Origin of the sequence: Maribacter forsetii DSM 18668, from assembly GCF_000744105.1 — a bacterium.
GTDB classification, from domain to species: Bacteria; Bacteroidota; Bacteroidia; order Flavobacteriales; family Flavobacteriaceae; genus Maribacter; species Maribacter forsetii.
This window is the reverse complement of the sequence record NZ_JQLH01000001.1, coordinates 2,364,530-2,422,200: the sequence shown is the minus strand read 5'-3', so window position 1 is coordinate 2,422,200 and position 57,671 is coordinate 2,364,530. Positions and strand designations below refer to the sequence as shown.

At 34.2% G+C, this 57,671-nt stretch carries 52 protein-coding genes (2 of these 52 running past the window's edge); 15 read left to right on the top strand and 37 right to left on the bottom strand.

Features of this window, described 5'->3' with window-relative positions:
* From P177_RS10185 to P177_RS10105, 17 genes are all read right to left on the bottom strand, one after another.
* Positions 1-859 carry the 5' portion of a sensor histidine kinase gene (locus P177_RS10185; RefSeq protein WP_036154451.1) on the bottom strand. The gene continues 176 nt to the left of window position 1, outside the view, so the window shows 859 of its 1,035 coding nt (coding positions 1-859); its start codon is at positions 857-859; the stop codon falls past the left edge of the window.
* Positions 860-865: 6 nt separating this feature from the next.
* Positions 866-2,086, bottom strand: coding sequence for an ABC transporter permease (locus tag P177_RS10180; protein WP_036154449.1), 1,221 nt, complete (start codon positions 2,084-2,086; stop codon positions 866-868).
* A 2-nt stretch (positions 2,087-2,088) separates the two neighbouring features.
* Positions 2,089-2,832, bottom strand: coding sequence for an ABC transporter ATP-binding protein (locus tag P177_RS10175; RefSeq protein ID WP_036154447.1), 744 nt, complete (start codon positions 2,830-2,832; stop codon positions 2,089-2,091).
* Positions 2,833-2,834: 2 nt separating this feature from the next.
* Positions 2,835-4,067 carry an efflux RND transporter periplasmic adaptor subunit gene (locus P177_RS10170; RefSeq protein WP_036154444.1) on the bottom strand — a complete coding sequence of 411 codons (1,233 nt, stop codon included), beginning with the start codon at positions 4,065-4,067 and terminating at the stop codon, positions 2,835-2,837.
* Positions 4,067-5,398, bottom strand: a complete 1,332-nt coding sequence (locus P177_RS10165) for a TolC family protein (RefSeq protein ID WP_036154442.1) — start codon at positions 5,396-5,398, stop codon at positions 4,067-4,069. The genes P177_RS10170 and P177_RS10165 overlap by 1 nt, the downstream gene beginning before the upstream one ends.
* Positions 5,399-5,556: 158 nt before the next feature.
* On the bottom strand, positions 5,557-8,559 hold the full coding sequence (locus P177_RS10160; RefSeq protein ID WP_036154440.1) for a WD40/YVTN/BNR-like repeat-containing protein: 3,003 nt from the start codon (positions 8,557-8,559) through the stop codon (positions 5,557-5,559).
* Positions 8,560-8,718: 159 nt separating this feature from the next.
* Positions 8,719-9,567 (bottom strand): MORN repeat-containing protein, encoded by an 849-nt coding sequence (locus P177_RS19425; RefSeq protein WP_051941797.1) that lies wholly within the window; start codon positions 9,565-9,567, stop codon positions 8,719-8,721.
* Positions 9,568-9,588: 21 nt separating this feature from the next.
* Complete coding sequence (locus P177_RS10150; protein WP_036154437.1) at positions 9,589-10,422, bottom strand: DUF2490 domain-containing protein; 834 nt, start codon at positions 10,420-10,422, stop codon at positions 9,589-9,591.
* Between the two features lie 3 nt (positions 10,423-10,425).
* Positions 10,426-12,315 carry a hypothetical protein gene (locus P177_RS10145; RefSeq protein WP_036154436.1) on the bottom strand — a complete coding sequence of 630 codons (1,890 nt, stop codon included), beginning with the start codon at positions 12,313-12,315 and terminating at the stop codon, positions 10,426-10,428.
* Between the two features lie 190 nt (positions 12,316-12,505).
* Positions 12,506-14,056, bottom strand: coding sequence for an SDR family NAD(P)-dependent oxidoreductase (locus P177_RS10140; RefSeq protein ID WP_036154433.1), 1,551 nt, complete (start codon positions 14,054-14,056; stop codon positions 12,506-12,508).
* A 37-nt stretch (positions 14,057-14,093) separates the two neighbouring features.
* On the bottom strand, positions 14,094-15,395 hold the full coding sequence (locus P177_RS10135; protein WP_036154431.1) for a DEAD/DEAH box helicase: 1,302 nt from the start codon (positions 15,393-15,395) through the stop codon (positions 14,094-14,096).
* Between the two features lie 31 nt (positions 15,396-15,426).
* Complete coding sequence (locus P177_RS10130; RefSeq protein WP_036154429.1) at positions 15,427-15,873, bottom strand: KTSC domain-containing protein; 447 nt, start codon at positions 15,871-15,873, stop codon at positions 15,427-15,429.
* 97 nt (positions 15,874-15,970) lie between these two features.
* Complete coding sequence (locus P177_RS10125; protein ID WP_036154427.1) at positions 15,971-20,860, bottom strand: DNA repair ATPase; 4,890 nt, start codon at positions 20,858-20,860, stop codon at positions 15,971-15,973.
* Positions 20,861-20,921: 61 nt separating this feature from the next.
* Positions 20,922-22,988, bottom strand: a complete 2,067-nt coding sequence (locus tag P177_RS10120) for a flotillin family protein (RefSeq protein ID WP_036154425.1) — start codon at positions 22,986-22,988, stop codon at positions 20,922-20,924.
* A 14-nt stretch (positions 22,989-23,002) separates the two neighbouring features.
* Complete coding sequence (locus P177_RS10115; RefSeq protein ID WP_036154423.1) at positions 23,003-23,713, bottom strand: OB-fold-containig protein; 711 nt, start codon at positions 23,711-23,713, stop codon at positions 23,003-23,005.
* 4 nt (positions 23,714-23,717) lie between these two features.
* Positions 23,718-24,431 carry a PspA/IM30 family protein gene (locus P177_RS10110; RefSeq protein WP_036154421.1) on the bottom strand — a complete coding sequence of 238 codons (714 nt, stop codon included), beginning with the start codon at positions 24,429-24,431 and terminating at the stop codon, positions 23,718-23,720.
* A gap of 12 nt (positions 24,432-24,443) precedes the next feature.
* Complete coding sequence (locus P177_RS10105) at positions 24,444-24,839, bottom strand: type III secretion system chaperone family protein (protein ID WP_036154418.1); 396 nt, start codon at positions 24,837-24,839, stop codon at positions 24,444-24,446.
* Between the two features lie 240 nt (positions 24,840-25,079).
* Between P177_RS10105 and P177_RS10100 the strand changes: the two genes are divergently transcribed.
* On the top strand, positions 25,080-25,835 hold the full coding sequence (locus P177_RS10100; protein ID WP_036154416.1) for a helix-turn-helix domain-containing protein: 756 nt from the start codon (positions 25,080-25,082) through the stop codon (positions 25,833-25,835).
* A 56-nt stretch (positions 25,836-25,891) separates the two neighbouring features.
* On the opposite strand, the gene P177_RS10095 is transcribed toward P177_RS10100, so the two are convergent.
* Complete coding sequence (locus P177_RS10095; RefSeq protein WP_027067037.1) at positions 25,892-26,083, bottom strand: cold-shock protein; 192 nt, start codon at positions 26,081-26,083, stop codon at positions 25,892-25,894.
* 282 nt (positions 26,084-26,365) lie between these two features.
* Between P177_RS10095 and P177_RS10090 the strand changes: the two genes are divergently transcribed.
* Positions 26,366-27,208, top strand: a complete 843-nt coding sequence (locus tag P177_RS10090; RefSeq protein ID WP_051941796.1) for a hypothetical protein — start codon at positions 26,366-26,368, stop codon at positions 27,206-27,208.
* 3 nt (positions 27,209-27,211) lie between these two features.
* Here P177_RS10090 and P177_RS10085 read toward each other — a convergent pair whose 3' ends face one another.
* The 3 genes from P177_RS10085 to P177_RS10075 all read right to left on the bottom strand — a co-directional run bounded on the left by P177_RS10085 (position 27,212) and on the right by P177_RS10075 (position 30,169).
* Positions 27,212-28,051 carry an aminotransferase class IV gene (locus tag P177_RS10085; protein ID WP_036154415.1) on the bottom strand — a complete coding sequence of 280 codons (840 nt, stop codon included), beginning with the start codon at positions 28,049-28,051 and terminating at the stop codon, positions 27,212-27,214.
* A 150-nt stretch (positions 28,052-28,201) separates the two neighbouring features.
* Positions 28,202-29,392 (bottom strand): PQQ-dependent sugar dehydrogenase, encoded by a 1,191-nt coding sequence (locus tag P177_RS10080; protein WP_036154413.1) that lies wholly within the window; start codon positions 29,390-29,392, stop codon positions 28,202-28,204.
* A gap of 147 nt (positions 29,393-29,539) precedes the next feature.
* A complete protein-coding gene (locus tag P177_RS10075; protein ID WP_036154411.1) occupies positions 29,540-30,169 on the bottom strand; it encodes an SDR family oxidoreductase in 630 nt (209 codons plus the stop codon).
* A gap of 193 nt (positions 30,170-30,362) precedes the next feature.
* Between P177_RS10075 and P177_RS10070 the strand changes: the two genes are divergently transcribed.
* Entirely contained in the window at positions 30,363-30,641 is a 279-nt protein-coding gene (locus P177_RS10070) for a hypothetical protein (RefSeq protein ID WP_036158188.1), read from the top strand.
* A 66-nt stretch (positions 30,642-30,707) separates the two neighbouring features.
* On the opposite strand, the gene P177_RS10065 is transcribed toward P177_RS10070, so the two are convergent.
* Both P177_RS10065 and P177_RS10060 read right to left on the bottom strand, forming a co-directional pair.
* On the bottom strand, positions 30,708-31,124 hold the full coding sequence (locus tag P177_RS10065) for an OsmC family protein (RefSeq protein WP_036154409.1): 417 nt from the start codon (positions 31,122-31,124) through the stop codon (positions 30,708-30,710).
* Positions 31,125-31,152: 28 nt separating this feature from the next.
* Entirely contained in the window at positions 31,153-32,262 is a 1,110-nt protein-coding gene (locus P177_RS10060) for an alkene reductase (protein ID WP_036154407.1), read from the bottom strand.
* A 213-nt stretch (positions 32,263-32,475) separates the two neighbouring features.
* Here P177_RS10060 and P177_RS10055 point away from each other — a divergent pair, with 213 nt between their 5' ends.
* The 4 genes from P177_RS10055 to P177_RS10040 all read left to right on the top strand — a co-directional run bounded on the left by P177_RS10055 (position 32,476) and on the right by P177_RS10040 (position 37,016).
* On the top strand, positions 32,476-34,728 hold the full coding sequence (locus tag P177_RS10055; protein ID WP_084684665.1) for a TonB-dependent receptor: 2,253 nt from the start codon (positions 32,476-32,478) through the stop codon (positions 34,726-34,728).
* Positions 34,729-34,806: 78 nt separating this feature from the next.
* Positions 34,807-35,649 carry a helix-turn-helix domain-containing protein gene (locus tag P177_RS10050; protein WP_036154405.1) on the top strand — a complete coding sequence of 281 codons (843 nt, stop codon included), beginning with the start codon at positions 34,807-34,809 and terminating at the stop codon, positions 35,647-35,649.
* A 379-nt stretch (positions 35,650-36,028) separates the two neighbouring features.
* Positions 36,029-36,562 (top strand): carboxymuconolactone decarboxylase family protein, encoded by a 534-nt coding sequence (locus P177_RS10045; protein ID WP_036154404.1) that lies wholly within the window; start codon positions 36,029-36,031, stop codon positions 36,560-36,562.
* A gap of 67 nt (positions 36,563-36,629) precedes the next feature.
* On the top strand, positions 36,630-37,016 hold the full coding sequence (locus P177_RS10040; protein WP_036154402.1) for a hypothetical protein: 387 nt from the start codon (positions 36,630-36,632) through the stop codon (positions 37,014-37,016).
* Between the two features lie 95 nt (positions 37,017-37,111).
* On the opposite strand, the gene P177_RS10035 is transcribed toward P177_RS10040, so the two are convergent.
* Positions 37,112-38,665: a DEAD/DEAH box helicase gene (locus tag P177_RS10035; RefSeq protein ID WP_036154400.1), complete on the bottom strand. Its 1,554-nt coding sequence runs from the start codon at positions 38,663-38,665 to the stop codon at positions 37,112-37,114.
* A gap of 120 nt (positions 38,666-38,785) precedes the next feature.
* Here P177_RS10035 and P177_RS10030 point away from each other — a divergent pair, with 120 nt between their 5' ends.
* Positions 38,786-39,370 (top strand): pseudouridine synthase, encoded by a 585-nt coding sequence (locus P177_RS10030; protein ID WP_036154399.1) that lies wholly within the window; start codon positions 38,786-38,788, stop codon positions 39,368-39,370.
* Here the strand turns inward: P177_RS10030 and P177_RS10025 are convergent.
* From P177_RS10025 to P177_RS10015, 3 genes are all read right to left on the bottom strand, one after another.
* The gene (locus P177_RS10025) at positions 39,342-40,289 is read right to left on the bottom strand and encodes an EamA family transporter (RefSeq protein ID WP_394330703.1); all 948 of its coding nucleotides are present in this window, start codon (positions 40,287-40,289) and stop codon (positions 39,342-39,344) included. The genes P177_RS10030 and P177_RS10025 overlap by 29 nt on opposite strands.
* Before the next feature lie 24 nt (positions 40,290-40,313).
* Positions 40,314-40,772 carry a cold-shock protein gene (locus P177_RS10020; RefSeq protein WP_036154395.1) on the bottom strand — a complete coding sequence of 153 codons (459 nt, stop codon included), beginning with the start codon at positions 40,770-40,772 and terminating at the stop codon, positions 40,314-40,316.
* Positions 40,773-42,062: 1,290 nt separating this feature from the next.
* Positions 42,063-42,848: a hypothetical protein gene (locus P177_RS10015; RefSeq protein ID WP_036154393.1), complete on the bottom strand. Its 786-nt coding sequence runs from the start codon at positions 42,846-42,848 to the stop codon at positions 42,063-42,065.
* A gap of 170 nt (positions 42,849-43,018) precedes the next feature.
* Between P177_RS10015 and P177_RS10010 the strand changes: the two genes are divergently transcribed.
* Positions 43,019-43,636 (top strand): GntR family transcriptional regulator, encoded by a 618-nt coding sequence (locus tag P177_RS10010; RefSeq protein ID WP_245233023.1) that lies wholly within the window; start codon positions 43,019-43,021, stop codon positions 43,634-43,636.
* A gap of 3 nt (positions 43,637-43,639) precedes the next feature.
* Here P177_RS10010 and P177_RS10005 read toward each other — a convergent pair whose 3' ends face one another.
* Both P177_RS10005 and P177_RS10000 read right to left on the bottom strand, forming a co-directional pair.
* On the bottom strand, positions 43,640-44,239 hold the full coding sequence (locus P177_RS10005) for a hypothetical protein (RefSeq protein WP_036154390.1): 600 nt from the start codon (positions 44,237-44,239) through the stop codon (positions 43,640-43,642).
* Between the two features lie 2 nt (positions 44,240-44,241).
* Entirely contained in the window at positions 44,242-44,730 is a 489-nt protein-coding gene (locus tag P177_RS10000) for an RNA polymerase sigma factor (RefSeq protein ID WP_036154388.1), read from the bottom strand.
* 148 nt (positions 44,731-44,878) lie between these two features.
* Between P177_RS10000 and P177_RS20210 the strand changes: the two genes are divergently transcribed.
* Complete coding sequence (locus P177_RS20210; RefSeq protein WP_167333107.1) at positions 44,879-45,025, top strand: hypothetical protein; 147 nt, start codon at positions 44,879-44,881, stop codon at positions 45,023-45,025.
* A gap of 3 nt (positions 45,026-45,028) precedes the next feature.
* On the opposite strand, the gene P177_RS09995 is transcribed toward P177_RS20210, so the two are convergent.
* From P177_RS09995 to P177_RS09985, 3 genes are read right to left on the bottom strand one after another with little or no spacing between them, the layout of a single operon-like run.
* The gene (locus tag P177_RS09995) at positions 45,029-46,117 is read right to left on the bottom strand and encodes an amidohydrolase family protein (RefSeq protein ID WP_036154386.1); all 1,089 of its coding nucleotides are present in this window, start codon (positions 46,115-46,117) and stop codon (positions 45,029-45,031) included.
* 1 nt (position 46,118) lies between these two features.
* Positions 46,119-46,745 carry a nucleotidyltransferase family protein gene (locus P177_RS09990; protein WP_036154384.1) on the bottom strand — a complete coding sequence of 209 codons (627 nt, stop codon included), beginning with the start codon at positions 46,743-46,745 and terminating at the stop codon, positions 46,119-46,121.
* The gene (locus P177_RS09985; RefSeq protein WP_036154383.1) at positions 46,742-47,749 is read right to left on the bottom strand and encodes an XdhC family protein; all 1,008 of its coding nucleotides are present in this window, start codon (positions 47,747-47,749) and stop codon (positions 46,742-46,744) included. Before P177_RS09985 ends, P177_RS09990 begins: the two co-directional genes overlap by 4 nt.
* A 210-nt stretch (positions 47,750-47,959) precedes the next feature.
* Between P177_RS09985 and P177_RS09980 the strand changes: the two genes are divergently transcribed.
* On the top strand, positions 47,960-49,051 hold the full coding sequence (locus P177_RS09980; RefSeq protein ID WP_036154381.1) for a vWA domain-containing protein: 1,092 nt from the start codon (positions 47,960-47,962) through the stop codon (positions 49,049-49,051).
* Positions 49,052-49,255: 204 nt separating this feature from the next.
* Positions 49,256-50,086, top strand: a complete 831-nt coding sequence (locus tag P177_RS09975; RefSeq protein ID WP_036154378.1) for an OmpA/MotB family protein — start codon at positions 49,256-49,258, stop codon at positions 50,084-50,086.
* A 71-nt stretch (positions 50,087-50,157) separates the two neighbouring features.
* Here the strand turns inward: P177_RS09975 and P177_RS09970 are convergent, their stop codons facing one another.
* Genes P177_RS09970 through P177_RS09955 form a run of 4 tightly spaced genes read right to left on the bottom strand, consistent with a single transcriptional unit; the run spans position 50,158 to position 54,245 of the window.
* The gene (locus P177_RS09970) at positions 50,158-51,621 is read right to left on the bottom strand and encodes a M14 family metallopeptidase (RefSeq protein WP_036154376.1); all 1,464 of its coding nucleotides are present in this window, start codon (positions 51,619-51,621) and stop codon (positions 50,158-50,160) included.
* A 22-nt stretch (positions 51,622-51,643) separates the two neighbouring features.
* Positions 51,644-52,306, bottom strand: a complete 663-nt coding sequence (locus tag P177_RS09965) for a peptidoglycan recognition protein family protein (RefSeq protein ID WP_036154374.1) — start codon at positions 52,304-52,306, stop codon at positions 51,644-51,646.
* Positions 52,303-52,728, bottom strand: a complete 426-nt coding sequence (locus tag P177_RS09960) for a 3D domain-containing protein (RefSeq protein ID WP_036154372.1) — start codon at positions 52,726-52,728, stop codon at positions 52,303-52,305. The genes P177_RS09965 and P177_RS09960 overlap by 4 nt, the downstream gene beginning before the upstream one ends.
* A 5-nt stretch (positions 52,729-52,733) precedes the next feature.
* Positions 52,734-54,245: an FG-GAP repeat domain-containing protein gene (locus P177_RS09955; RefSeq protein ID WP_084684663.1), complete on the bottom strand. Its 1,512-nt coding sequence runs from the start codon at positions 54,243-54,245 to the stop codon at positions 52,734-52,736.
* 107 nt (positions 54,246-54,352) lie between these two features.
* On the opposite strand from P177_RS09955, the gene P177_RS09950 reads away from it, so the two are divergent.
* Positions 54,353-54,754, top strand: coding sequence for a DUF2452 domain-containing protein (locus P177_RS09950; protein ID WP_036154368.1), 402 nt, complete (start codon positions 54,353-54,355; stop codon positions 54,752-54,754).
* Positions 54,755-54,831: 77 nt separating this feature from the next.
* Positions 54,832-56,166 carry a serine hydrolase domain-containing protein gene (locus P177_RS09945; RefSeq protein ID WP_036154365.1) on the top strand — a complete coding sequence of 445 codons (1,335 nt, stop codon included), beginning with the start codon at positions 54,832-54,834 and terminating at the stop codon, positions 56,164-56,166.
* A gap of 447 nt (positions 56,167-56,613) precedes the next feature.
* On the opposite strand, the gene P177_RS09940 is transcribed toward P177_RS09945, so the two are convergent.
* Complete coding sequence (locus tag P177_RS09940; protein WP_036158183.1) at positions 56,614-57,456, bottom strand: 1,4-dihydroxy-2-naphthoyl-CoA synthase; 843 nt, start codon at positions 57,454-57,456, stop codon at positions 56,614-56,616.
* Positions 57,457-57,640: 184 nt separating this feature from the next.
* Between P177_RS09940 and P177_RS09935 the strand changes: the two genes are divergently transcribed.
* Positions 57,641-57,671, top strand: partial view of a phosphatase PAP2 family protein gene (locus P177_RS09935; RefSeq protein ID WP_036158180.1) — the beginning only. 698 nt of this gene lie beyond the right edge of the window; only the first 31 of its 729 coding nucleotides appear in the window; its start codon is at positions 57,641-57,643; its stop codon lies off the right edge, out of view.

The following is a 57,671-nucleotide window of genomic DNA, read 5'->3' as shown; positions in this document are numbered from 1 at the left end:
CCTTATTTCCTTTAATAGCCATGTCAATAGAAATCATACTTTTTGTACTGGCAGAAACACCGTGTTTAAAAGCATTCTCAATTAAAGATATAAATAATAATGGCGAAATTTTAATTTGTGAATCACTAACTGGAAAACTAGATTCTACTTCAGTTTTATCTGTTAATCTTAACTTCATTAACTCGATATACTTTCTCATAAATTCAATTTCCTTTGAAAGTGTCACCAATTCTGTATTCGTTTCATAAAGCAAATACCGCATTAGTTTACCTAAACTATGTATGGTAGATTTAGCTTTATCCGGCGAAATATCAACCAATGAATAGATGTTGTTTAAAGAGTTGAAAAAGAAATGCGGTTGAAGTTGATATCTTAGATGTTGTAATTCTGTTTGTAACTTAAAATTATCAGCTTCTTTTCGCTCTGCTTCTGTCTTCACCCATTTTTTAGTCGATTTAATAGCTATGGACAGTAATACAGGAGCCGCATAGGATAACATTTGCACATATATGAACAATTTAAACGGTGGTCCTTCCCTATTTGCATTTGGGGGTCTATTATTAATTAGTTCGCTAAAATAATTATCTTCAATAAACTCTTTCAATAAAATAAAGAAACCGATTAAGACTAAATTGACGATGATAAAAATCAGCGTTTTCTTTGCAAAAAGAAACCTGTCTATGAGTACAAAAAAGTTTAAATAAAATATTACGGCATAGAACAACATTGGTATTAAGAAATGTGCAATCAACCTATTTGTATCCAAATCTTGCCCGTAAGATAGAACGAAGGGCATGCTAAACAACACCAGCCAAATTATAAGATGCTGCGCAATTACTATTTTTTTATTCTTGTACATAATTATTTATTCATAACGTAAAGCTGTAATCGGGTCTAAAGCAGAAGCTTTTCTTGCAGGATACCATCCAAAGAAAATACCTGTAACTGCACAAACAGCAAACGAAATTATTATAGAATACATCGCTACGCTTGTAGGCCAATGTAAGAACTTTTCAATTAAAACAGTAGCGCTAAGCCCTAATAATACACCAAGCACACCGCCCGTAATACTTATTAAAATTGCTTCTATCAGAAACTGCAACAAAATATCTGATCCTTTACCACCTACCGCCATACGAAGACCTATTTCTTTAGTACGCTCCTTTACTGATACGTACATGATATTCATAATGCCAATACCACCAATAAGCAATGAAATACTGGCAACAGCAACTAAAAGTACAGTTAGCATTTCACTAGTAGAACTAAATGTTGATATTAATTCTTCCATAGACCGTACGGTAAAATCATCTTCTTCATTATCCATGAGCTTATGTTCTTCACGTAGAATATCGGTGACCTCTATAACAGCATCAGGAGCGTCATCTTCGCTAACGGCCGACCCCATTATTTGATTCAAATAATCTATTGCCAAAATTCGTTTTTGTACCGTAGTGTATGGTGCAATTACAACATCATCTTGATCTTGACCAAAGGTATTTTCCCCTTTTTCTTCTAAAACTCCTATTACCTTAAACGGAATATTATCAAAACGTATCATTTGCCCTACTGGTTCTTGCCCATCAGGAAATACATTATCGACTACCGTTTGCCCAAGAATGACCACCTTAGAGGCAGATTTTACTTCGGCATCGGTGAACATGCTACCGCTTTGAAGACCAACAACTTTAATTTCTAGATAATCTGGGTTTACACCGTAAATGGTACTGGGCCAGTTGTTGGCTCCGCTAATTACTTGTCCGCCACCATTCACCACTGGTGTAATGTAACTTAATAGCGTAGATTTTTCTTTGATTACCTCATAGTTGTCTAACGTTAAGGTCTGAACATCACCACCGCTACCTCTCGCCGGACCCCTATCATCGGTACCAGGTCTTATGGTAATCATATTAGATCCCATGCTAGAAATGGTACTTCTTATGCTTTCTTTAGAACCTTCACCAATGGCAAGCATTGCAATTACAGATGCTACACCTATAATAATACCAAGCATGGTCAGTAATGTTCTCATTTTGTTGAGAACAATAGCCTTGAATGCAATTTTAAGTAGATTTAATATTCTCATAATCAATGATTTTCTTGTGGTAATTTTGCCAATTCCTCCGCTGCAGATTGTACTTTATGGTTCTTATAATCTTGCATAATACTACCATCTTTTAATACAATTGTTCTACTGCTAAATGTTGCTATATCTGGCTCATGAGTAACGAATGTGATGGTAATTCCCTGTTTGTTCAAATCTTGAAATAGCGACATAATTTCATAAGATGTTCTCGTATCCAAATTTCCTGTTGCCTCATCGGCCAATATCATTACCGGGTTATTTACTAAAGATCTTGCAATGGCCACACGCTGCTGCTGACCACCAGAAAGTTGAGAAGGAGTATGATGTAATCTATCTCCTAAACCAACCATTTCAAGAGCTTTAATAGCACGTTCCCTGCGTTCTTCTGTAGATACTTTACTATTATATAAAAGTGGTAGCTCTACATTCTCAATGGCTGAAGTTCTAGCTAAAAGATTATATGATTGAAATATGAATCCGATTTTTTCATTTCTGATTGTCGCCAATTCATTTCTACTTAAATCTTTCATGCTTACACCATCAATTTCATAGGTGCCCGATGTGGGTTGGTCCAAACATCCTAAAATATTAAGCATCGTACTCTTACCAGATCCACTAGAACCCATGATGGTTACAAATTCACCTTCTTCAATAGTAAATGATATCCCACGTAGGGCATGAACCGTTTCGGTACCCATCGTAAACTCACGCTTTAAGTCTTCAATTTTTATGATTTCTTTGCTCATGGTTATTTCTTTTTACCTCCTGGGCGTTGTGGCATAAACGGACTCTCTTCTGCACCTCCTGCTGGGGCACCAGATTGAGTAGTTTCTGATTTTAAACTATACACCAGTTTATCTCCTTCATTAATACCACTTAATATTTGAACATTTACCCCATCACTAGCTCCTAAAGTCACCTTTTTTGGAGAAATAGCACCATTGGATTCGAGAACCCAAACCCTTGTACTATCATCATTTTCATCAGGTTTTGGTCCCCCACCTTTTGGAGGTTCCACAGTCAATTCTTCTTGTTCATTATAAGCCATCATTTCAGGGGGAGTCGGCTTAAAATTTATAGCCTTCGCTTCTACGGATAGCACATCTTTTAATTCTAAAGTGTAGATTGAAATGGTAGCTGTAAGACCTGGTTTCAATCTTAAATCAGGATTATCGGCTTTAATAACCACTGTATAGGTCACCACGTTCGATGTAATTGTAGGGTCCAACCTTACCTGCGTTACCTCACCTTCAAATTCTTGACCTTGGTAGGCATCCACAGTAAAACTTACACGTTGTCCCTCTTTTACTACACCTATATCGGCCTCATCAACGTCAGCTTCCACTTGCATTTCTTTTAAATCTTGGGCAATGGTAAATAGTGTTGGTGTACTGTAACTTGCGGCAACCGTCTGTCCCTCATCTATATCTCTTGACAGCACCACCCCATCTATAGGAGAATAGATATTGGCATAGCCTAAGTTGGTTCTCGCTTGCTGTAGATCAGATAAACGTTGTGTAACCGTACCTTTTGCAGTCTCATAATTGAAAAAGGCATCGTCATAATCAGATTTGCTAATGACTTGATTGTCATATAGGGACTTTTGTCTATCGTAAATAGTTTGTAAATAATTACGATTGCTTACCGCGTTATCATATGAAGCTTGTGCCTGTATCATAGCAGCTCTAAGATTGGTTTTATCTAATTCAGCAATCAATTGTCCTTCTGTAACTACACTGTTATAATCCACATAGATCTTCTCTACAACACCCGAAACTTGCGTACCTACATCAACTTGATTTATAGGTTCAATAGTTCCTGTTGCTGTTACCATTGTAGTTACATCACCTTTTTTGGCAGCTACTGTTTTGGCTTCAATAGCAACAGTATCATCACCCTTAAAAAAGCTATATGCAACAAAAGCCAAGATGACCAAAATGACACCGCCTATTATGATATTTTTTTTATTTTTCATTTTGATTAAAGTTTAATTTCGTTTCCTTGATAGAATTGTAATAATTGATGGTATAAAATATTTAGGTATTTAGATTGTAAATAATTCTGTTGTGCATTTGTATATGTATTTTGACTGACTACAAGGTCTGTAGTACTTAAATCTCCCAACTCATATTTCTTTTGAGCTAGATTATACGACTGTTCTGCGGCATCTTGTGATGCTTCTGCAGCAACTAGCTGTTCTTGCGATGATAATGCGTTTTGGTACGCTGTTTCTACTTTTTTAATTACCTCTTTTTCTACTGTTTGTTTTTGTATTTCGGCTTTTTCTATATTAAAAGATGCAATTTGTACCGCGGACTTAGTTTGGTTTCTATTGAAGATTGGTATACTAAGACTTAATCCCAATCTTTGATTAAAATTGACATCTAATTGATCGGTGAAATTGTTGTCGCTAATACTTGTGTAACCAGATCCAACACTACCGGTCAATGACAACGTTGGTAAATAACCGCCTTTTGCTATATCTAGCTCTTTTTCATTAATTTCTATAGTGGTTGCACTAGCTTCCACTTCCGGTAAGTATGAAAGGGCGTTGGTATAAATAGCCTCTCTATTTAACTCAAGGTGAATTAAATCTTCATTTTCATCCACGGTTTCAATCTGTAAATCTTCTAATGGAGATAATTCTAATAACTGCTTTAGCGTGATGATGTTTAGTTCATAGTCGTTTTTAGCTGCAATGACATTGTATTTATTAGTTGCGGCTTGACTTTGCGCTTCAGTATAATCGCTCAAAGCAATAGTACCGGCTTCCAATCTAGATTTTGCCCGATTTACCTCTTTTTCAGAGGCATTAAGATTGTTTTCGGCAATAGTAATTCCTTCTTTACTATATAGTGTTTGTAGATATGATTCTAATATGCTGATAACAATATTGTTTTTGGCCTCTTGTGCCAATAAACTATTTTGTTCAATTAAAAGTTTGTTCTGCTTCACCTGATTGGTTAACTGATTTCCCTGAAAGAGTGTAACAGAACTATTTATTCCAAGATTGGTACTAAGTATTTGGTCGGAAACATAATCACTGGTTATGGGGTCAATAGAAGTACCGCTAGAAAAATTTTGAGAAGCACTACCAAAAAGATTCGGTAGTTTGGCAGATTTGGACTGATTGTAATCTACTTCAGAAATACTAGTATTTAAATCGGCATCTTTTAAAGTGATATTATGCTCAATGGCATAAGAAATACAATCTTCTAACGACCATATTTTTGAAGTCGTATTGGTTTCTACATCTTGACCAAATGTAAATTGGGTAAGTAGAATGACAGCTATGAATATATAATGTTTCATTTAAGCGTGTTTATAATTAACACACCAAATGTGAAACTTTATACTTCCTTATTAAAAAGGAATAGAAGTCTACCTTATATTTTTATACAGAAAGTGGAATTTTATCGATGAGAATTTTTGGGCAATTACTATTTAAACTGCAATTGCCCATTTTTAGTTTAGTTCAATTCCACTTGATTTTTTATGGTATTAAACTGTAATTGAAGCTCTTTTAAACGCTCTACTTCTTCATTGCCAGGTATTTTATCTGCACCGCCAACGATGTAAGATAAATAGGCAATTTGAGGCACTAGCATTTGCTGCGGATAAGCTCCTTCATCATTCTTGATTGCTTTTAATGTTTTCTCTAAAGAAGCTTTTTTGTCTCCTGTTGTTTTCTTGATTTCTTTCTCTAATTGCGATTGAAATTTTCTAGCCTCGGTCAGTAGCGCTAAAACTTTATTTTCAAAAACTAAATGATCTTTTATAATTGTTTCATCGATGCCTTCTTCAGCTAATCTTGGATCAACCAGAATTTCAAAAGTTTGCTCAAATGTTTCTTCACCCACAGTTAATTTCGCTGTATATGTTCCGGGTGGCACCATAGGTCCATTTTTGTAGCTTCTAGATTCTTTGTCGCTCCATGCTCCTTTTTGGCGCATATCCCATTGAAACCTATTAATACCTTTTTTAGTTTCTAATTTATTGTCAAAGTAACTAAAAGCCATACTAAGCCCCATGTTCTCTACTTCTTCTTTAGTAGATTTCACTTTTGTAGAGTCACTTATGATAGTTGCTATAGATTGATTGTTAGCATCTAAAATTTCTAATTGCACTTCGCTTTTAAGTTCTTTTGGTAGGTAGTAATCAATTAGAACTCCCGTTGAAGGATAGTCAGGAAATCCTTTTGCTCTTCTTGGCGTACGATATCTAAAGGTATTATCTGGTTTAAACAATACAGGGGTATCATCTAAATTAGCAATAGCAGAATCTCTTAAAGAGGTAATGTTATCCAATACCCAAAAACCACGCCCCATAGTACTTAAAACCAAATCACCTCTTTTGATAATGATATCGGTAATTGGTGTTACCGGTAAATTTTGCTGAAAAGATTTCCAATCTTGTCCATCGTTTAAAGAAACGAACATGCCGTATTCAGTACCTGCATATAAGACTCCCGCTGTTTCAGGGTCTTCACGTAATACTTTAGCGGTATAGTCAGACGGAATTCCGTTTGTAGCAGTACTCAATAACTCCCAAGTTTTACCATAATCTTCCGTTCTATAGAAATATGGAGTAGTATCACCTAATAAATGTCTATCTACAGATATATAGGCAGTGGCAGGATTAAATTGAGAAGGTTCAATAGACTCCACTCTACCACCTTTAGGCATTTTCTTAGGTGTTACAGTCGTCCAAGTTTGTCCGCCATCTTGTGTCAAAGAAACCACACCATCATTAGATCCTGTCCAGATTAAATCTTTTTTAATTTTTGATTCTCTTATGGAATATATAGTACTGTAATATTCTTCACCAGTAATATCTCTAGTAATCGGACTGCCTGAAATCACTTGCTTGTCAGCTTCAAAAGCTGTTAAATCCTGAGAAATGGTTTCCCAAATAACACCGTCATTTCTTGTTTTATGCACAAACTGCGAACCCATATACACAACATCTGGATCATGAGGTGAAACATGAACAGGAGCTACACGTTGAAAACGATATTTTAAATCTTTAGGATTATGACCATAAATATTAGAAGCACCAATAGAATATTCCCTACCTACTCCAGTAATTTTGTTATAGACACTAAAACGACCTTTGCAATTGTTATAAACGATATTATGATTTCCTGGTTTTGGGATTGACGGACCAGTTTCACAACCACCTACCTCAATCATAACCTGCGTACCCTGAGCGGAAGTTCCACTAGGTGCTGAACTTGGTATGGCAATGGTGGTATTATCTTGTTGTGCACCATAGATCCAATAAGGATATTGGTCATCCACAGCAACTTGATATATCTCTGCCGTTGGCTGATTGAATTGTGATGACCATGTTTTACCACCATTATGAGAAACATTGGCACCACCATCATTACATTGTATTAGTAAATCTGGATTATTAGGGTTTAACCAAATATCATGATTATCGCCGTGTGGAACCGACATCATCGTCCAATTTTTTCCGCCATCGATAGACTTTAATAATGGGTTGGCATTTGAATACACTATGTCAGGATTGGTAGGGTCTAATTCTATATTAATATAATAGAAAGGTCTATTGACCAACCCTTTATGATTAGATGTCTGTACAAAGGTTTTACCTTGATCTACAGATTTGTATACACCGCCTTCATCACCAGGAGCTTCAATTACCGCATAAAGAATACTTGAGTCTACTGCTGAAACTGCTAAATCTATTTTACCGATTAGTCCTTGTGGTAATCCTGTTTCTAGTTTAATCCAATCTTTACCGCCATTTACAGATTTATAGATTCCTCCTTCTTTGTTTTCTCCTCCAGATATAATAGTCCAAGGTGTACGTTGTGCTTTCCAAGCAGCAGCATAAACAACATTAGGGTTTCCGGGTAATAGCTCTAAATCTGCAAATCCGGTTGTGTTAGATATGTGTAGCATCTTTTTCCAAGTAACACCACCATCTATAGTTTTGTAAATACCACGTTCTTCATTTGCTTTGAATGCATCGCCAATTGCTGCAACCCAAACGATATTGCTATTGGTAGGGTCAATTTCAACCGCTCCTATTTGTCCTGCTTTTGCCAAACCGATATGATCCCAAGTTTCTCCGGCATCTATAGATTTATAAACTCCTTTACCACTAATGATGTTACTACGTAGTCCATCAGAACCAGTACCAACATAAACTATATTAGGGTCATTGACGGCAACTTCAATAGCTCCAATAGAGGGCGTATCAAAAAATCCGTCAGAAACATTGTTCCAAGATGTACCATAATCATCGGTTTTCCATACTCCAGCACCTGAAGCTCCCAGGTAAAAAGTGCCCGGTAAAACAGGTGTACCGGTAACCGTGGTAACACGACCACCTCTTGATGGACCAATTGTACGATACTCCAATGCTGAAAAATCTTGAGAAAAAAGGGATGAAGAAATGCATACAAATGATGCAATGGCTAGGTAACGAAAGAACGATTTCATTTAGGTTTGAATAATAGTTTGGTTAAGACCTAAAGTTACTTAAACCATTACGCAAAACATACGTTCAAGATGATTTTTGCGATTTTCTTATTTTGACAATTCTTTATTGAGATTAGAACTGATCTATTTGATAAAATTTATGCAAAATAAATTCCGGTACTATTTTTTGTTCAATTTGTCCGCTTCCTTAAGCTTATCATTCTCCCAAATGCCACTAATAACAGAGCCTTCTTTCTTGTGAAAAATACCTTTGCCATTTCGCTTGTCGTTTTTCCACTGTCCTTTATATTTTTCACCGTTTGGCCAAAAATATGTTCCCTCACCATTTCGCATGTCATCTTTATAGCTGCCAATATAATATTCACCATCAGGCCAATAAAAAGTACCGTTGCCTTCACGTAAATTGTCTTTCCATTCACCTTCATACCTGCTACCGGTTTCAAGAACAGCAATACCTACACCATTAGCCTTATTGTTTTTCACTTGACCTACATAATGTAGACCAGTTCCTTTTTTACTAGTAAAACTTAGATATTCACCAAAAGATTTATTGTTCAGTTGCTTACGCATGTTATTTAACTGAACTCGTGCTTTTTCTAGGGCAAAATTAAGAGAATCAATACTTCTTATTTCACTTTGCGAAACCGGAGCTACAGCAATTGAATCTACAGAGATTTTTTCTGTTCCCTTTTCAGAAGTATTTACCGTATTATTTTGCATTAATTTTTGAGCAAGGGCAATACGTAAAGGAATAACGCTGTTCAGCTCTTCATGATTTTGAAGTGTGGTATTATAAGATTCAATTGCTTTATTATAATCACCTTCCATTAATACAGAATCAATTGCCACTAATTCTTTATTACCGGTTACAAGTACATCCAATTCCTCTTTTGCCTTGCTACTCTCCCCTATCTCATTTTCTAGAGTACTGGATTTAACTCCGAAATAAAGAGCTAGTGCAGAAATGATAGCAAGCAAACTGTATAATGTAATATCCTTTTTTTTCATACTTTTCTTATTACTGACCCTCTAGTCCGTTAAGTGAATTTCAGGAAGTTTGTTCTTTACCTTTCTAAAATCAGGAGAATAGTAAACATGAAATCTCATTGCCCAGCTTTGCTTATAATATCCTCCGTTAGCTAAATCTTGCCCTTGGGAATACATTGCTCCTGCCGCAACTGTTAATCTTGGCGTTAGAATATAACCTAGTGTAGTGGTTAAACGCAAATCTTCCATAGGGCTTGCAACAACCGCTTTTCCACTTTGCATGATCAATTCTGCCTCTGGTGCAACGTAAAAAGTTTTTGGTTTTAACTTGTGATTGTTCAGAGGAATTTTCATTCTAAACATATACCTCCAACGATTTCTAAAGATGTATTCACTATTTTCGGCAAAACCTTGTGTCCATCTATGTTCTATACGAATACGATGATAAATCATCATACTGGCAAGTGATTGTGCAAACTGATATTGATGCCAAATACGCCATTCTGGTACTAAGTTACGATCTGTAGAAGCTTCATCAGTATTGAAGTTAAGTCTTAAAACTCCACCTAATCGAACATTAAAATATTTAGAGTGAATATACCCAATGGCATGTCTATTATATACCTGGGCTACCTGACCAAAAAATGGTGTAGCTTCTGTTTCTTCTAATCTAAGGTGGGTTTGCGCATCCCAAAATAAGCGTTTGCCAATTCTAATATTACCATAAGTATTGATCCAGGTCTTTGTACCTAAATCTTTATATTTTGAATACTCAGGCAATTCTACAGCCTCTTTCTCTTGTGAAAATCCTTGAAATATTAGAAAAAACAAGAATAAGAATATAAGCTTTATGCTATATGTACGAAACGTTTTCATAGGCTATTGCTTTGCAGTGTTTTGTACATTCAACATTTCTAATATAGTAATAGGGTCTTTTTGCCTCTTTAACTTGCGTTCAAGTTTTTTGGTGTCCTGGTTTTTTAATTCTAGAATCTTGGTATATGTAGTATTGATAGTGCTGTTTAATTCTTTAGTAGTATCGCAAGACAAGTGTTGGTCTATCTCATTTAAGAAATAAGGTTCTAACGTTTTTGAATAAGCTGATGTTATTCGTTTTTTAATATCCTCATCCATCAAAGTTGCCATAAACGGATTCCAAATTCTATCAGTATAGCTTTCTTTTATTGTAGTTTGATATATTGGCATTTCTGAAACCGTCTTAGATAACTCGTTTAAATTATTAAGACATTCAACTGTTGTTCTAGCAGCAGATAATCTGTTTTCTGCAGATTTCACTTTAGAATAGTCGTTTATAGTTTTACTGGTAAAAGACTTCAGTTGTTTTAAGGCTGTCGCGTATTTTAAAGGAATATTTGAACTGGTAGAATCAATAAAAACCATCATTGAATCATTTCTAATAATGATTTCTTCTTCCAAGCTAGCCAATTCGTTTTGACGTTTTTCTTGAGCAAGTGTTTCTTTTACTTCATTTGCAATAGACAATATACCGTCATAGCCCATTTTAGCAACAGCTTCAATTTTTTCTATGTTGGGAGTGTCAGCAGATATTGAAACGCTTGAAGGAATTGTATAAGATTTAGAAGATACAACACTATCTATTTGTATCTCAATATCCATTTTAGGTTTTGGAAGTCCGTTAGCAAACACGTGATTGATTAATTGCTCTTGAGAAGTGTATTCCAATATTTCCAATGAATCATAACTCACAATTTCTTGAATAGGATTTAAGAAATTCTCCTTCAATTGAACTACCGTATTATATTGATAAGCAGTATTGTTATCGGATAATCTTAAGATGTTCAATTGTGAATTATGCAAGATAGACTCACCTAACTCATGTGCTTTTTTATAATAAGATACAATGCTATCAACTTTAGTGATTTCTAAGGAGTCAAGCGGGTAATAAGGTACCTTTACTTTTAACTCTGGTAGAAATTTTGATTTACCCAATTCAGATAATATCTCATCTACTTCTTGATAACGTGCTGCATTTTGCTTTAAAAGTTCAGGTAGACTATTATGATGAAGAATATCAACATCTACTTGCGAAAGTTGAATTTCTAAAGCATTAATATAACCCGCATTTAGATTGATGATTTTAGTTTGACCGTTATACCCTTGGTAAGCCTTTATAGTTTTATGATCGTTTTCATCATCTACTCTAATAGACTGTAATAGTCCATCTTTAAAAAACCAGCTTTCAGATTGGTCCATACCGTTAGAAGGAAACAACGACCACTCGTCATGCGCCAAACCATCTCGTAGAAATCTACCTACCAATGTATAGTTTTCGTTATTGATGCTAAAGTTTTGCTGTGGTACACCGTTATCGAAAGAAATAACACTTTTAAATAAGGTCTTGGATATTTCGGAATTTTCAATTTCTTCTTCTACAATAGTCCATTTACCATTGGGCTTACCCATTTTAATTTTACCGATAGCAGATTTCTGAATTCCACTTACTAAGACACGGTATTGATAATCTATAACTTCAGACTGACTTTTTGAATTGAATTCTCCGAATTGAAATTTCCAGGGACCATTTGCCGTACCGTCTACGAAAGCACCCTTAAATTGAAAGGAGTAATCTTGTTTCTCTAAAAGTTCTTGAAGATTGGAACGTAGTACTGTAAAATCGCCATCAAGAACGGTGTCGTTCTCAACAATTTTATAAGAATACGTTGCTTTACCGTTATACTTCCCTATTTGTAAAGGTCCGTTATAGGTTTGTATTTCTTGTGCATTCATGGGAATTGATATTCCGATGATAATGAACACAAGAAATTGTAGTAATACTTTGATAGTTAGCCTAATCATGTCGCAAAAAAACGAAAATAGATTCAGACTAGTAAATTAGAACAGTAAGAATATTAACTTTTTATTAAATGTTTTTAAACAATTGAGAATGAAGTAATAAAAACTGTAAATCATTAAATTATTACCAATCAATTGGGAAGTAATCCTTTAAAAATTTACCACACCAATGTTTACCCGTATTGATACCATCAAAAAGTGGATCCATTACTCTAGCAGCACCGTCAACAATATCTAAGGGTGGTTGAAAATCGTGTACTTCTTGCTTCTTCTTAGCTAATTCTGCAGGGTCTTCGTCAGTTACCCAACCCGTATCGACTGCATTCATGAAGATTCCGTCTTTTGCTAATTCCCCAGCAGCAGTATGTGTTAACATGTTCAAGGCAGCCTTCGCCATATTGGTATGTGGGTGACGAGATTCTTTAAAGAAACGGTGGAATTTACCTTCCATCGCCGTTACGTTTATAATATGCTTTTGACCTGTATTCTCTTTCTTCATCAGCTCTGCCAAGCGATTGCAAAGTACAAACGGAGCAACAGAATTAACTAGTTGAACTTCAATCATTTCAGTAGTTTCAATCTCGCCTAATTTTAAACGCCAGCTGTTTGTTTTACGCAAATCTACTTGTTGTAGATCGGCGTCTAATTCACCCGTTGGAAAAACCTCTTGGGCTACCAATGCATTGTCAAAACTATACGGAATCTGAGACAGCTTTGCAGAAGCTCGTATACCAATACCAGGTTCTGGTCCGTGCCAAGTAACCGGCATGTTTTGATTTGGTGATGCTTGTTTACTAAATCCTTTTAATTCTTGTAAGCAACTTTCATGATCACTTAATACCATTTGTGCAAACTTAGGTAGTGAAGAGATTTCTTTCTCTTCATTTTCCATAAGATGGTGGTAAAAACCAGCCGGTCTACGTACAGTCTGTGCTGCATTATTAATTAAAATATCTAGCTTATCATATTGCTGCTCAATGAAATTGCAGAATATTTCAACACTGGGTATATGACGTAAATCCAAACCATGAATTTTAAGTCTATGTCCCCATTCCATAAAATCTTCTTCCTTAGAAAAGCGAAGCGCGGAATCTACGGGAAAACGTGTTGTTGCAATAACGGTTGCGCCACCACGTAGTAACATTAATGTAATATGATAACCAATTTTTAAACGAGATCCGGTAATAACCGCAACTTGACCTTTTACATTGGCATTTTGGAATCTTTTCGCATAATTGAAATCGCCACAATCGCTACACATGGTATCATAAAAGTGATGAAGTTTAGTGAACTCTGTTTTACAAACGTAACAATTACGTGGAGTGGTCAATTCTGGTAAATCTTTGCTTGCCAATTCAGCAGCGGGTAATAATTTAGGAGCGACAAATACATGAGCTTCACGGGCACTACGAATACCAGTTTCTTTACGTGCATGCTTGTCACGAACGGCTTGCTTTCTTTTAGCGTTTCTTTTGGCATCTTTTACCCTTTTCGCAAACTCTTGTTTACTAGGGCGAGACAATTGGCCAGCTACTTTAATTAAAGCAATGCGTCTCTCTTCTGGAATTTCAAATATCTGATTGGTATCGTTTACCAATCTATTTAAAATTTCAATACAACTTTCAATCTCTGTTAAATCGATTTCAGTTTCGTTATCGTGTTGTTTATCCTTCATCATACTACCTTAAAAAGGGCAAAAATACTAACAATGATTAAAGTACGGTAATGCGCACTTTTTTCTTTTTTAAACGGGAATTGTTCAATTGATTTACAAGTTGGTCAGATTTATTCTTTGGCACTGCCACAAAAGCACAATCTTGCTTTAATTCAATATCGCCTAATTCTTCTCTGTTCAATCCTCCTTGTTTAAAGAAAAGTCCTGCTATATCACCTTTTGATATTTTATCTTTTCTTCCACCAGAAATAAATAAGGTCTCCCAAATAGGGTCTCCTATCCTATTGGTTTTACTTATGTTTATTCCTTTGGATTTCTTAATGAATTCGGGTAACGATTCTTTGTTCCATTGCAAAACATATGCAGTTCCCTTTTCATTTACACGTGCCGTTCTACCGTTACGGTGCGTAAACTCTTCTATTCTATGTGGTAATTCGTAATGAATAATGAATTTTAATTCAGGTATGTCAATTCCCCTTGCGGCTAAATCAGTTGCAATTAAAATACGACTACTGCCGTTTCTGAATTTGATTAAAGCACGCTCACGGTCTTTCTGTTCCATGCCACCAGAAAAGCACTCATGCTGAATGCGTTGTTGGCTTAAATAATCGCTAACACTTTCAATACTATCCTTGTAATTACAAAAAATAATGCCTGGTTCTTCACCTATGTATTTTAGGAGCTGAACAAGCGTTTTTAATTTGTCTTTATCTTCTGAAATAACAGTGCAGATCGTAAGTTGTGAAGGTTTATCATTTTTAAGAAAATTGACTCGCTTCGGATTTTCCATACCTACAAATTTCGGTATCTTAACACCTTCTGTTGCAGAAGTAAGAATACGTTTTTTAAGGTTTGGAAGCTCTGCAAGAATCTCACTCATCTCCTCTTCAAAGCCTACTTCTAAAGATTTATCGAATTCGTCAAGAACCAAAGTTTTAATATGGTCTTTAGTAAAACGGTCTGCAAAGAAATGGTCAAGAATTCTACCAGGAGTACCTATTAATATTGCAGGAGTATGTTTCAGTTCAATTTTATCTTTAGACATGGGTCTGCCACCATAAATGGCATTCACTTTAAAACCAGTACCCATATTACGAATGACCTGTTCTATTTGAATGGCCAATTCTCTGGAAGGAACCAAAATCAATGCCTGAACTTCAGGGTCGTCATGGTCTAAAATATCTAAAACCGGTAAAAGAAAAGCCAATGTTTTTCCTGTACCGGTTGGAGAAAGTAAAATGGTATTATTCGATGATGAGATAACATCTAACGCACGCTCTTGCATCGGATTTAACGCATCAATATTCAATTTTGATAAAATCTCTTTTTGATTTTTCATGCGTCTTTGATAACCATTAATTTATATACGATTATGCCTCTTGAAGGTCACGTTTCGATTTTCTGTACAGATAATTTGGGAAAATGGTTCTTTTCGCGAATCTGTTCAATTTGTTAGCATTGATCATTTTCTGAAAAATAGGTTTTGTTACGCCAAAATACTCATACGTAGCACCATCAACGAAAGTAACTTCTAATACTAAACCATTATGCTGAAAATCGGCAACGCCAGAGTTAATAGACTCGTTGTATACTTCTTTATTAGCTTCTTTGGTTTCAGGGGCGATACTTACTAAAAAGTGGTATCCGTCAATAATACGACGGCTTTCAACCTCTGCTTCTTCTCTTTTGTCGTCACCCTCTTGAAATTTGTCTGGATGCCATTCTTTTACCAATTTTCTATAGGTAGACTTAAGGGCTTTAAGTTCAATTTCTTTTTCAACCCCGAAGAGTTTCTTATATTCATTAATACGCTTCATAATGCAGCTTTTTTGCGGGTGCAAAACTACATCTTTATTTTGACGTGAAAGCTTGAATTTCAGTAATAAAAGAAAAACTACCTTATATAATTAAACCTTAATCATTTTTAAGTCCCTTTTCAAGAACCGATTTGATACCGGCAAGATTATCAGAGAATTCCATCATCTGCGAAAGTACTTGAGCCATCTCATTGGCATTACCAAACCCTTTTAATTTATTGTTCTTTACAAATTGCTCTTTAATAGCACTCCAACGCGCATCTTCTTCCGTAGTAAGATTACCGATCAGCTCATTGTACTTTAACAAGTTTGCTTCTGCAGAACCAGTTAAAGTCTGCGCTTCATTCTCATAATGTGAACGTAAAAGCGTGTTCAACTCCCGCTCGTTCATTATAGGCACAATCTGAGCCACCAACTTGTTCATATCCCTATAAGAGCCTTGAAGTTTAAAAGAAGGTTCTGTACGGTATTCATCTTGCATTGCGGCACTTTTAATGTAGGTTGCATTTACTTTCAATAATACATCTCTTACCCGCAATACTTTTTCGATAACCTTTTTATATTCTTCAACTTCTTGACTAGAATGGTTTCCAATTAATTGACCCTCATCAGATTTAGATTCAATTTGTTCTACCAATGTATACACATCATCAAATTCTTTACTTGCCAATTGCTGTAAAATAGGATTTGCTGTAAGCGAATTTTCTACCAAACTCAATCGAAATAAATGTTCGGTTTCGCCAATAATATCACCAAGGTTATAAATATCCGCACGGTTGGCTAACATATCTGGAATCTGAAATTTCTCTCCGCTTTCCGTATATGGGTTACCTGCCATTATTACGCAGAATTTTTTACCACGTAAATCGTATGTTTTAGGCTGCCCTTCGTATACACCTTCTATTTTACGAGTACCATCTGATAAGGAAATGAATTTTTGTAAAAATTCTGGATTACAATGCTGAATATCATCAATATAAAGCATGACATTATTCCCCATTTCAAAAGCAAGGTTCAGCTTTTTAAGTTCTTCGCGTGCAGCACTGTTCTTAGCAGATGCTGGATCTACATTGGTTACCTCATGACCAATTGCCGGTCCATTTATTTTAACGAAAATTAAACCAAGTCGGTTTGCTATATATTCCATCAAGGTGGTTTTACCATAACCTGGTGGCGATATTAAAAGCAACATACCCATTCTATCGGTACGTTTGTTTGCACCTACCGTACCTAGTTGTTTCGCTAAATTGTTACCGAAAATTGGAAGATATACTTCATCAATTAATTTATTACGTACGAATGATGTAAGCACTCTTGGCTTAAATTCCTCTAACTTTAAATCAATTTTCAGCTTTTCGGTTATTTCGTGTTTTGTCTTTTTAAACTTTAAAAATGCCGGAACTTCATCTGACACGAATAAGCTCATTCTAGAAATAAAATCATGATAGTTGAACGAATAAACTCCTTCAACAATAGTTTCATGAGAACCTCTCAGCTCTTTTAGACTTTCATTTGGCGAAACTGCTTTGATTTTAGAAGCAGACTCATCTCTAAACAGAATGGCTCCTACAATTTCATTTTCATATCTGTTTAAATTAATATTAGCATCGACATCTTTTTTAGATTTTAAAAATGCACCTACCCATTGTTTCACCAAACGAACTTTAGATGAAAATTTTGGAGCTTCTTCAACACTTTTCTTAAACTTTAAATCTGCATTTTGAGATTTAAGTAATTTTAAAAATTCATCTTTTAATTGAATAGCAAAGCCACTATACACGAATTCAGAATCTGATTTTAGCTCTTCAAACAAATAATCAGCAATATCTTCGCTTAATAGTACGTCAAAAAGTTTCGTTTCTTCAGAAAAGACTTCTATTTTCTTTTTTAATCCCTCAATTATAGAAGCGTATTCTTTAGATTCAGGAAAATATTGTAAAACCTCTCCTGCAGCTTTTAAACCTTTATCTAATTCGGCTTTAACATCTTTATCCAAATCATACCAGAAAAATTGGGCATACCCACGAATTTCTGGTCGGTAGGTAAGTAAATCTAATTCATGGTGTTTATGTACCAAAAGTTTCAGTATTCTTGAAGCATCAACATCATGAACCCCTTTTATATAGCCTTCAGAATAGTCGTTTCTACTTTGCTCTTGAACAAGCTTCAATAACTCTTCATCACTTAAAGGAAGTAAATCGTCTTCGGTGAACTTTGAAAATATTTTGTAAGCTAAATATGCAGCACGATAAATATCATCGGTTTCAGAAACATATTCCTGATTCCATAAGTGCCTATTCTTAACAAATTCTTCATTGTTCAGTACTTTGTAAAAATCGGTTCCTGTTAAATGATAATTGAGTTCGTTATCATGAAAAACAATCGTTAAGTCTAACTGTTGCTTGTTAACGCCGAATTTGTGTTTACCTAATCTTATAACACTATCGCCATCTTCATAAAGATCAAGCTTATCCTTTAACTTTCTAAGAGCATCTTCCCTAGCCGTTTTCAATTGGGTTTCAATCTCTTCAGCTTTACCACTATCATCAAGCTCTTGCAATTGAGAAATAATATCACGCAGCTTATTAATCATTAAATCTGACGCAAAGTATCCGTTGATTTCTACGGCAGAATTAAAGCTCTGTGCTTTTTTCTGTACCCCTTTTAATATTCTGGCTGATGCATTGGCTAATGCGCTAGATTTTTTATTCCGTTTTTCAATTAAAGAGTTCTTTCTTGCATCAAAAGCAGCATAAACCTCTTCTCTCTTTTCAATAATAGTTTCGATAAATTCTTCGAAATCGGTGAATTTACCTTCTAGTTCTTCTAATTGAATAGATGTTTTGGTTTGATATTCATCACACTTTTCTGGTGTAGATGCCATATCTAGATAATTGATGATACTCTGGTCGATCAATTTTAATTGTGCGGCAAATTCTGCCTTGGCTTCAGATATACCAAGAGAATTTCTTTTGTTTTTTAAAGCCGCCTTAAGTTCATTTATAGTTGAGAAAATCAATGAAATATCATCGATTATCTTAGTGGAATGGGCAGTATCTTCAATTTCTAGATTAGAAACAATATCAATCAGCATTTCTAGTTGGGTACTGATCTCATTAATTTCTTCTTCCTTCTCTTTAGCTACAATTACCTTTTCAACAGTAGCTATAAATTCTTTTTTATCTTTTAAAGCGTCATGGTATGGTTGTAATGCATTCGGGTTTAAAAGAAACTGAACACAACGTTCTGATATCTTTTTGGTCTGCTCTCCTATTTGTTCTTCCAGGACCTCAATATATTCTAAATCAATATATCGTACTTCTTTAAGCGAAATAGCTTCACCTCTTAAAGATCGCAACCTGGTAAGTAACGCAACAAACTCATCAATACTTTTAAATGAGGTACTTTTGATTTTATTAAATAACTCCTCAGAATTCTGTTGAATTAGTTTAGATTGATTTTGAGCATTTTTACGCAGTTGTACTACCTTTTCAAACTCATCAATAGCAGCGTTAGATGCTTTGTTGATTTCTTCAATGGGCTCGTTTAATTGATGTGTTTCTGGTTCTGGTAACCAATAATACGCATCTAATATATCTTTCGAGAACTTTGCAATATCACTATATAGTCCGGCGTAGTTGTCGTTTTTATTCAACAATGTAATTAAGCCATTGACTTCTGCCATAGCCTTTACAATATCTTTGTTTCCTATTTTATAAAGAAGAGTATCTTCATGCTGAGAAGGCACGTAATCACCTTTTAAATAAGGTGTTTGCCATATTTGAACTACATGATGTTTGGTTTGTTCTTGCTCAGTTTTGAAATAACAAAGTTCACCATTTTCTAAAATTGTAAATCCATTACAGATGATAGGCGTTTTAATAACCTGGCTTATGATATTATAAGACATAAGGTTATATAACCCTTCGGCAGCAGAATAGAAAACATACAGAAAATCTTCTCCGTTAGGAGAAACAATACGTTCTTGAAACTTTACATTAGGGATAGCATTATCAAAAATATGATACTCTCCTGTTTGTAAATAATAACCCGTTGGAAAGATGATACCTTGATCATCTGGCAATAAAATACAGGCATTTTTAACCGATTCAATTTTTTGAACCTCTTTCATTTTGTCGTTGTAAACAAAGTAGCGAGGCGATTCTTGAAACGGTTTTATTTCTAGTATTAAAAGATTACCCAAATCGCCAAAGCGATATTGCCCATCATCAAGAGTTTGGTCAACGTATTCTACTGGTTCATCTAAAATACCTTTGCCTTCAGCAGTGTTATCTTCTATTTTTATGGTAAGATCGCCACCAATAGTTTCTACAAACACACGGTCTTTAATAGACACGTGAGGATGCACACCATAACGTTGCATGTCTCTTGTAGCCTCTTGCCATTTAAACTCTTGTTGAACAGGAAATTTATATTCATGTTCGCTACGGTTATCAATATACTTTAAAGCATTATCAACCAAAAGCCATTTAAATGTTTTAATATCAGTAGGACTATCGCTCAACTGAAAAACCATATGAAGATAATTTCCGATTACTGCAAAATTGGAAAATATCGTATTTCTATAGTATTTATATAAATTGGTAAAGTCAGATCTAAAAGTTTCGTCATCTAAAATATCAAGAGTAGAAGCTTTAAAACTATTTTCTTTAAACTTATAAGCGCTAAAAACGTCTTTAATAGTTATCTCGGTTCTAAGACCAAAATGAACATTATACCCGAACAGACAAGTGTCGCCAAAAGAAACGATATCTCTTGCTATACAATTATTCTCTGTATTGATTCTGTCATTAGCAATAAGCTTTGTTTCTAATGATCCAAAAACGGTTTTTCGATCATCATTTAGATTAATTAGCTTACTCTGTAACAATTCCTTCTGCTTTTGCAGTCGGTTTTTAATTACATCATAAGTACCGCCATCTAAAATATGTTCTTCCGTTTTGTCTGTTCGGGATTCTTCTGCCATAAAAGTAACTAGGCTTTAGTATTACATTAATAATTCACTTAAAAACTCTTAGCGCACTTGGTTATTTCAGCTTTTTATCTCCCATACCTAATCCCTTTGCAAGGTTAAATAGGTTGCTAAATAACGTTTGTTCGTCGCTATCGTTTGATTTTGACTTTAAGTCCATCAGTAAATTAGCAATAGTCACATTCTTAAGGTCTTCAGATGAAATTCCATATTTATCAGCGAATTCTTTTACCTTTTCTAAAAGATTTCCCTTGACATCATCGCTGCCTAAAATAGCATCTTTTACATCTTGTATATTGGTACTGTTTTCAACCAATCTATCATACCCTTTGGCTCTAGTAATTTGTCCGATAATTTGATCAAAGAACATCGTTTCACCACCAACAATATCAATTTTGGCAGCTTTTAAAGCATCACCAATAACCTGTGCCTGAGCATCTGCTATATCTTTTTGAATATTTATGTGAGCAAGATCAACTTGTAATTCTTTATCTAAACGCAATTTAAATTCTTCATGCTCTTTACCAACACCATCTAGTTTCTTCATTGCATTAGCTTTCTCTTCAATACCAGCGGCATCTGCTAGCGCCTTTTCTTTGATAACATCAGCCTCAGCTAACCCGTCTTTACGTTTCGCTTCTGCCTTAGCTTCAATACCAGTTGCTTCAGCTTTCGCTTTTTTCTCAATGATAATTGCTTGAACAATTCCCTCACGCTCGTAAGCATCGGCTTTAGCATGCATCACTTGGGCTTCAGACATACCAACAGTTGCTTCTTCTTTAGCTGTTGCTTCAGCTAAAATTTTACGTGCTTCAGCCTCTTTCTCACTCGCTTCTTTATGAGCTAAAGCTTCAATATTAATTTCTTCGGCTTTTTGCTTTGCAGCTTCTTTTTGTGCTTCTGCAGCCTTAATTGTTTTAATTAAGTCTTCTTGAGCATTCGCTTCGGCAATAGTAATTTTTACTTGCTTATCTCTATCTGCAGTTTTAAAAGCTTGAATATCTTTCATGTTCTCTTGCTCTTCTACTACTCCTTTTTCAAGAGTAACACGATCACGAATAACATCTTGTATATTCTTTTTCTCTACTTCAACAACTTTTTCTTTTTCAATCTGTGCCAGCGTAACTACTCTTTCTCTTTCCGTAGCCTCTAAAAGTCTGTCTTTTTCTACTCTTTCCGTCTCTACAGCATCTGTACGTTGCTTATTTTTTAAAGCGACAATAATTTGACGCTCCATATTTTCTTCGGCAACTTTTACTTTTTCTTGTGTAGCTATACGAGCAGTTTCAGACTTTAAACGCTCTTCTTCGCTAACTTTTAAAGTTTCTGCCTCTTCGCGAGATTTTATGTTCGCAATCTCTCTTTTTTGTTGTTCTTCTTTTTCCGCTAACTGCTTGTCTAGCTCTAGAATAGCTTCACGAGCTTCTACATCTTGTTTACGAATAGTTTTCTCCTCGTCACGCTTAATAAGGTTCGATTTAACATTTTGAGCAGCCGTAAGATCATTGATTTTTTTGATACCTTCTGCATCAAGAATATTATCTGCTTTCAAATGCGCCACGGCAGTTTGCTCCAGATAATCTATAGCACAATCTTCTAAGGTATAACCATTTAGGTCAATTCCAATAATATCAACGATCTCATCTCTAAACTCTCTACGCGCTTCATATAATTGAATAAAATCGAACTTTTTACCAACGGTTTTTAAGGCTTCAGAAAACTTGGCTTCAAAAAGCTCTTCAAGCGTTTCTTGTCTAGAAGCTCTCTGTACACCAATGGTTTGAGCAACTTTTTTAATAAGGTCAACTTCATTATTTACCCTAACGAAGAATGCCACTTTAATATCCGCACGCATATTATCCTTACAGATAAGACCTTCTGTCGCTAATCTTTCAATTTGAATTTTCTTTACAGAAATATCCATTACTTCAACTCTATGAAATACTGGCACTACATACAGACCTTTGTCCGTAGCTACTTTAGTTCCTCCAAATCCAGTTCTTACCAAGGCTTGACCTTGATGAACTTTTTTGTAGAACATTGCAATGATTGCAAAATAAACAATGATAAGGAAGAGGATTACCCCCAAACCTATACCGATAATTGAAAAGATGGATTCCATAAATGATTTAAGTTTTATTGGTTATAAGATTGTACTAAAAAGTGTGTGTGATCCGCAGATCGTTTGATGATTAAAACCGAACTACCGTAGGTTAACGGTTTACGATCCAAAGATTTTACATAGATAGAATGACTATTACCATCTGCTTTTACTTCTGCATTACCCATTTTATCTTCGCTAATATTAGATAGCAAAGTTGCCTGTCTGCCTAAAAAATCAACAGGAGCATCGCCATCTTTATTCAGTTGCTTGAAAAAGCCCTTGAACGGAGTGGTAAATAATTTATTAACGAACAATGCTGGAAAAAGCGCAGCGATCATAATAATAAATCCTATATAATTGTCATAGGTAAACGTCAATGTGGTCGCTAAAGTTGTAATCAACCACCAAACAAATATCCAGCAGGTAAACGTGAACATAAAAGGCAGTCCTACAAAGTTGAAATAGATAAGGAATATTTGCCACCATTTTAGTGGTCTACGTCTCTTTCCTATGACATCTTCCTGGTTGACTTCAGTGTTAGAAATATCTTCAAAATCAAGATTACCACCTTCAATACCAGCGTCTAGATCTACATCGGCGTCAACATCTATATCGACATCAACATCTAGGTCAAAATCAAGACCACCTATCATGGTTATGATCCAATACACCAGAAGGAGTATCAATAATAAGGTTAACGTGATATTTACCTCAGAAAATAATATGTCTATTAGTTGATTCAAATTTTTATTTTTTGGATTTGTTAAACCCTAGTTGTTCTTTAAGTTTTTGAAGTTCGTCATCTGCAGCGGCTTCCGTAGTATCGGCAGCTTTGTCAAGTTCGTCATCTATAGATTTACTCGAATTTGCGATATCACCATAAGCTTCTGCCAAGGCTTCTTCTTGCGCAATTTTCTCCTTCATTCTTTCAAGCATAGAAACAGTACCGGTGCTATCCAATTCAGCCATTTGCTTGTTTAGGTTTTTGGTGGCATTACTAACCTTTACACGTGCTTTAAGTGTTTTAAGCTCATTCTCCCAATTGCCTATGTTTGCTTTTAAAGCTTCTACATTACCTTGCATTTGACTCACATTAGCTTCAAATTTTTCAGTTTCGGTTTTTGTAGCTTCTAATTGCTTTTCATTGGTTTCTTTCTGCATTAAAGCTTCTTTAGCAAGTCTGTCCGCTTCCTCAGCGTCCATTTCTTTGCTATTAGCCTTCTTTAAAATTATAATGGCTTTATCTTGATACTCTTTTGCTTTATTTTTATAAACATCTTGATCGTTCTTAGAACGTATGGCAAGTGCTTTTACTTGTGCAAGAGCTTCTAAACTTTTTTCCAAGTCTAGCTTCATATCCCTAATGCCTTGTTCGGTCATCTTAATAGGATCTTCCATCTTATCAATTGCTGAATTAGTTTCAGCCTCTCCTATTTTAAATAGTCTTTTAAATATATTCATGATTTTTTATTTTTAGTATTTAGAAAATTCAATTATTTGATCTGAGTATTCACTCATTAACAAGCTTAGAGAATTTAAGCTGGCTTCTATTTCATTTAGGTCCATATTCTCGATCTGTAACGTATCTCTGAATATGACCCTGTTTGCGGTTTCATCAAGAACGAAAGCTCCATGAATGATATCTCTATTCTTCTGTAATAAACTTTTAAATATCTTTTCAGATTGATTATGAACAGAAAATATAAATTGTTCCATAATCAAAATTGGAGGTGATACTCCTAGAATGAGATTTTTAATTCCAGAGTCTTCTTTCTCTACAACCAAAATACCGTCTGTTCTATTCTCTTTAACGATATTAAAGTTTAATTGAAGAAGATAATCTCTGGTTATATTAAAATGGTTTTTCATATTGGTTAGTTTTTGTAGGTGGATTCTTAGATTCAATAATACAACATATTATTGGTGTGTTTTCTTAAAATCAGATTAAGAACGCTAAAATGTAAACAACGACGATGAACATAATATTGTGTTTTAAATTGGTTAATAAAAAATAACAGCTCAAAATAATAGCAATTCAAATATTTATTGCTAATTTTGTTAGACAAATATAATACTATTTTTAGTATTTGCAAATAATATTAGCAAAAAATGTCATACTTCGGGAAGAATATCAGAAAAATTAGAAGCTTAAAAAGCCTTAGCCAACAGGCATTTGCTGAGCTGTTTGACCTTAAAAGAGGGACTTTAGGTGCATATGAAGAAGGAAGAAGTGAACCTAAATTAGAGACACTAATAAAAATTGCTAATTATTTTAGCATACCTATTGATGACCTGCTGAAAACTGAATTAACGGTCAATAATTTATTAAAATTCAAAGGCAATTTAACAGTAGAACAAGATTTAGGTGAACAAGAATTTTTTATAAAAGTACCTTGTATTACCGCATTAAATCAAAGTGATTATCTTAAGTATTACAGTAAAGATTCTTACATACAAGACTTACCTTTTTTATCATTACCTATAAATCCTGATAAAAAATTTAGAGCTTATACCGTACAGAATTTAGAAATGAGCAAGAACGAATCTGGCATGTTTCCTAAAGATATTGTTATTGGTGAATTAATACCGCCTGAGGTTTATTCTAAACTGAATAATGGTACTTTAGTATTTACGGTTACCAATCAAAATATCATTTTAAGAAGATTATTTATTACAAATGATAATTTTGTACTACGTGCCGAACATAAAAATGTTGATGATATTCTACTTGATTTAAAAGAGATTAAAGAGATGTGGCGTGTTAGGTATGTGTTTTATCATAGATTACCGGAGACCAACTTTAACTTAGAAGAAAAATTATTTCAGTTAGCACAAGATTTTGACAAACTCAAAAAAGAGCGATAATAAAAAAGCCCTTCATTTCTGAAGGGCTTTTTCTTAAACTTGAAAGTATATATGTCTTAGATAACTTTAACGTTCACTGCGTTTAAACCTTTGTTACCTTCTTTAAGTTCAAATTCAACTTCATCGCCTTCACGAATCTCATCGATTAAACCAGAAATGTGTACAAAGTGGTCTTTTTCAACTCCTTCTTCAGTGATAAAACCGAAACCTTTTGTGTCATTGAAAAATTTTACTGTTCCTTTACTCATTGTAATGTAATTTAATTTATAATACTTATTAAGGCGCAAAGATGACGCCAATAGTTGAGAAACAGCGTTTAAAGTTCTTTTATATCTGTTTTTTGTGAAGACTTTAAGAGTTTTCGTACTTAAATTGAGTTAATAGAAGGTTTGTGGTCATATTATTTCTCAAATAAACTATCCCAAATCTGAAAAATAACTGGTTTATTGAATTTTATATTGAATTGGATAATCATAATTTATGATACTTTAGTAGAAACAACTTCATATCAACATACAATACTCATTTCAATGAAAAACTTATTCTTATTCAAAAATGTCCTGTTTGGGGTACTATTAACATTATTTATTTCTTACAGTGTTATAGCCCAAGAACCTAAATTCAATATTTCTAAAGATTTGCTGCTAGTTCAATTAGATTGCAAAACAGATATTGACGATTTACACACTGCAGCCGGTTTGGCAACACTTTTAAAACACCCAGATTACAAATATTTAAATTACTTCGCTGTAGCTGGTGCTTATGGTATTCAAGAAGGATTATATGTTCCGCCAAATGAATTAATGAAAATGGCGTTTAAAAGTAATTGGACAGATGCGGACAAGGAATGGGAAGCATCTTTAGATAAAGTGGTCAATAAAGCGCTGAAAACGATAAAAGACGGAGGTTCGGTTTGGGTTGCCGAAGCTGGGCAATCAGATTTCACTGCAGCTTGGGTAAAGAAGTTGTCGGAAAAGAACTCTTCAATAAATATAAAAGAAAGTATTCATGTAGTTCAACATAGCGATTGGAACGAATCTGTTACTGAACCAACTAAATTAAAGTATGCTCAAACTGTAACGGACTACCATAAAATAGCAGATGGTAATGAAGTGGGCAATGGTACACCGGGTTTAAAATCTGATGGTAAGGTTGAATGGGAATCTAAATTAAACGATGAACACTTAACCAAAGTTTGGAATACTGCTATTCGTTTAGGAAATGAATATAATGGAAAGGAAGGTAGATATTTAAATGAAAGTGTTGCTGAAGGCGGATTAGATTTTTCTGATTTAAGTGAAGTGTGCTATATTTTAGACCTTATGAACATTAAAAATACAGATGAGTTTTTTACTTATTTTATGGTAGAGTAAAACCTATTTTAGTTTTAAAAAGGCCTCTTGCAATCTTTTTGTAATGGGGCCTTTTTTATTTCCTGAATATAGCTGGTGGTCATCAATATTTTGAATAGCTGCAATTTGAGTACTGGTACCTGTTAGGAAAGCTTCATCAATACTATCAATTTCAGCTACCTTAATGGCTTTTTCTATAATTTTAATACCAAGTAAGTGGCAAAGTTCAATGACTACAATTCTGGTAATACCATTAAGAATATGCTCATCTGCTGGGTGAGTATATACTGCTCCGTCTTTTACAAAAAATAAATTACTGTGAGATGCCTCTGTAAAAACGCCATTTCTATGTAAAATGGTTTCATAACAATCATGCTGCATAGCTTCTTCGTTAAGCATTACATTTCCTAAAAGAGAAGTCATTTTAATATCGCATCTAGACCACCTAAAATCTTTTCGTATAATAACATGTGCATTTACCAAATTTATTTCAGGTAAAACTTTTGGTACAGCATAAATCATTACTGTTGGTTTTATGTTTGACGGAAAAGAATGTTGTCGCGGTGCCACTCCCCTGGTAATCTGTATGTACAGCATACAGTCCACATCTGTCAACTGAGCAGCGTGTAATAATTTAGGTATTTCGTTATTAAGAATAGCTACATCAAAATCAATATTAACTTTATGTAAACCGGATTGTAGTCTTGCCAGGTGCTCTTTTTCATAAAAGAAAATTCCGTTTATTTGAACCATAACCTCATAGAGACCGTCACCAAAAATAAATCCGCGGTTAAAGACAGAAATTTTAGCTTCAGCAGAATCTACAATCTGTCCGTTTAAATAAACTTTATCTGGATAACTCATATTATTTAAAACCTATTAAGTTATTGGAGCATTAAGGTTATAACTATGTATAAATGAACCATAAATATAGCTACAGAATAAATAACTCTGGCATGGTCGCATAAAAAAAAGCAGCCTTATCGGCTGCTTATGTATACATCTTATCTATTATTAATTGTTGCTGGCAAGAGCTGTATTGTTATAGGATAACCTATAAATAGCATCACCATAATCATCTGATATAAGCATAGATCCATCTTTTAAAACTAACATATCTACTGGTCTACCTGAAGCTTTTTGTTCAGATTCGTTTAACCAGCCATCAATGAAAATCTCGTTATTTACAACTTCGCCATCTTCAATATCAACCATCATAATTCTATAACCTACTTTCTTGCTTCTGTTCCAAGAACCGTGTTCTGTAATAAAAGCTTTGCCCTTATATTCTTCTGGGAACATAGTACCTGTATAAAATTTTATAGCTAAAGGAGCAACGTGAGCATCTAGCTGCAAAGCAGGGTCAACAAAATCTGAACAAGGTCTTAAATCTCCAAATTCTGGATCTTTAATAATACCACCATGGCAAAATGGATACCCAAAATGCTGACCAGCTTCGGTAACTGTATTCAATTCGCAAGGAGGAATATCATCACCTAACATATCACGACCATTATCTGTAAACCACATTTGCTTTGTATCAGGATGCCACGTAAAGCCAACTGAGTTTCTAACTCCTCTAGCATATATTTCACGATTACTACCATCAGCATCCATTCTTGAAATAGTTGCAAAACGTTCATCTTCATCGGTACGGTTACAAATATTACATGGTGCACCTACCGGTACATATAATTTATCATCAGGTCCAAAGGCTATGTATTTCCAACCATGGTGAAATTCCGTCGGAAAATCATCATAAATCAATTCCTTTTCTAATTCACCTCCAACTTGGTCTTCAATATTTGGGTATTTCCAAAGACTACCTGGTTGCGCAACATATAAATCACCATTTCTCATGGCAATTCCGTTAGGCACTTCCATAGTATCAAGCACTATAATATTGTCAGCTTTAAAATCTCCATTAGTATCTTGTATGGCATATACATTATTTTCTGTTCTAGTGCCTACGAACAAAGTTCCGTTATCACCCATTGCCATAGAACGAGCGCCGTCTACTCCCCTAGCATATACTTCAATTTGAAAACCTTCTGGAAGATTCAGGTCTAGTAACGCCAAATCTGTACTATCAAGTTCAATTTCTTTTGCCGTACTATCATTGTTTTCTTTCTTATTTTCTTTACAAGAGTGTAATGCTATAACTACGGACAAAACCATAGCTAATTTTAAAAATGAAGTTTTCATATAGAGGTAGTTTAATTTGATACGAAGATACACAACAGGATTTACTATCAAGATTTTATAAATACAGTTGTAGATTATTATAATTAAAAAAAGTCTGTCATAACCAAGTTATGACAGACTTTAATCAACCAAACAATATTTTAATATTTAGGAGTTTCCATCCATAGCCTTGCCAATAAGGGTATCACCCTGTATAATTTCAAATGTACTATTTATAGCAGCATCATCATGTAAAGACCTTACCAGTGTTTGTGCAACATCATCTCTAGTAATGGAGCCTTGCTTATTCAAATTTGATTTTAGTTCGATTTTCCCTGTGCCAACATCATTAGTCAATGATCCCGGTCTAACTATTGCGTGCATTAAATTTTTAGATTTAAGGTATTCATCGGCATTGTGCTTAGCTTTTAAATACTCCTTTAGATCACTAGCTTCTTCAGGATTGTCTGCACCCATAGAACTTAACATAACAAACTTTTTAATGTTTGCATTTTTAGATGCGTCAATTAAACTTTTTGCACCTTCTTGATCAACTTCAACTACTTTTTTACCACCAGATCCGGCAGCAAAAATCACTTTATCAATATTTTCAACAGTATGTGATAAGTCTTTCTCTAAATCACCCAAAACTGTCTTTATATTATCCTTTTCAAATTGTTCTTGCTGCTCTTCTTTTCTAACCATTGCTACAGGCTCAAAATATTGAGAGCTTTTTAAAAGGTTAACTATTTTTTTTCCTGTGGTACCGTTAGCACCAGCAACTAATACATTTTCCATCTTCAAATTATTTATTTGCAAGTTGTTGAAATTACCATGATTAGTTTGATGCTTTACCAAAAAATGTTAATCCAAATACAGTTCTGTTCCTCATAGTTTCTTTCGTAGTATATGAGCACGTATAACAATGTTTTGTGTCAAATACCGAGGGTAAGAAATGTTAGCTTACCATGAATTGATTAAAACAAGATATATGAAAAATAAAGATAAAAATACAAGCTATAATTCTGATGTAACTACAGATGATTTGCAAGCTTTGGGAGAAAAAGTAAAAAATACGAGGACGGATAAAGGTGATGATAGTCAATTAAACGATCGTGAGAAAAATGTAGATTTCGCAGGAAAAGATTTAGATGTGCCTGGTAGAAACTTATCTCGAATTAATTCTTTAAAAGATGAAGAAAACCAGTTGTATAGTCAAGGTGGTTCAGGCAATGAAGATTTAGAGCGAAATACAGACCATATTAAATAATCTAGCTGGTTTATTTAATATAAAAAAGCAGCCATTGGCTGCTTTTTTATATGTTAATGGGTTTAATTAACTAAGGTGCGAAATCAGTTCGATTTCTGCATTCAATAATTTCGAAATTGGACAAACCGATTTAGCATTTTCTGCAATTTCTTTGAATTGTGCGTCCTTAATTTCTGGTACATCACCTTTTAATTCTAGAACTACCTTTACTATCTCACCATTTTTAAATTCTACTTTAGCTTCTACATCAAGTGAATTGGGGGTAAAACCTTCTTCACCTAATAAAAAACTCAACTGCATAGAAAAACATCCTGCGTGTGCCGCTCCTATCAGCTCTTCAGGATTGGTGCCATTTCCTTGTTCGAATCTAGTGTTGTATGAGTATTGTGTGTCTTGTAAGACTGTACTTTCAGTTGTTAAGGTTCCTTGCCCCTCTTTTCCGCTTCCTTTCCAAGTTGCGTATGCTTTTCTTATAAAATTCATATTTATATATTTTAATAGTTAATAATTATTATGCGTGCTCGGTTTCTTGATTAAACGTAGGATAGTCAATATAACCTTCTTTACCTCCAGAATAAAACGTGTCATTGTCCCATTCTGCCAGATCATGACCTTTGGCAAAACGTTCCACTAAATCCGGATTGGAAATATAAAGTTTACCATAAGCGACCAAATCAGCATTGCCTTCTTCAATAACCTTGTTCCCAGATTCTTGGTCAAACCCTGCATTAATCATTAGTGTGCCATTATAGAGAGGTCTAAAATGCTTGGCAATATCCCTTATCGCAAAGGAAATATCCGAAACATCTGTAAATGGTTCTGATAAATGGATATAAGCCAAATTATAATCGTTCAATTTTTTGATGATATATTCAAATGTTGGTATCGTTTCCTCGTCCATAGTAATACTGAACATTCCGTCTAAAGAAGGGTTAAATCTAACGCCGATTTTTTCTTGTGGGATTACCTCTTTAATAGCATCTAAAACTTCAAAAAAGAAACGAGTTCTGTTTTCTATAGAACCACCGTATTGATCTGTTCTATGATTAGATGTTCCATTAAAAAATTGATGAAATAAGTATCCATTGGAAGAGTGAATTTCAACACCGTCAAATCCTGCTTCCATGGCATTTATAGCTGCGTTCTTAAAATCTGCTACCGTTTGCTTAATGTCTTCAATGCTCATGGCTTTTGGTGTAACCGTATCTTTAAATCCTTCTGGAGTATATGACTGTGCATTCGGGTTTATGGCAGATGGCGCTAAAGGCAATTCACCATTATGGAAATCTGGGTGAGACATTCTACCCACATGCCAAAGTTGTATGAAAATCTTACCTCCCTTATCATGTACTGATTTCGTTACTTTTTTCCAGCCTTCTACTTGTTCTTTTGAATGAATACCGGCTGTATTTACATAACCAACGGCATCTTTAGAAACCTGCGATCCTTCAGTAATAATTAATCCTGCGGAAGCTCGTTGCGTATAATAGGGAACATGTAAATCTTCTGTAGGTGTATTTCCTTCATTGGTAGCTCTACTACGTGTCATAGGCGCCATGACTACCCTATTCTTTAAGCTCAGATTTTTATGAAATGGGGTTAATAATATTTGTGTACTCATATATGTAGATTTTTATAAAATGAATTATTCAAACCACAAAGCTCTTATTATTAACTGTATTCTTTTGACTCTTATCGTTAAAACATTGTTATAAAACTAAAAAATATAGGGATGCTTTATCTAAGCCTTATGTTTGCTTTTTTATAAATTTTAAAACCTTCCAAAAATTTTGTCGTAGGTACTTTCAAAGACAACCTTTCTAAATCAAATTTTATGAATTTTAGCTGTAAAAGGGCGAATACGCTGTTAACTTTTATTTTTTTATTATGTTTATTATCTAAGGCAAATGCCCAGAATCTAAAGGGTGTGGTCACCGATAAAGAAGGTGTGGCCTTAGAGAATGTGGGCATTTTCAACCAGTCATCGGGGCAACATAGCCACTCAAACCTTACCGGTTCCTTTTCATTACCAGCAACCACATTAAACGATTCAATATTTTTTTCGAACTTGGGTTTTAAAACCTTTATATTAGTAATTGAACAGAAACATTTCAATGAAGGTGTTAATATAGCTTTAGAAGAATCCAGCATCAATTTAGAGCAAGTTGAAGTGATTTCTAAAGTTGATGCCATGAGTAGAATTGTAAATGTAGATGTACAGAACGACCCTGTAAAATCTTCACAAGAGATTCTTAGAAAAGTACCGGGTCTATTAATAGGTCAACATGCAGGTGGTGGTAAAGCTGAACAGATATTTTTAAGAGGATTTGATATTGATCACGGTACCGATGTAGCCATAAGTGTAGATGGTATGCCGGTAAATATGGTATCTCATGCACACGGTCAAGGGTATGCCGATCTACACTTTGTAATACCGGAAACTATAGATAATATCAACTTTGGTAAAGGTCCGTATTACGCGGACAAAGGCGATTTCAATACAGCCGGATATGTAGATTTGAGTCTTAAGAAAAGCATTGATAAGAGTATGGTCTCTTACGAAGCGGGACAATTTAATACAAACAGATTTGTAGGTCTCTTCAATATTTTAGAAAGTAGTAAGAGTAGCGCATATGTAGCATCTGAGGTGTATTTAACTGACGGACCATTTGATTCTCCACAGAATTTTAACCGTATAAATATTCTAGGACGATATAATTATAAGGATATAGGGAAAGAGGAATTAACTTTGACCGCATCACATTTTCAAAGTAAGTGGGATGCTTCTGGACAAATTCCACAACGCGCAATTGATCAAGGTATAATAGGTCGTTTTGGTGCTATAGACGATACTGAAGGCGGACAAACAAGTAGAACGAACTTGATGTTGAACCACACTAAATTTTTAGGTGAAGATCAATTTTTAAAAACAAGGGCTTTTGTCAGTAAATATGATTTTGAACTGTTTTCTAATTTTACCTTCTTTTTAGAAGACCCAATAAATGGAGATCAAATACGCCAGTATGAAGATAGAACCATAATGGGAGCTGAAACTGTCTTTGAACAAATAGATATAGCCGTTGGTGCAGATGACAGGTTTAAATATTCTGCGGGAATAGGATTTAGAAACGATAACGTAGATGATGTGACCTTAGAGCATACTTTAAACAGGAAGACGGTTTTAGAACAATATGCCTTTGGTGATGTAGATGAAACCAATATGTACGGTTTTGTTGACGGAGAGTATAAAACAGGTAACTGGACATTTAATCCGTCTGTTCGTTTCGACTATTTCAACTTTGACTATGAAAACAAACTAACTGAATTATATGATAATAAAAGCGAAAGCAAGGCTATAGTGAGTCCTAAATTAAACACTATTTATTCAGTAAATAAAGACTGGCAGTTATTCTTGAAAACTGGCTTAGGTTTTCATTCAAACGATGCCCGTGTAGTTACGGCAAACGAAGGTAGGGATATTCTCCCAAGGGCATATGGTGTTGATTTTGGAACTATAATCAAGCCAGTGGATAAATTGGTGTTGAACGCCACATTATGGGGGTTATTTTTAGATCAAGAGTTTGTGTATGTTGGTGATGCAGGTATTGTTGAGCCTAGTGGAAAAACTAGAAGAGTTGGTGTAGAAGTTGGTGCGCGTTATCAAATGCTAGATTGGTTATATCTATATAGTGATGTTAATTATACCTATGCTAGAAGTACAGAAGAAGCTGATGGTGAAGATTATATTCCTTTAGCGCCAGATTTTACTGCTGTAGGCGGATTGTCTTTCAGCGATATTGGCAATTTTTCAGGGAACCTTAACTATAGATATTTAGGTGATAGAGCGGCTAATGAAGATAATAGCATTATCGCAGAAGGATATTTTGTGACCGACCTAAACCTGAACTACCATATCAATAATTGGACAGTTGGTGTAATCGTTGAAAACTTATTAGATACGAAGTGGAACGAAACGCAATTCGCTACCGAAAGTAGATTGTTCAGTGAACCAGCTTCTGTTGAAGAAATTCATTTTACTCCCGGTACTCCATTTTATTTAAGAGGCAAGGTTGCTGTTAGATTTTAAAGAGTTGTTCTAAAAATATTTTAAAAGGATGATTTGTTACTTCTGTAATGAATCATCCTTTTTTTAGACCAATGCAGCATGCAAGAAGTTTTTAAAGATTTTAGTACTGGTGGATTACTGAAAATTGGTAATGAATTATTACTAGAATCTTATAGAAAACCAAAGCAAGCCGGAATCTATATTTTTATAAGAACCACTACTCAAAAAGCTTCTATTGAAGTAGATGGTGTTCCATATACCATTTCTGAACATAGTTTGCTGGCATTAACACCAATTCAGTTCTTACATTACACAGAAGGCCGTAATTTGATCGTCTATCAATTTAACAGAGAGTTTTACTGTATAAAAGACCATGATAAAGAAGTTAGCTGCGCTGGCTTATTGTTTTTTAGTAATGCACATATTCCTGTTATAGATTTAGAAGAAAAACAACAACGAAAGTTCGATACGCTGCACGAGGTATTTGTTGATGAGCTAGAAACTGAAGATACCATTCAAGCAGAAATGCTTCGTATGCTTATGGCTCGTTTTATGATTATGAGTACGCGACTGCTTAAAGCAAAAGAAGGGTTTAGCGAAGCTACCAATGATGTAAAAGTAGATTTGCTCAGAAACTTCAATTTGCTGGTTGAAGAATATTACAAATCGGAACATTCGGTTGTTTTTTATGCCGATAAGTTATTTAAATCTCCAAAAACACTTTCAAACACCTTTTCAAAATTTAATACCACTCCCCTACAAATTATTCATGAGCGTATTATTCTTGAAGCAAAGAGATTACTTATTTATACAGATAAGACCACAAAAGAAATTTCTTATGAAATTGGTTTTGAAGATGCCTCTCATTTAAGTCGCTTATTTAAAAAGCAAACTCAGCAATCTCCGTCTGATTTTAAGAAGCAACTTAAAAAATCATTTTAGGGAAAAATTGACAATACCTCGGGTAAAATTGCCCGTTTTAAGATTCTTAATACCTAGATCTTTGTAGTGTAGAATTAAAACATCAAAGACATGAACTTAAAACACAAATCAATCTTCAATTTAATTGAAATATTTACGTCTAAGAAGACGGTTATACCTAACACTATCAATGTAGATAAACATTGTCAACATAATCATTTGTCAGATTACTATTGTGATTCTGATAGTACTTCAAGACTAACAAAAGCATTCAGTTCTTTTTTATAAAGGAAAAATTGACATGTAGAAAGGACGTCTCAACATAATAAGGTTTCATAGTGAAGCTACCTTTGTACCAGATAATTTAAAGAACAAATCAATAATAATTAAACATAAAAATATGAGCACATTTAATATACCAACAAGAGAAGACGTAAGTGAAAACAATAAAGCGATTTTCGATAATTTAGAAAAAGCTTTGGGCTTTGTTCCTAACTTATATGCAACATATGCAAATAGTGATACGGCATTAGAAAACTACTTGAATTTTGCAAACGCAAAAACATCATTATCAGCTAAAGAGAAAGAAGTTGTCAATTTAGCGGTTAGTGAAGTAAATAACTGTATCTATTGTTTGTCTGCACATACGGCAATAGGTAAAATGAACGGATTTACTGATGAGCAAATTCTTGAACTAAGAGCTGGTAAAGCATCTTTTGACTCCAAATTGGATGCTTTGGCTCAATTAGCAAAAAACGTTACAGAGAATAGAGGTCGTACAGATGAAAAAGTTTTAGAAAATTATTTTGCTGCTGGTTATACAAAAGCAAATTTAATTGACACCATTTCATTAGTAGGTGACAAAACAATATCAAACTACATACATAGCACTACTCAGGTGCCAGTAGATTTTCCTGAAGCAGTTGCTTTATAAATACAATTTTACAAACAATAATTATTAATATATCCATTAGAGCAAAAGCTCATTAAATTTTAAACACATGAAAAAAGTATTATCAATTTTAGTAATCGTATTAGCATTTTCTTTCAACGCAAACGCTCAAGACAAAATGATGAAGCAACCAGTTAAGAAAATTGCTTTAGAGCAAACAACTGGTGAGTTTACACAAAAATCAATTACTGTTAGCGAAGGAACTTATGTTTTTGATGTTGCGAATAACAACGTGGGTAAAGATGTTGGTTTGGTATTGGTTAAAAAAGGTATGGATGCTTCTAAACCAGAAAATCATATCCAGACGGCATATGTAACTGCCGCGGTTAAAAATAATACTGTAGGTCATTCTAAAGCTACAAAATTGGAAAAAGGAGAATATGTATATTTCTGTCCTTTGAACCCAACACCACAGTATAGTCTTATAGTTGAATAAGATGTAATTAGCTATAAATAAAAAGGGCTGTTCTTAAAGAACAGCCCTTTTTCGTTTTTATAATATCTATGGAAATAGAAAACTATTTTCTTTGATTAATCTTCTGGCGGATGCCCGTGAATATCTTCAAATACCCTATCAAAATTTTCACGTAAGTAAGCATTCAATTTCTTTTGGTAATCATCTTTCAACCAGCTTAAGAAATTATAAGTACTCTTACTTATGCATTTTCCATATACATGAATACGATTATCAATATCTTCCTTTAGCAATTTTGCTAAAGCTAGTGCATCATAAACATCTTCACTATTTTCAATACACATATAAGCATGATGTGCAATGGATCGTTCTAAAACAACTTTTGAAGATTCGCCCGCAAACGTTGCCGTTTCGTAAGTTTCTTTAATATCAAAATAAGTATCTTCTGAGTTCTTGAATTCTGCTTTTACTTCTTCGGAAAGCTCAAGTTTAAAATCACTTTCAATATCCTCATCATCCTTAATACGGTCCATGTAGAAATTGGGAGACTTGAAAATAGCTCCCCAATCTAAATCTGCACCCCATGGTCCAAAACGATAAAGGTTGTTACCTAAATCTATAACCGTAAATTTAGATTTGTTATTCAAAACCCTAGAACCCCTACCGATCATTTGATAGTAAAGAGTAAGAGATTTTGTTGCCCTATTTAAGATAATAGTATCAATAGTAGGCTCATCAAAACCTGTGGTCAATATACTTACGGATGTTAGTATAGCATCAGGTGTTTCTTTAAACCATTTTAATATTTGCTTACGCTGCTTTTTGGTAGCAGTATTATCAAGATGCATAATATTTAAACCAGCAGCTTGAAAAGTATGGTATACCTGTATAGAAGTTTCAATACCATTGTTGAAAATCAATGTCTTTTTACCTTTAGAATGTTTGGTATAAGCTTCTAATAGCTTACTTAACATTGCAGGGCTTGTATATAGATCAGCCGAAGATTTTACGGTATAATCACCATTAGACCCAATTTCAAGAGACGTAAGTCCCATATCATACTGAAATACTTCTGCCCTTGCCAAGAAATCATTGGCAATAAGATTTTCTATGGTTTCACCTGGTATAAGCTCATCATAGTTTTTGTTCATTGGTAAGTCCTTATTAGAACTTAACGGGGTTGCCGTAACACCAAGAACAAAAGAATTTTCGAAGAACTTAAAAAGTTTGGTGAAAGAATTATAGTGAGCTTCATCAATAATAACCAAACCAACATCAGAAATATCTAGTTGGTCATCGTTCAACCTATTGTTTAAGGTCTCTACCATGGCTACATAACAACTGTAACGTTCATGGTCATCAAGATTAGCCTTGCTGTTTACTACTTTATTCACAACGCCAAAACTAGTAAGCATGGCAGAAGTTTGGTTACAAAGTTCAATACGATGCGTCATTACCAAAACCTTTTTGTTGTGGTTTTTGAGGTATTGACGTACCATTTCGGAAAAAATCACTGTTTTACCACCACCGGTAGGCAATTGGTATAGAAGGTGATAATCATCTCGTTCTGAATCGAACTTGTCAAAAATTTGTTGAATTGCACCTTGTTGATAGCTGTAAAGTTCCTTGTCGGTCTTTCTATCTTGTAATTCAAAAACTGTCTCTTGCATAAAATCTTCTCTGGAGTTTACAAAGGTAACATTCTCTGCAAAACATTACTAATACATGGGTTAAAAAGGGTACCTTTTGCGACCATGTGTAACCTATATTAGCCGTAAACGTATAAATTATTGGAACATTTACATTATAAAGTGTACAAACCAGTGGGTGTGCTAAGTCAAATGACTTCTGGTGAAGACCGTCAACGTCGCAAAAAACGATTTTTGACAGAACTTCATAATTTCCCTGAGGGAATAATGCCAGTAGGTAGATTAGATGAAAAATCTGAAGGTCTATTATTAATGACCACGGATGGAAAATTAAGCGATACTATAAATAGAGCAGGTATAGAAAAAGAATATCTAGCACAGCTGGATGGTCTGATAACCACAGAAGCTATAAAAGAAATATCTGAAGGAGTAGCTATTGGCATATTCGGTAAAAAGTATATGACCAAACCATGTAATGTAATAATTCTAAACGAACCTCCTACCCTGCCCGATGCTGATGTGCAATTACGAATTGGTAGACACAGACCCACCTCATGGATACGTATTGTAATTACAGAAGGTAAGTTTCGTCAAGTGCGTAAAATGACGGCAGCCGTAGGGTTTCCAACAGTACGTTTAATACGGGTAAGAATTGGTGATATAACATTAGAAAAAATGCAACCTAATCACGTTGTGCCTATTTCAGATTTTCCACCGCTTTCTTAGGAATTCTCTTTCCTGAAAAACGGGAAAAAATAGTAAGACTCTTTTTGCTGTTTATAAAGTAGACTCCCGTTAAAAGCACAGCGGATGCAATTACAGATTGCAAAGTAATATCCTCATTTAGAAAATACCAGCCTAAAAGCATAGCTACAATTGGGTTTACATATGAGGATGTGGCCACTTTCTCTGGCGAAACTATTCGTAGCAAATAATTGAAGGCAGTAAAGGTGACAATACTACCAAAAATAATTAGTAGCAACATGGAAGTAATAACAGGCGTGCTCCAGTGAGCAGGAGATATCCATTCTTCACCAAAGAAAGTACTTATGAGTAATAATGAAATTCCGCTTGTAAGCATTTGATAACCTGTATTTACAAAGAAATTTTTAGGTAAATCTGCCTTACCAACAAACAAACTACCATAAGACCAACTTAGCATACAGATAAATATGAGTACCATACCTAAAACAGCACCTTCTTGGGCTATAATATCATCTTGACCAACTAGGAGAGAAATACCGGTAATACCCAAGATCACTCCAATAATAGACATAGGTTGTATTTTCTTGCCTTGTAAAATTCGCATCATTAGCAGAACAACCAATGGTTGTGCGGAAACTTCTAATGCAGCAAAGCCGCTGTCAACAAATTTCAGCGCCCATACAACTACTCCGTTCCCAAATGTTAGGAATAGGAAACCAGCAAGAATAGTATTCTTGAATTGCTGTTTGGTAATTTTAAGGGAGAAGCCTAAAATCTTAGATATGATAAAAATTAGACTACCGGCTGTAACAAAACGAATACCTGCCAACATAAAGGCAGGTAATTCCGTTACTGCAATTTTATTCCATAAATAGGTGGATCCCCAAATGAAATAAATGGCAAAAAATGACAATACTACCAGAACGGTGTTGCGTTGCATTTTCACCATTAAAAATATTTAGAACTAAATCTTCTTAACACGAACGGCGTTCATGCCTTTCATGCCTTTTTCTAACTCGTAAGAAACTTTGTCGTTTTCCATAATTTCATCAATAAGACCACTAACATGAACAAAGTATTTTTCATTGTTCTCTGCGTCTATGATAAAACCAAAGCCTTTTGTAGTATCAAAGAAAGAAACCTTTCCGTTTCTTACCGGATCAAATTCTTCAACATCACCTTCTTCTTTCTTAGGAATACCTAAAACGATATCTTCAGCTTCAATTTCTACTTTCATTGCTGGATCTGGCGGAGTGTCCACCAAGTTTCCATTGAAATCTACATAAGCCAATGGAATACCAGAAGTACCATTTTCCTTTGCAGCTGCTTTACGAGCAAGCATTTTTTTCTTCTTTTCTTCACGCTTCTTTAAGCGCTTTTTTTCTTTTTCAGTTTTATTAAATGTTTGTTGCGATTTTGCCATTCGTAATTTTAATGATAATAATAGATTTTGCAATAAAGGAATTGAAATACGTGTTGACGTGTATAACGAACGGTAAGTTTTTGAGTAAACTATTATTCCGTTTGTTGTAAGGTCATTGCAAGAATTATGTGCATCCCTTTAAAGTTCTACAAAGATATGATTTGTATTTCAATTATTTAGCATTAGAGGGACTCAAACTATGAAAGTTTTAAGCTACTTCCTTTTAAAATGAATATATCATCACTTTATATAGCAAAGTTTTAATGTTTTTAGCCCATTCTCCTACTCCATTATTTATAGAATAAAGGAAAATTGAAAAAGAATTGTTAAAATTAATTTTTTGATTAAAAACATAAAATACTGATTATTAGTATTTTGAATGAAAAATATAAAATTAATTTGTTAAAAATAGTACCTTTTTATGCATAGTACTGTAACAAAATAAAACATTCGTCGTCTTGTAAGTATAAGAAAATTATTAATCATCAATTAAAAATCAAATATCATGAGAACTTTCATCAGAAACACACCAACAGAAACAAGAAGAAACACTTTCTTTTCAAGTTTTAAAAACAGTAAGAGAGTACAATGGGTAGCATCAAGAAATCACACTCATTAGTAAAACATCAATCATTCATCAATCACACGGCTAATCACCGAAACTAAAAACGAACATCATGACAACATTTATCAGAAACACACCAACAGAATCTAGAAGGAATTCATTTTTTACCAATTTTAAAAACAGTAGACGAATACAATGGGTAGCGTCTAGACATCATACACACTAAGAATACCTCATTCAAAATTAAATAATTAATCAATTCGGCTAATCACCGACTAAAAAACGAACATTATGAGAACTTTTATCAGAAACACACCGACAGAATCTAGAAGGAATACATTTTTTACCAATTTTAAAAACAGTAAACGAATACAATGGGTAGCGTCTAGACATTATACACACTAAGAATACCTCATTCAAAATTAAATCATTAATCAATTCGGCTAATCACCGACTAAAAAACGAACATCATGAGAACTTTTATCAGAAACACACCGACAGAATCTAGAAGAAATACATTTTTCTCAAGTTTTAAAAACAGCAAACGCATTCAATGGGTTGCGAGTAGAAATCATACCCACTAATTTATATAAATCTAAATATGGGCTTCTATTTCAAATTGTATTTTGAATAGACACGGATAAATTAGACGGAGATTAAGTCTAAAAAAGAAAAAGGATAAAACCTGTAGGCCTTATCCTTTTTTTTCTTTTAAAATTATTGTTTTAATCTTCTAATGTAATCTCCTCTACTACTCCATTAGGGTAAGTTAACGTAGCTATATCATCACATGTAGCATCTCCAAAATCAACATTAACTGTTAATCCGTTTTTTGTTAAATCCATATCTCCTCCAGATACATAAGAGCAGATAATAGCGCTGGTTAGTGCATTATTTACAGTAACATTGTAGGTGTTCCCTTTATATTGTACTGTCCAATTCCCCGTAATACTAAACGTAGTAGTTACTTCTCCAAAAATTAGAGTAGTGGCCCTTACACCATTATCTGAAATAATAGAACCATCTTCCATCTCTGCAATCATATCACTTGTAACCTCAAAGGTTATTGCACTACTATCTATATTAGAGGTAAATGCGAACGACCTTGAACCGTTGATTTTTACGTCTCCTATGTAAAAATCATCATAACTTACAGTAAAAGAACCAGATTGATCCTCTAAATTATAAGTTACGGTAAGTTCCCCATTTACATTCTCGGTACCGTTAAGTACACAATTATTAAATGTAGCAACATAACCGGTTTCTGAATATACGGCAGAATAACAATCAAAACTGTAGGATTTACCCGTAGATTCAGCATTGGCATTTAAATTAAAAAGTGCTAAGTCAACACCATTGGTAATTTCATCAATTTCTAATACTGCTTTCAAATCTGATTGGGTCAAACTTACTTCTTCATTAACAGTATCATCATCACTACAGCTATAACCAAAAACTACAACAGTAATTAATATAATAGGCTTTTTGAATATCCATTTTAAATATTTCATTTTTTCTTATTTGTAGGTTGAACTCTTGGAACGTTCAATAATGGATTATAGTATTGATAGAAGGCATATTAACGCTGTATTTTCGATGAAATATAACTTGATTATAAAAGTTATGCGTAAAACGATTTAAATCGTATACGATATATTATATTTGATGTATGCTGGTAAAAATGAACTTAAGAGATCAAGTACGGGATTATCTGTTATCTGAAATGACAACAGGTAATCTTAAAACAGGAAAGACCATTAATTTAGCAGCATTAGCACGGCATTTAAAAGTTAGTGTTACTCCTATTAGAGAGGCTTTAACCCAATTACAACAATCCCATATTATAAAAGCCGTACCCAATAGAGGATTTATAATAGCAGAATTAGATGTAGAAGAGGCTGAAGATTTGTATGAGTTGGTTGCAAATTTAGAGGTCATGGCCATTGAAAACTCAGAGTTTACCGAAGAACATATTATTGAACTTAAGGAACAGCAAGAGGTATTTGAAAATGCCAAAGATGCTATTTCTAGAATACAGGCAGATTTGGAGTTTCATAGATTATTGACCAAAAATTACAAAAATGACTTGGCTTTAAAAATACTACATGATCTAAAGACACGTATTTTTTTTTATGAACGTGCCTTTACAAATGATGACTCCTTCTATAACAAATCTGACAATCAACATGAATCCATTATTTCAGCAATTGCAGACGATAACGTACCTACGGCTTCCCTCCTACTAAAGATGAATTGGATGTTGATTTTAAATTACGTTCAAAAGAAACTTACAGAGTAAAAACTACTCTAAATCTTGTAATAGTTCTTGTGCAGAACGGGTTACTTTAAGGTAACCATTATATGCCCATTTGCAGAAAAACACCATAGCAATCATAGTAATAGCAAATATTACATATTGTTCTGTTTTTAAACTGGTTAGAAAGACATTTTTATTGGAAATAATTTTGGATGTAACTGGTACTATAAAGAAGAGTCCAACAAAACCAATAGCTATGCCTACTTGTTGTAATTTTAAAAGTCTATTCTTAGTCTTTAAGTAAAACTTTAAATTGTCTTTATATGAGCCGTTTAAAATATCAATGTTCTTTATTGTTTTTAAGGTAGTTAGCACCATAACAGGTAGTACAATTAAAAATAACAAAGTAAGTATGCCACAAACTTGCAAATACCACGTATCTAATTTACCAAAATTTAGAATAACAAAAAATGCAATGGCAAAACAGACAAAAGCGCCTAAGGTTTCATACTTTGTAATGGTAGTGAATTTGTTTTGATATTTCTGTTTGGTCATGTCTAATATGATTTTATTCGTTAATTTTTTTTGATGATTTAGTTCATCGCTTAATTGTGTCCAGGCGGACTGTAGTTCCTCTAGTTCCATGATTATTGTTTTGTCATGTTCATTTTTAATTTCTTTTTTATTCGAGATATCTTTGTACCAACATTACTAGCACTCAAGCCTGTAATGTCTGATATTTCATTATAGCTTTTACCTTCTAATAGTAGAAAAATAAGTCCTTTTTCTAAGGTGTTTAAATGCTTTAAATGCCGATAAAGTAGTTTTAATCGCTCGTCATACGCATCATCATTAGTATCTGATTGCTTTAAAAAAACATCTGCAATGGGTACGGAATCTGGTCTTCTCTTTTTTTTCTTAATAAATGTAATTGAAGTATTCATAGCTACGCGATACATCCAAGTTGTTATTTTTGAATCGTTACGAAAGGAGTCAAAATATTTCCAAAGCTGGTAGACCACTTCTTGAAACAGGTCTTCTTGATCTTCTTTGTTTTCGGTGTAGATTGAAGTCACCTTATATAACAATGCCTGATGCTCTTGTATTAATTCAGTAAAGACTTCTTCTTTTTGCATTTATAAAAATCTATTTACCCATTAGTATGTCTTTTGTACAGTTTGTCACACTTAAAAGTAAATTCTTTTTTAAATTAAAGTAAAAACATGCTAACTCATACAACATGAGACATGTATGTGCGTTTAAGTAAAAAAATAAATATAAGGTATGCAGTTCTTAAATCCAGAAATTGAAGCGTTGACCAAGAGAAAAACCACACGAAGTTTAGTTAAGAAAGAGGTCTCATGTGGTATTTTTCAAGATGTAAAAGATATTCCGGTAGTTGACGAAGCAGTTGTACTTAAAATAGTATAACTACTATTTAAACAGAGATGCGTCTAATCCTGGAATTAGGTTTAACGCATTTTGGTAATATAGTTTTTTCAACACATCATCAGGTAGGTTCAATCCGTACATGGACCAAAATGCGTGATATTTCTTATAATAAGGAAAATACTCATCGTTGCTTTCCAATACTCTAAAGTACGTAGGGAATTCTTCTGGTTTCCAACTATCCTTACCGAACAATACCCTGTCTTGATATTTAATGAAGAATGCCCTAGCATTCTGAGGTTGTCTACCAAGCTCTGCAATTACTGCAGATATACCCACATTCATATTTGGCATTTCATCTAATAGTTCTCCTAATTTTTTAAGGTTGTTAGCATGCCAACCCATGTGAGCATTTATAAATTTGGTATTAGGATGTTTTTTGAACACGTTATGTTGTTCTTGAATAATTTGCTCGAAAGGCGCAGGGTCTGTAGCTGTACGCTTTCTTCTAGGGTGCGTTTTCAATTCTAACCAACGTTCGTTATCAGCATCCATAGCATCCCAAAAAGACTTTGGGTCAGCAGCATGAATCAATACCGGTACTTCCATTTCTGCGCATTTAGCCCAAATGGGGTCTAAACGGGGGTCATCTATTGCCAAACGATTACCGTCTGCATCTTTATTACGTAATCCTAAACTTTTAAAAATCTTTAATCCCTTAGCTCCGTTCTTAATATCTTGTTCTAATTGGGCTGCAGCCTGTTTTCCCCATTCCATATCTTTTGCTCCTTCAAAATCTACATTGGCAAAAACTACAAACCTATTAGGGTAACTTTTATTGATATTATCAATTTTCTCCTTGAGACTTTTTCCAGACCTTCCACTTAAGTTCACCATTATGGCTTCATTCATAGCATCCATATGAGAAATTAATCCGTTCAAAGTCTCGACCGACATATCTCGTTGATGGCTATGTACGTCTATAAAAGGAAATTTAGCTTTGGTTATTTCGCCACCAGGCACCACCAACGTAGATGTAGGGTTATATTCTTCAAAACCCATTTCTTGGGCTGTTATAGTAGTAGTTAGTACTAGTGTTAGTATTACAAAAATAGTATATTTTAATTTGATCATATTAGGTGTTAAGTGTGTTATTGGTTCGCTTTAGTAGATTTTGGTATTCTAGGTTTGTGTCCACATCAATCATTTGATCTGATGCATCCAGAGAAATAATTACATTGCCTTCATTGTTTAAAATTTCCTTGGCACCGAAATCTCCTTTTAATGTACTCAATTTTTCAAACAGCAATTTAGGAAACAATGCGGGTACACCCACTTTTTTATGATAGTTTGTTGCAATGATTTTTGATGGATGTTTTGTAAACTCTTCAATTAATGAATCTAAGTATACAGAACTCAATAATGGCTGGTCTGCAAGGCAAATCAAAACACCGTCCAAGCCAGGTGTTTGCTTAAGTAACACTTTAACCCCATGGGCAATACTTTCGCCCAACCCATTTTCCCAATTAGAATTTACGATTATTTCAATATTTTTTTCTTTCAAACTACACTCAGTACTAATAAATTCAGCGTTTGAACCTAGTACGACATGAATTGATGTAGCTTTAGTCTGTTGAACTGTTTTAATGGTTTCCATTAAGAAATTAGAATCTTTCCATGGCATTAACTGCTTGATGCCGTCCATTCTTCTAGAAGCACCAGCTGCCATAATAAGAACTGCTATATGTACATCTTTCTTCAATGAACAGATTTCAATTTGTCTTTCAACATAACGGGTTGTGTTTTTCTAATTACGGTCAATATTTCTGCAAGAATAGATATTGCTATTTCTTGCGGTGTTTCAGCTCCAATATTTAATCCTGCAGGACCATGAATGTTTTCAATAAAGCCTAAATCAATATCCATATCATGTTCCAATAATTCAGATAGCAATTTCTCCCTTCTTTTAATTGGTCCTAAAATTCCTAAATACGTAGGTTTACTATTTTTTAATCTCATTAAATATTTCAAGTCTTTTACATAACTATGCGTCATTAAAAGAACAGCGGTATTCTTATCTATGGTTTCAACAGGAAATTCTTCTGGTTCAAAGTCCAATAATCTATCAATACCATGAAAATCAGCAATGGATTTATTCTCTTTTGGTGTTACGGCAACGTTCACTTCCCATCCCATACCCAATCCAAAATGAGCTAGTTGAACCGCATCATGCTCACCTCCTATCAATAAAAGGCGTTGGCAAGGTTCTAATGTCTGGCAGAAGTGTAGACTATTTGTTTGTTCCTTAGTGCCGGAATTAAATGTATAGGTGTCTGAATTTAGACTCATAAATGTACCGTATCCTTCTAAATCGCCATATTCTTTTATGTAAGATGTGTTAAGCTTGAACGATTTCCTATTTTCTATAACGAATTTAAAATCGGTAATAAGAGCCTCTTCTGGTGAAAAGGATTCCAATAAGATATAAAGTAAACCTTCACAACCTAATCTGAATCTACCATCATAGGTCATTAGTTTTGTAATTCCATTCTCAAATACTGATTGTGCTTGAAACAAAACTTCTTTCTCTACACAACCACCACTAACGGCACCTATCATTACATCATCTTCACGAATAAGCATACGAACCCCAGGTTTCCGATAAGAAGAGCCATCTAAATCTACGACAGTTGCAAGCACACACTTCAAATTTGCCAATTTAGCAATGCTGTACTCCTTAATTATTTTCTTGAATTCGTGAGTCATTAACCATAGATTTTACACCTTCTAAAGTACTAAAATTAATGCATATATTCCTAAAGCCTATTCGTCTTAAAGCCAAAGAAATAAAGGCGTTTACATAATTTTAAATACCTAATTTCTCCGGCTTTAACAATCTTTAACATTTATTTTTTCATTCCTCATAATTTAAATAAACTTTGTCCGTTCTGCTAGTTGAACCTATAATTAATTAATATGAAAAATTTCTTGAAGTCCTTTAGTGTATTGTTTATGATAGCACTATTTGTTTCTTGTGGTAATGCAGATGATGATGTTAGTTTAATCCTAAATACAGGAGACGGACTAGGAGAAGGTACCGTGGTAGATGATTGTTTGGGACTAGAAGAAGGTGAACTTGTGCTATCTATACAAGATCAATACACTACACTACCTGGTAAAGTATCTGTATTTTTTAGAGTATCCGATACTGGCGGAAATCCGGTTCCTGGCTTAACGGCAGATCAATTTACCATTTATGAGCAAGGTAGAAATGACGATTGTTTTAATACGATATCTACTTCAGAATCATCGGCACGTATATCACCAAACTCACAAATTTTCTCAAATAACACATTACTAGTATTAGATTTAAGCAATAGTGTTTTGAGCAGTAGCTTAGAAGAATTAAAATTGGCTTCCACTAGTTTCATTGAAGCGGTTATGCCAGAAACAGCGAATGAATCCGTTAAAATGGCTATCTACTGGTTTGATGGGGAAGATGAATTACACTTGTTAAATGAATTGACATCTTCAAGAGTTGAACTTACTGAAGCAGTTGACGGAATAACAGATGATATCAGCAACGACCCTTCTACAGATTTATATGGTGCGGTAATAAAATCTACTGATATTGCGTCTGATTTAGTAAAAGTATCTACTGAAGGTGGTAAAATAGGTGCTGCATCTGTAGTATTGTTTACAGATGGTACAGATCAAGCTTCACGTTATACGGAGGATGCCGCTTTAAAGAAAGTAAATGAGGCAAATGCTAATATCTCTTTTTTCAGTATTGGTTTAGGAGCAGAAATAGACACTGAGGTTTTAACAGCTATAGGTAAAACAGCAAGTGTTTTTGCAACCAATAAAGATGAATTGGAAACAACGTTTAGAGATATCTCTGAAAAGGTTTCTGAAAGAGCCAATAGCTTTTACTTATTTGAGTACTGTAGCCCTAAAAGAGATGGTAGCGGAGAAAACAATTTAGCTATTGAAATCAATACCGGTTCTAGACAAGGTGCAGTGCAAACCAAGTTTAGCGCAAACGGATTTACAGGAGGTTGTGAATAGGTGATTCTCACACAAAATATAAGAAGAAGCATGAAAATGCTTCTTTTTTTTGCTCTAATATGAAATAAACAACGTATTGATAATCATCTCATTGCACTAGTAATTTACAGGGCGAAGCTCTTTCATATTAACATTTAAACATCCGTTTATCGATTTGTGCCGTATATAAAACCGATTAGACTAATATTAATTAAAAAGAACAAAATGAAAAAATTATCCTTAGTTACTATAGTATCGGTAGCACTTTTATCGTCTTGTGTTTCTAAAAAGAAATATGTTGCTTTAGAAGATAACTTATCTCAAACTCAAAGTACATTACAAAAAACACAAGTTGAGAAAGAAGAGCTACAAGCTCAAATGACAAAAATTGAAGCTCGTGTAGAAGAGTACAATTCAAAAATCAACTCATTAAAAGAGATGAACGATAGCCAGTTCACAAGTGTTGATGATGTTGCCGTTATGAGTAACAATACAAAAGCTAAGATGAGAAATACATTGAAAAATGTTGATCCTGCAAAATTAGCCGGTGCAAAAACATTACAAGATTCAATGAACTTGGCTGTTTCTTATAAATTGAAACAATCAATTTCTGATGAAGGTGAAGATATTGATGTAAGCATTGATAAGACTGTAGTAATGATCAATATTTCTGATGAACTATTGTTTAATACTGCAAGTTATAGAGTAAGTAACAAAGCTGATAATATTCTTAAAAAATTAGCTGATGTAATTAAGTCAGAGCCAAGTATGGAAGTTATGGTTGAAGGTCATACAGATTCTAGAACAATCAACACTCCAATGGTTACTGATAACTGGGATCTAAGTGTAAAACGTGCTACATCTATTGTACGTAAATTACAGAAAGAGTATGATGTTGACCCTTCTCAACTTATCGCTTCTGGTAGAAGTAGCTACTTACCTTTAGTAGAAAACGATACTAAAGAAAACATGGCGATGAACAGAAGAACAAAAATTATCATCTTACCTAACTTAGATAAGTTTTTTGCTCTTTTAGACGCAGAAGATACTATGTAAGAATTAAAGTTCTAAATACAGAAAAAGGGAAGCAATTGCTTCCCTTTTTTTATGCTTAAAAATTAAATTTATTATCTGAATATCATTGCATTTGGTACTTGAATCTGAGGTTTATTAAGGTCTACTAAGAATCCGTTAATTATCGCGTAAGCTATAACTCCGTCTTTTTCTAAGAAGAAAGTCGGGTTGATTCCCGGCATTAAATTCAATTCTGGAACTTTATATTTTTCTCCAATTAAATGAACAGGGTAAGGTGAGTTAATATTTTTAGCAGGGAACGATGATAAACGTAAATAACCATATCCTTGTTTTAGTACTTCGGTAAAATTTAATCCTTGTACATCGTTAAAGTTATTTAAAGTCTTTGGGTACACTTTTGCTTGTTTGATTGTATAACCAGTAGCATCTAACGTTTCGTAACCATAATACGTTGATAAATCACCTTGATCTAAAATTCTACTACTATACCAGAAAGAGTTATGGTCAGGGTAATCAACTTCAATCTGATTCATACCTATATCTATTTTATAGGTATTACCCATAAGTTCGTAGTTTACGCCAACAATTTTTAAATCGAATAGCTTTCTATCATTCTCCGGAATTTTCTCGTATTCATCAATATCGATAGCTTCATAAGACTTTTGAGCGATAGTATAAATGGCAGATAAAATAGACGTGTAATTCAGTTTTCTAATTTCTTGCTTTTCAACATCCTCTGGAAATCCGCCAGACTCAATAAGAATGGTACTTGTCCCCCATTTTTGAATATTATCCCCAAAAGCTCTTGGCTCAAAATCATCATTATATCTACCTACTTGCCCGGGAGCATATTTTTGAAGAATATCGTTCATAAAAACAATAATCTTCATGGCATTACCACGAGTTTCATTAATATCTTTTTCATAATTATAAGCAGGAGCTAGATAAGAGATTGTAGCTGGTTTTTCAGTGCGTTCCGCATTATAATACGTGCTTTGATCATGAAGATTGAATCCGAAATCAGCATCAAGACTATCTCTAACTCTTTTCAAGGTTTGAGATTCTGGGGACTGTAAACGCAGCGCATCCCTATTAATATCTATCCCTAACAAATTTCTACGTTGGTAAAGTTCGGCTCCATCAGGATTCAGCATTGGTAAAAAATGTACCGTTAAATTGGCAAGAATAGCTTCTTTTTCTTTTTTAAAATCAGGACTATCAAAGAAATTAAGAATATCAAAAATAGCTTGTGTAGCCGTTGGTTCATCGCCATGCATTTGAGACCAAAGAAAAACATCGGTTTCACCTTTGCCAATGCTTATCAAGCTTAAATCTTTGCCACCAATAGATTTACCGACCGTATGTACTTTAAACTTGCTATTAGCAGAAAGGTTATCTATAAGCGGTTGAATATCTGTTCTTTTAATACGTCGTTTACCAATAGAACCTTCTTTGTAATTCTCATAAGTGTCGTACAACTGAGTGGTAATATTATCTGATTGCCCAATTGCAGATAATGTGCATAAGCTTAGTATGGAGAGTAATAATTTTTTCATTTATAGTTCTTCTATTATATTGCTATTTTGTTTTTGGTAACTCTTTAAAATTCAATTTCTTAACCGCATTCCTGACCTTACCCATGAACTCGGTTCCCGGATCGGTTTTCACAGTTCTATAACCTTCATCTATTTCTAACCAAAGTGGGTGATTTTCAAAAAGGGTGTATTCATAATGCCCGATTAAATAATCGATATCATACTTATCTTTCAAATACTTTACCAACCAAATATTAGATTTCAACTGTGCTTTGGTCAAAGGTAGCTCTTCAGTACCACCAACATTCTCCACTCCAATGGCGCAATGATTTAAACCAATGACATGGCGCGCCATGGTAGTTTCTGGTAGTAACTTATATATAGTACCATCTCTATCTACCATAAATTGAGAAGATACATTTAAGCCGCTTACATTTTTAATATCTGGTCTCCAATTAGGTAAGGTTACCGGGTCAAAGGCTTCAAATGATTTTTCGAAAGTGGGAATGACCGTCCAATGTAAAACAATCATTTTAGGTTCAATTTCCGGAGAATCTTGCTCCAAACCATATCTATTTTGTAGATATTCTAAGGTCAATATTTTACGCTCCTCATTAAACGTAATGGGATGCTCCACAATAGTTTTGGAGGAAGAACAAGCAGTTAAAATACAAATGAATAAAAGGTAAATAATATGATGTTTCATTCTTCAATAATTTCTAAGCTATCCTTAGGAACAGCGTATGATATGGTAATTTTACGTCTACCCCATTCCTTGGCTTTCTTTACATCTTCTCCCATGTAAATATCAATACGGTTGCGCCAACGAGAATGCATTTTATCTTTTACCAAAAATATACCATCAAAGGTATCTATCTTCACCATGGTATTATAGCTTAATCCTTTCTTTAATAAATCTCTAGAAACAGCAATCCATTTTTGACCAGGTTTAATAGAATCTCCCCATGCAGTAATAGCAGAGTGTTCATAAGACGTTTGATATGGCAGGGAGTTATATGCAGTTGCGGTAACATTAATAGGAACCCAATTATATTTATCATCCATAGGTTTCTCTGAACAGCTTAAAGCTATTATCAAGATTATTATAATAGATGATCTTTTTATCATACCTACTAATGTAGCTTATTTTCTAAAATTAAAAGATCCGTCTTACTTTCTTTCCAAGCTTTTTCTAAATATTCTGGTACAGGCGTAAAAGAAAAAGTAAGTGAACTTAAAACGATATCTTCATCACCATCAGCATCAAAATCGGCAGCATCCATTAAGAACCACCTACCCATTTTTATATCGTTAAAGTGCTGCTGCTTAAATTGATATTGCTCGGTGTTGATGTTCTCTAAATACACGAAATTATATTCAGGATGGTTTTCATAGTCAGGAAAGGTAGCTAAGAGAGCCAAATCTAAATCACCATCTTGATCAAAATCGTTTGCTATTAATCGTGTTGCGCCATTTAAAGGATGAAAATAGGTTTCTGTAAAATTATTTTCGCCGTCGTTTATATGAATACGCATACCGTGGTAAGGTTTGTTTACAAAGGACTTATCGGCATTATCACCGTTTATGGTAATGATATCATCATATCCGTCACCATTATAATCTACTAATTCAAACCAACTTGAACCGTAAACCGGACTAAAACGTATTACTTTCTCTGTTGTAAATTCTAAGTTATCTTCTTGATATAAAATGTAAATAGCCTCATCACCTTGCGACAACATGACCACTAAATCATCTTTGCCATCTTTATTCATATCCTTAGGTATTACCCTTAATGCACCTGGTAAATCTAAAAGCGTTCTTTCTTTATAAAAACCGAAACTATCTTTTTGTAGTAAGGTCAGTTTGCCTTTTAGGTCTCCAAACTCACTAATGACAATTTCTTCATTTCCGTCATTGTTCAAATCAGAATAGATGGTATGTACAGGTCTGTGTAATGAATCTTGAAGAACAGCGGTAGCGTTACCATGCCTTAATACAGATTGCCCTCTAGGAATTTCATTAGGGTCCATCTTCCCCATATTTGTTACATAAATACTATCCTTCAGTATTCTAGCATCAATAATGGCAGAATTAAAATCTCCTAATAATTTAGAGGTTTTTGTATTAAGGTTAAACTCGTTTAACTGTCCGTTACGAGTACCTGTAATTATATTTTTTGAATCGTCTTCTATTTTTATATACGTAATTAAGCTGCCTCCTATACTATCAAGACTAATTGGTAAGGGGTTAAATTGAGATAGCGGTGTACTTTCTGTAATGGCATTGTCATTATTTAAACTATCTGGTGCAAGCTGAATAATATACTTTTGTAATAAATCCCAGTTCTCTAATGGTATCAATGGTTTTGAAGGATATACACCTGTTTTTATTACAGCAATCTGTTCATGAAATGGTAATTTGTAGTAGGGATGTTTTTCTGGAGTAATAATACCCATTCTAGCTCCCATTTCTGGTAAAACATAATCTTGCCAAATATTTTTAGGCAAAGATTGAATATCTGGAGCCACATGGCAGTTAGCGCAATAGCTATTATAAAGAACAACTTCTCTAGAAGGCTTCTCCGTATTACACGAAAAAAGCGAACACAATAAAATGAAGTAAAGGCAAGACTTAAAATCCATTAGAATTAAATAGTGTTATTAAAATTGGAATTGAAAAATGGAAGATACCCATACGTAAATAATCTAGCAAGATATAAATGCTTGCTTTTCTTTAAATTTGTAGGGCTATGACAAAAGAAAAGAAACCAGATAATGTAGTTTTCAATGAAGATACTCAAGAGTATCATGGTAAACTATCCCCTTTTGCAACAGGAGTATCGGCTCCAAAAATCACTCCTCCAGACGTAACTTCTTGGAAGAATACACATATTGTAAGTGCCAATAATCAGTTTAAGGCAGAATATGAAGCATTACAAGAATCGTATAAAAAACTGATGGATAATTTTGAATACAATAATCTGGTATACAGTGCGAAATTTAGCTTTGAGCCAATTGTTGGTAAAGAATACCATTTGTATAAAGCAAAAGATGAAAGCACATTTCTATCATTGATTTTACCTCAAGAATGTAACTTTGACTATGTTGGTAGTTTTAAGCTTACATCTGATAAAACGTGGGAGAAATTGTAGTAACTCAGATAAGTTGAACAGTATATGTCAAAGTAGAATTTGAACACATTTTAATTTTATAAAGAAGACCATAAATAATGAAGAAAACAAAACTGCTTTTAGGCATTGTATTAGTAGGTATTATTGCCGCTGCATATTTCAACTACCCAAAACTAAATCTAATTTCTGGCTATGCTTCTAAAAACATGGCCTCTAGTGTTTTTATTGCTGATAGAGATGCTGATGACATTACTCTAAACGATAATAACATGCCGTTGATCAAATTAGCGGATTCTAAGGTGTCAGATGAAAACAAATCTGCAACGGCTAAGGTATATGGTCTTATGCCTAGAACAGCAGTTTATAAGGAAGGAATTGGTGCAGTACTGACTAACAAGCAGTATTCTAAACATAATTTCGATATTATTCCCAATAGATTTATTGTGAAAGATACATTGCCTTTCCCCTATGGAAATAGCGGAGTGATTGATACTATTTTAGAAAATGTAGCCTACGATAAATTAGAAGTAGCATTCGAAAATGCTTTTAAAGATCCAGAACAAAAAACAAGATCTCTTTTAGTTGTTCATAAAAATCAAATTATTGGGGAGCGTTACATTCGCGGGTTTACGAAGGATACCAAAATTCTTGGGTGGTCAATGACCAAAAGCATTTTATCTACGCTTTATGGTATTTTAGAATATCAAGATAAAATTGATATGGAGTACAAGCCATTTTCTGAAGAGATCGGCATGAAGAGTCCGAAAATGAATATAACATTGAATCACCTTTTACGTATGCAAAGCGGATTGGAATGGGATGAGAACTATTTTAAAATTTCCGATGTTACTCGAATGCTATTCTTGGATTCGGACATGACTTTGTCTCAACGTAATAAAAGTATAATAGCCCAGCCAACAGAAATTTGGAACTACTCTTCTGGTACCACAAATTTGCTGTCTGGTATTCTAAGAGAGCAGTTCATCTCCCATCAAGAATATTTAGATTTTCCGTATAAAGAACTGATCGATAAAATAGGAATGAACTCCATGCTCTTGGAGACGGATTTATCTGGTAACTATATTTTGTCTTCATACGGATGGGCAACTACCAGAGATTGGGCAAAATTTGGACTGTTGTATCTGAATGAGGGAGATTGGAACGGTAACCGTATATTTTCAGAATCCTGGTCAGACTATGTAGCAAAACCTACAATCCATTCTAACGGAACTTATGGAGCACATTTTTGGCTGAATGCCGAAGGAAAGTACGAAGACATTCCTAAAGACTTGTATTCTGTAAACGGATTTCAAGGGCAACGCATCTTTATAATACCCTCAAAAGATCTTGTGGTCGTCAGAACCGGACTAAAAGAACAGACCGATGAACAATTTAACACCCTATTAAAAGAAATAATAGCTTCAATTCGATAAAAGGGGCAAAATTTTAACCTTTTCAATACAATACCACATTTTTGAACATGTTCACAACAGAATTCTCTTGTTTGGCAACAATAGTTTCAAAGAACTCTAAATGATATATACATTTACAGTGTTATTAAAAACAAATTAAAAATTTTTCATTTTCATATAGTGTTCTCGTAAAAGAGTCTGATCTTCAATGATCGGACTCTTTTTAGTTTAGGGCGTTTTTTAGTTTTTAGTTTTCAGTTTTCAGTTTTCAGTATTCAGTATTCAGTATTCAGTAGGCAGTATCAGTTTTCAGGTAAAAAAGTATGAAGTAAAAAGTACTAAGTATTAAGTACTACTTAATTGATTCCGAAACGCTTCGCGTTCAAACAATCTCTTTAAGCCTTTAGCCTTTAGCCTTTAGCCAACAGCCAACAGCCAACAGCCAACAGCCAACAGCCAACAGCTATATTAAGGTAGCCAATTATCCTTACCAAAATTAGGTTTACGTTTCTCTAAGAAAGCGTTTCTACCTTCTTTTGCTTCTTCGGTCATATAGGCTAGTCTGGTTGCTTCACCGGCAAATACTTGTTGACCCACCATTCCATCATCTGTTAAGTTCATAGAAAACTTCAACATTTTTATAGAAGTTGGTGATTTCTCCAAAACCTCTTGTGCCCATTGAAAAGCGGTGTCTTCTAACTCATCATGAGGTATTACGGCATTTACCATACCCATATCAAAAGCATCTTGTGCAGAATAGTTTCTGCCTAAAAAGAAAATCTCACGTGCTTTTTTCTGTCCCACCATTTTAGCTAGGTACGCAGATCCATATCCACCATCAAAACTGGTAACATCGGCATCGGTTTGTTTAAAAATAGCATGTTCTTTACTAGCTAAAGTCATGTCGCAAACCACATGCAAACTGTGTCCGCCACCAACGGCCCAACCCGGTACTACGCAGATGACTACTTTCGGCATAAAACGAATCATACGTTGTACTTCAAGTATATTTAAACGGTGCTGACCATCTTGACCAACATACCCCTTTTCTCCCCTAGCCTTTTGATCACCACCAGAACAAAAAGACCATATTCCGTCTTTAGTAGAAGGTCCTTCCGCAGAAAGTAAAACTACTCCAATAGAAGTATCTTCTTGAGCATCGTAAAAAGCTTTAATTAACTCACTTGTCGTATGTGGTCTAAAAGCATTACGCACATTAGGTCGGTTGAAAGCAATACGCGCTACACCGTCACATTTTTTATACGTAATATCATCAAATTCTATAGCTGTTTTCCAATTGGGTGATTTCATAATTTCTAACAATTCTATTATCGTATAAAGATAAGGGTTCAAAGTATACCTGTCCAAATTTGAAGATGCTGTTAAAGAACCTAACATGTAGTAATTAACCCAATCGAGTTAGTTATCGATTTCTTTGAAACAGTAGATATGCTCAATTACTGCTATGTTTACGGCACAAACAACAAAATGTTTCATGAAACAATCCCTTTTTACTTTTATAAAAT

Coding starts and splice junctions, on each gene's coding strand:
- P177_RS10180 (WP_036154449.1), bottom strand. CDS start 2,086: ATGAGAATATTAAATCTACTTAAAATTGCATTCAAGGCTATTGTTCTC.
- P177_RS10175 (WP_036154447.1), bottom strand. CDS start 2,832: ATGAGCAAAGAAATCATAAAAATTGAAGACTTAAAGCGTGAGTTTACG.
- P177_RS10165 (WP_036154442.1), bottom strand. CDS start 5,398: ATGAAACATTATATATTCATAGCTGTCATTCTACTTACCCAATTTACA.
- P177_RS10160 (WP_036154440.1), bottom strand. CDS start 8,559: ATGAAATCGTTCTTTCGTTACCTAGCCATTGCATCATTTGTATGCATT.
- P177_RS19425 (WP_051941797.1), bottom strand. CDS start 9,567: ATGAAAAAAAAGGATATTACATTATACAGTTTGCTTGCTATCATTTCT.
- P177_RS10150 (WP_036154437.1), bottom strand. CDS start 10,422: ATGAAAACGTTTCGTACATATAGCATAAAGCTTATATTCTTATTCTTG.
- P177_RS10145 (WP_036154436.1), bottom strand. CDS start 12,315: ATGAATGCACAAGAAATACAAACCTATAACGGACCTTTACAAATAGGG.
- P177_RS10140 (WP_036154433.1), bottom strand. CDS start 14,056: ATGAAGGATAAACAACACGATAACGAAACTGAAATCGATTTAACAGAG.
- P177_RS10135 (WP_036154431.1), bottom strand. CDS start 15,395: ATGAAAAATCAAAAAGAGATTTTATCAAAATTGAATATTGATGCGTTA.
- P177_RS10130 (WP_036154429.1), bottom strand. CDS start 15,873: ATGAAGCGTATTAATGAATATAAGAAACTCTTCGGGGTTGAAAAAGAA.
- P177_RS10125 (WP_036154427.1), bottom strand. CDS start 20,860: ATGGCAGAAGAATCCCGAACAGACAAAACGGAAGAACATATTTTAGAT.
- P177_RS10120 (WP_036154425.1), bottom strand. CDS start 22,988: ATGGAATCCATCTTTTCAATTATCGGTATAGGTTTGGGGGTAATCCTC.
- P177_RS10110 (WP_036154421.1), bottom strand. CDS start 24,431: ATGAATATATTTAAAAGACTATTTAAAATAGGAGAGGCTGAAACTAAT.
- P177_RS10105 (WP_036154418.1), bottom strand. CDS start 24,839: ATGAAAAACCATTTTAATATAACCAGAGATTATCTTCTTCAATTAAAC.
- P177_RS10100 (WP_036154416.1), top strand. CDS start 25,080: ATGTCATACTTCGGGAAGAATATCAGAAAAATTAGAAGCTTAAAAAGC.
- P177_RS10095 (WP_027067037.1), bottom strand. CDS start 26,083: ATGAGTAAAGGAACAGTAAAATTTTTCAATGACACAAAAGGTTTCGGT.
- P177_RS10090 (WP_051941796.1), top strand. CDS start 26,366: ATGAAAAACTTATTCTTATTCAAAAATGTCCTGTTTGGGGTACTATTA.
- P177_RS10085 (WP_036154415.1), bottom strand. CDS start 28,051: ATGAGTTATCCAGATAAAGTTTATTTAAACGGACAGATTGTAGATTCT.
- P177_RS10080 (WP_036154413.1), bottom strand. CDS start 29,392: ATGAAAACTTCATTTTTAAAATTAGCTATGGTTTTGTCCGTAGTTATA.
- P177_RS10075 (WP_036154411.1), bottom strand. CDS start 30,169: ATGGAAAATGTATTAGTTGCTGGTGCTAACGGTACCACAGGAAAAAAA.
- P177_RS10070 (WP_036158188.1), top strand. CDS start 30,363: ATGAAAAATAAAGATAAAAATACAAGCTATAATTCTGATGTAACTACA.
- P177_RS10065 (WP_036154409.1), bottom strand. CDS start 31,124: ATGAATTTTATAAGAAAAGCATACGCAACTTGGAAAGGAAGCGGAAAA.
- P177_RS10060 (WP_036154407.1), bottom strand. CDS start 32,262: ATGAGTACACAAATATTATTAACCCCATTTCATAAAAATCTGAGCTTA.
- P177_RS10055 (WP_084684665.1), top strand. CDS start 32,476: ATGAATTTTAGCTGTAAAAGGGCGAATACGCTGTTAACTTTTATTTTT.
- P177_RS10050 (WP_036154405.1), top strand. CDS start 34,807: ATGCAAGAAGTTTTTAAAGATTTTAGTACTGGTGGATTACTGAAAATT.
- P177_RS10045 (WP_036154404.1), top strand. CDS start 36,029: ATGAGCACATTTAATATACCAACAAGAGAAGACGTAAGTGAAAACAAT.
- P177_RS10040 (WP_036154402.1), top strand. CDS start 36,630: ATGAAAAAAGTATTATCAATTTTAGTAATCGTATTAGCATTTTCTTTC.
- P177_RS10035 (WP_036154400.1), bottom strand. CDS start 38,665: ATGCAAGAGACAGTTTTTGAATTACAAGATAGAAAGACCGACAAGGAA.
- P177_RS10025 (WP_394330703.1), bottom strand. CDS start 40,289: ATGCAACGCAACACCGTTCTGGTAGTATTGTCATTTTTTGCCATTTAT.
- P177_RS10020 (WP_036154395.1), bottom strand. CDS start 40,772: ATGGCAAAATCGCAACAAACATTTAATAAAACTGAAAAAGAAAAAAAG.
- P177_RS10015 (WP_036154393.1), bottom strand. CDS start 42,848: ATGAAATATTTAAAATGGATATTCAAAAAGCCTATTATATTAATTACT.
- P177_RS10010 (WP_245233023.1), top strand. CDS start 43,019: ATGAACTTAAGAGATCAAGTACGGGATTATCTGTTATCTGAAATGACA.
- P177_RS10005 (WP_036154390.1), bottom strand. CDS start 44,239: ATGGAACTAGAGGAACTACAGTCCGCCTGGACACAATTAAGCGATGAA.
- P177_RS10000 (WP_036154388.1), bottom strand. CDS start 44,730: ATGCAAAAAGAAGAAGTCTTTACTGAATTAATACAAGAGCATCAGGCA.
- P177_RS20210 (WP_167333107.1), top strand. CDS start 44,879: ATGCAGTTCTTAAATCCAGAAATTGAAGCGTTGACCAAGAGAAAAACC.
- P177_RS09995 (WP_036154386.1), bottom strand. CDS start 46,117: ATGATCAAATTAAAATATACTATTTTTGTAATACTAACACTAGTACTA.
- P177_RS09985 (WP_036154383.1), bottom strand. CDS start 47,749: ATGACTCACGAATTCAAGAAAATAATTAAGGAGTACAGCATTGCTAAA.
- P177_RS09980 (WP_036154381.1), top strand. CDS start 47,960: ATGAAAAATTTCTTGAAGTCCTTTAGTGTATTGTTTATGATAGCACTA.
- P177_RS09975 (WP_036154378.1), top strand. CDS start 49,256: ATGAAAAAATTATCCTTAGTTACTATAGTATCGGTAGCACTTTTATCG.
- P177_RS09970 (WP_036154376.1), bottom strand. CDS start 51,621: ATGAAAAAATTATTACTCTCCATACTAAGCTTATGCACATTATCTGCA.
- P177_RS09965 (WP_036154374.1), bottom strand. CDS start 52,306: ATGAAACATCATATTATTTACCTTTTATTCATTTGTATTTTAACTGCT.
- P177_RS09960 (WP_036154372.1), bottom strand. CDS start 52,728: ATGATAAAAAGATCATCTATTATAATAATCTTGATAATAGCTTTAAGC.
- P177_RS09955 (WP_084684663.1), bottom strand. CDS start 54,245: ATGGATTTTAAGTCTTGCCTTTACTTCATTTTATTGTGTTCGCTTTTT.
- P177_RS09950 (WP_036154368.1), top strand. CDS start 54,353: ATGACAAAAGAAAAGAAACCAGATAATGTAGTTTTCAATGAAGATACT.
- P177_RS09945 (WP_036154365.1), top strand. CDS start 54,832: ATGAAGAAAACAAAACTGCTTTTAGGCATTGTATTAGTAGGTATTATT.
- P177_RS09940 (WP_036158183.1), bottom strand. CDS start 57,456: ATGAAATCACCCAATTGGAAAACAGCTATAGAATTTGATGATATTACG.